Raw genomic sequence first — 55,281 nt, 5'->3', positions numbered from 1 at the left:
CTCGTTGTTCAGTTTTCAAAGAACAATTTCTTCAACAACGCTGAATATCTTATCACGTTATCGAATTCAGTGTCAAGCTTTGTTTTTCATCGCATTTCTCGATGACGTTTAGCTTTTCGTCCGAACCGCTTGTCTCTCTCGGCCGGAATTAGAATATATCATAGTTCGAAATGCGATTGCAAGCTTTTTTTTAAAATTAATTACGCTTTATCTCTCACTCTTCATATTGATCATTAGAAGAGCCGGCGGGCAGCATCGTTTGGCTGCATTCATCCTCGGGCATTTCTTGCTTCCATGGAGGATCGTATTTGCGCATCCGGTTGGATACCCAATAGAAGCACATCGGGATGATCACGCATAGAGCAGCACTGAACAATATACTGGCCGACGGCAACAGTCCGATCATTCTTTTTAACAAATCCATTCTAGTCCTCCGTTAAATTAATGTTGCCGCTTCTCCTTATGCTTACCTTTACATCCATTTGCACCGGGCGGGTAGAAAAGAGTTTGCCTTCCTCTTCCCACTGGTTCTCATGCTGCTTGAACCATCTGTAATGATTATGGAACAAATATTCGCGGAGTCCCATTACATCGCAGTTAAATTCATGCTGTAGTTTATTGGCCGTGGACTCCATCAATTTAACGATTTCCTTCTGAACGCCGGTTTCCATTGCGGATATAGCAGGCTCCTTCAACGTATCCGGCGCATGGAACACCTCGTCCACAGACCCTTCCACTTCAATATGAAAAATGAAAGAAGGCAGGTTATCCCGGCCAAATGTACAATCCAGCTTCCTGCTCGCGCGTTCGATGCTGAATACGCCAAGCCGGTCTTCAAAGGTGAATTTAATTTGACCGCCTTTAATGTGCCCTTCCATAAAGTTAAGCCCGGCTGTTTCCTTATTATTCAAGAAACCAACCAATTGATTCGAAGCTCCATTAAAGACAGCGGCTTCGGTTACGGTTGAGTAATTGGGGCTGCCGTTCTTAACGCCCTGGATGGCAAAGCTTTTGTGCTTGAGCAGAAATTCATGGACATCGCCGATACGCGATTCAGGCAAGATCCTCGAGCTTTCCTTCGTATTATCCGACAACTCCTCAAGATACTGTGCCGGCAGCTTCTGATCCGGCGGATGCGTATTCAAAATATTTGCCGCCTTATCCCGGGTGACCATCACCCTGGTGGACCGCCTCATCTGACTCTCCCGCAAGAAGAAATCAATGGCTTCGGCAAATTTCTGGGGTTTCCGGGCAATGCTTTCCGAAATGATTATAACTTTTAAATGTTCAAAAAAAGGAGCGCGGCTTAATCGCTGAGAAAGCTTGGCCATGGAGGTAGCCATCGCGTTTTCTTCCACCGACATATTGAAATAGGCTTTATCGCCCCCAGAGCCTCCATCCGATTTATTAGTGCTTAAACCTGCCGGCATAACAATCTGGTAGACCACCTTAAAGGTCTGCTTGGAAGAGGCGCTCTGATTATCCTGCGACTGCTTGTCGTTATCTTGAATGCTGGTGTCTTGCTTCTCTCCCTCTTTCTTGTCCGGCTCGTCGATTCCTACCCCAACGACAAAACCGCGCTGGTCAATTTCAACACGGTCCCAGCAGCCTGTCAGCAGAACAGAAGCCATGAATAGCAAGGGCAGCATCCGCCTATGCACCGCTCTTGTCATTTGCCTTCTCCTCCTTGTTGTTCTTCTTTCCTCCAAACATTAGAAGAGAGACCGGCAACAAAACGCCGGAAAGCATCGCCAAATAACTGATGATATTTCCAAGGGTTGCGAATTGAGACATGTCCCCCGGTGTCATGCAGATTAAATAGGCAATAGGCGATATAATAAGCAGCCGATAACGTTTGGACAATTTTTTGAACATAAAAGACAAACACTCATTTGCCAAATCGAATCCCATTGCCGCCGTATTGTAAATCGTCATAATCCAAATGACAAAAAACAACGATTCGAAGCGTTCAAAAAAGTTGCCGGGGAACTGGATTTCCTTAGCAAGCTCGATAGTTGGATAAACGATATTCATAGCCCCGATATTGGAGAAAATCCCTATGACCAGTTGGTAAATAACCAGGTAAATGAAAACCGTCAGCGCAATGCCCGACATAACCGCCCTAGGCGCTTTCTCGGGACGTTCCATAAACACGATATAGTAGAGAATAATCTCGAACCCAAGCAAGGAGTAAATAACCTCCTTCATCCCTTGGGCAATGCCTATTGGCGGCGTAATCATAAATGGCTTCAAATTCCCGAACTCAAACCATCTGTATCCAAAACAGACGACAATCACAATCATAATAAGGACGGAAGGCAGAAACAAAATATTAAGCCGAAGCAGTCCCGATCTGCTGCCGGATACACCATAGACAACAACAAGAATAAAAACGAGGGAGATATACTCAACCGGAGTTCTATCAAATAAATATTGTTTTGAAATATTCGCGATCGCTCTCGTCTCATAGGAGCAGAACCCCAAAAAATAGCTGAATTGGAGAGCGGCAATGAGATAAGTGAACGGCCGGCCCACCAAGGTTACGGAATAGTCAAGGAAGTTTTTGTTCCCCGCCCGGACCGCCACCTTTGAGACAAGCCAGCCGGCAAGAAGAGCAATGCCGCCCGCGAGCAAAATGCTTATCCAGCCGTCGAACGAGCTTGTGTAGGTTGCCACCGAGCGGGGCAGCGTCAGAACGCCTACGCCTACCAGCATGGATACGATGGTCATGCCCATTTCCAAGGTAGACAGAGGTTTTTCGCCATAGCTGTTTATTCTCATGCTTTCCCCTTTCTCTTGCTGTTCTTGCTCAATCTTTTCGAATCCATCGTTTCCAATATTTCGGGTCTATGAGATAAGCGGATAACAGGCAAACGGTAAATGAGATCACGCCAGTCCGACAATCGAAGCGGCGCCAGAGGGGCGGTATACGGAATGCCGAAGCTCCTCAGATTCACGAGATGGATGCAAGTAACAATCATCGCAAGCACGACGCCGTAAAGCCCGAATACGCTTGCCGCAATCATAATAAGAAATCTCATTAACCGGATGGTAATGGCAAAGCCGTAAGAAGGTATCGCAAAGGAAGCGATAGCCGTTACTGCCACGACAACAACCATGACCGGACTTACGATGCCTGCCGTTACCGCTGCTTCGCCTATGACCAGACCGCCGACAACGCCGATAGTCTGACCAATCGATTTGGGCAGTCTCACCCCCGCTTCCCGCAGAAGCTCTAAGGTAGCCTCCATCAGAAAGGTCTCGACTACTGCCGGAAAAGGAACTCCTTCCCTCGTTCCCGCCACGGAAAAGGCAAGCTTGGACGGCAACATCCCGTGATGATATTCCAATATGGCGATATACATGCCCGGAAGGAATAACGCCACAAACACCGCCATGACGCGCAAAAGCCGAAGAACGCTGGATAGTATCCAGTTCTGGTAATAATCCTCCGGCGATTGAATAAAGGAAGCTATCGTTATCGGCAGGATCAACTGAAACGGCGTACCGTCGACAAGTATCCCCACTCTTCCTTGCAGCAGAGCACCCGCCACCTTATCCGGACGTTCCGTATTCAGAATTTGGGGGAAGGGCGACCAGTAATGATCCTGGATCCATTGCTCGATAAAGCCGGAGCCTTCCGGATCATCAATGTCAATCGTACTGATTCTCCGCTTTACTTCTTTCACGAGCATAGGATTGACGATACCGTCTATATAAGCGACCGTTACATCCTTCCTGGATCTTCTTCCGATGCAATAGGATTCAAACCGCAGATGGGGATCCCGGATCCTTCTTCTAATCAAAGCCGTATTGGTCCTCAGATCTTCCGTAAAGCCATCCCTTGGCCCCCGGATAAGCGACTCGGTCTGCGGCTCTTCTATCGCCCGGCTTTTCCAGCCCTTGCTTCCGATCAGAACCGTCTCTTCCATGTCTTCCACAAATAGAGCGGCGTCTCCGGACAGGATTGTCAGCATAATGTCATCCCAATCCGAAGAACGCCTCATGTCCTGCAGAGACAGCTGCTCGGTCGTTTGCGCCTCCAGCCCTCTGCTGTATTCATCGTCCATTTGGCCGGTATTCTCGGTACGTTCCGTACGGGTAAAATGGCTTCCGCTGACTTGTGTCAGCTGGCTGATGACCTGATTTTGAATAACCTGCTTGTCAGCCAGGCCCTCAATGCATACAACCGCCGCTTTTTCACCCTCCGCCATTCGAAACGTACGAATCAACAAATCGTTGGGCGAGCCAAGCGACTGCTTGATAAAAGCTAAATTATCGTTGACGGATGCGAATGGTTTCGATGGCTGCTCTAATGGTTGTCCGTTATGCTCCATATACATCCTCCCGCCAATTCGTTTAACTTCATGATGCCCGTGAAAGGAAATTTTATGAAGGAAAAACAAAAAACCACCTGAAAAGGTGGCGGGTTAAAAAGGATTTCTCCGTTGATATTACTGTACTTTGCGGTAAGGCTTGCGGTATTCCTGCGGCGTCACTCCGTGAACCTTGCGGAACAATCTGGCAAAGTACGAGAAGTTCCCGTAGCTGAGCCCGTCGGCAATCTCGCTGATGCTGCGGTCCGTCGTAGCCAGCAGCTCCGCGGCCCTTTCCATTCGTTCCTTCAATATATAATCGGTCAGTACCATGCCGGTCTCCTTCCGGAACAAGCGGGACAGATAGGCCGGATTCACAAAAGCAATGGACGCCAGCTGCTCGCGGGACAACTCTTCGTTCAGATGCTCGGCGATATGCGCCTTTACCTTTTGAACAATTGGACTAACGGACATCGTTCTCGCAAACAGACTGCCCGCGGCTTCGGCTATACAGCTTACCCATAGCTTGAACTGTACGACGGAACGGGTTGCGGTCTCCACGCCGGAGCAGGCGTGATTCTCGTAAAGCTGCTGGGCTTGAAGCCCCTTGCGGTGCATCGCGTAATAGATGACCTGCAAGAGCGCATGGTAGGCAGCGGTTAACGTCTCGACCGTTGCTTTAGTAGAATCCATAGAATCGGTCCACTCTGCGAGCTTGAGAGAGAGCTCTGCCGTGCTCCCCTGCTCCAGCAAATCCGCCCAATCCAGCATGGACTCGGTGAAGGTAGCGGCTGGTCTGGCCGAATTGCTCAGCGGGTCCTCGCTCCAGATTACGCCGCCCGCCATGCTCACATTGCGGTATTCCTTGTTAAGCAGCGCCAGATAGCTTTGCAGTACTTCCGATACGGCGGTTAATTGACCCACATAACAAGAGAGTCGGCAATAGAAATACTGCCTGCAGGCTTCGAGGTAATTCCGGCACAAAGCCTCGATTTCCTCTCTAGCCGCTTCGACCTCGCCTAGATGCAGCACCACAAGAATATTTCCCCGGTGATCCTGGATAACGTTGCCGGAAAGCTTCTCGAGCAGCAGCTCTTCAGCCGATTTGCGCAGCGCAAATTCCATGATAAGCTCATCCCGTTCGTTAAGCGGACGTTCCCAGCTCTCCACGCTGATTAGGATGAGGCGCACCTGTTCCACCGTACTCATCCGCATATCGTAAGCGGAGAGCGACTGTCGTATAGCGTCCGGATTGCTTGAAACTCTCCGTTCGAGCAGATCCTGCCAGAACCGCTCGACAAGCATCGGCTTGCGGCTGTTCCACAGCTCAACGATCTTGTTATACTGATCGTCGGTCTCGCTTATTCTCCGCTTCTCCTTCACCCGGGAGATGGCGGTAAGCAGCGTCTCCTCCAGCTCGGTATAAACAACGGGCTTCAGCAAATATTCAAAGCTGCCTAAATGGATCGCGCGCTTGGCGTACTCGAACTCGGAATGGCAGGTCAAGACGATTGTCTCCGGCTGCATCCCTTGCGCTTTTACCCATTCCATCAGTTCGAGGCCGCTGATCTCCGGCATTTCGATATCGCATATGACAATATCGATCGGCTGTTCAAGCAGCAGCTGCTGCGCCATTGGAGCATGATACGCTTCATGCACCTCGTCTACCCCGATCAATTCCCATCGTACGCCCGAACGGAGTCCTTTTACCGCATAGATCTCATCATCGACAATAAGTACCCGTATCATAGTCCCGGCTCCCTTTCTCCCGTTTTGTACCTCGGCACCCGTAGCGTTACAACCGCGCCTTGCGGATCCGCGCTGCCAAATGCCATTCTGACCGTTCCTTTATAGTAGAGCCTGCATCGCCGGACAACGTTCCACAGCCCCAAGCTGCCGTCCCCGGGTTCAAGCGAATGCACCTTTACGCGCAATTGCTCCATTTGCTCCGCCGTTAGACCTTTCCCGTTATCCTCCACCTCAATGATCAGCTCTGCGTCCTCCCCCGATACCTTCACCCGGATATGGAACGGCGAGCCCGTACGGATCGAGAAGCCGTGCACCATTGCGTTCTCCACTATCGGCTGAATAGTCAGGGGCGGAATATTGACCTTCTCGAGCGCCGGATCAACCTCGAAATCAAAAGCGAGCGTCTCCGGGAACCGGTATTTCTGAATCGATAGATAATGGAAGATATGCTCGACTTCTTCCTTCACAGTCACCGTTGATACCTGAGTACGGGTTGTAAACCGGAAATACCTCACAAGATGAAGGGACATGTTCTGGATGACTTCATAGTCTTTGATCTGGGCAAGCTGATAGACGATATTGAGAGAATTCATAAAGAAATGGGGGTGAATCTGGGCTTGCAGATGCTTCAGCTCCGCCTTCTGCGTCCGCAACTGCTCCTCGTAAATATCTATCTTCAAATGCTCAATCTGCTGGGCCATGCCGTTAAACGTCTCTTTGAGCGTGATAAACTCCTGAAGCTTGTAATCCTCCATCCGGACGCTTAAGTCGCCTGAGCGGATTTTCCGCATCCCTTTAATGAAATGATGGATCGGCTTCACGATCGAATTTTGCAGGAATAAGAGATAAAGTCCCAGCATGATCGCCGCCAGCATCGGAATGAGATACGTCATTTTGCGGAAGATCGGAAGACCTTCGAGAAGCTTGCGCTCCGGCAGCAGGAAGATCAGGTTCATATCCGCCATCCGGGAGCTCTTGGCTACAAGCAAATACGGATTGCCAAGCTTGACAATATTGTAGGCCGCATTTCCGTTATCCATATAAGCCGTCAGGTCAAAGGCTTCAACCTCTTGGCGAATGGATGTGCCAACCGTTGAAAGAGGCTTGCCTTCCCCCGATACCAGAAGCGCTTCCGCCTTGCCACCCTGACCCAGCTGGCGGATTGGCTCCATCAACCGGTTGAGGTCAATCCAGGCTCCGATATAGGAGTCGTAATTCGTATCCACGACCCGGACGAGCGCGTATTGCCCCTTCAGCTCGACTACCTTCCAGCCCGCGCGAAGCGCCGGATCGTGATCCGCAAGCAGCTCCTTCAGCTTGGATTGTATCTCCTGCTTGCGGGCATAGGTAACGGATTGCTGCTGGGCGACAAGAAGCTCCTTGTATTTCCCGCCGTAAGCGAACAACACATCCGCCGCGTCGTAATAGTTGATGTTCAAATCCAGATCGTTTGCCGTCTGCGTCGTGGACAGATAATACTCCCAGCTGTCCTTATCGTATTGGCTGAGCGAAATCAGGCTTTGATCCTGCTCTGCCGCTTTATAGAGATAGTTCTCGATCTCGCCAAGAACCTGGTCCATATCGTTCATGTACATGGTGAGCATGTTGCGGTTCGACTGCGCCACCTGGGAATGGACAACCTTCGTCGCGTAAAGATTGTTCCACAACAGTAAAATGACGAGAGGAATAATAACGAGACCAAAGCCAAGTATCAGTCTGGATCGCATCGTTGCTTGTCTCATGACCTTCCTCCTCTCCTCATAGGGGCTTAGTCGGCAGCTAATGGTCAGCAAGCCATAAATCAAGCTGGCGCTGCTTCTCCCGGACAACCTTATCGGCTCCCGCCGCCTTCAGCTTGCTTACGTACATCGGAATGATTTTCTCCGGATCCTGGGCACCTGTGTTAAAAGCCGGCATAAATTCCTTCTCGACCAGAATCGAAGCCGCAATCTCCGCTTTCACCCGCTCCGGGTTAAAAACAAAGCCTAACGCCTTCGACTTATCCGCCTGCTCGTTAAAGCTGCGGTATTCCTGCCATAATCCCGGGTTCTCATTATCCCACAAGTAAGAATTCAATTGATTGCCGAACATCCACGGCTGGTTCAGATTATAGCCAACCGTCTTCGCGTCAACGCCGGGCGGGTAGCCAATGACGTTGTCGGATTTCTTGACATAATGTATGCCTTCAATGCCCCAATCCAGCAGATTCAGCAAATAAGGATCCGTATACAAGAGATTAAGCAGCATCATCGATTTCTCCGGATGCTTCGCGTTGCGGGTGATCGCAAACATCGCGCTTGTTGTATCCGCCGTGGTGGTATAGGGCCTCGTCAGCTCTACGCTTACCATCGGATATCCGGTATCCCTGGAGGCTTGAATCTCGAAGCCTGGCTTCAGCGACTCTGCGTAAGCGAAGGCATTGCCGGCTTTTACCGCGTCATATTCGTTATCCTTCGACGTTGTCGCATCCGCATTGAGGTAACCCTTCCGGTTCCACTCGTAAAGCAGCTTGGCATACGCCATAAATTCAGGAGTCTCCGCCATACTCAGCACCTTCGTCGACTGCCCTTCGCGGCGCAGAACGCCCGGACCTTCTCCCAGCATGTCGAATATGCCGTATTGCATCATAAACGTAAGCGGACTGCGGTCTGCCCTTGCCTGCAGCGGGGCCAGCTCCGGTTCATCCCGCTTGATCTTCTCGAAGATTGGGCCAAAATCGGCCAATGTCTTGACCTGCGACAGATCGATGTCGTACTTGTCGACCAGATCCTGACGGAGCACAAGTCCTTTGCTGGAGGCAAACTCCTTGTTGGTCACAATGCCGTACAGCTTGCCGTTTACTTTGCTGGCCTCCAGAATGGAAGGATCCAGAATCTTGCGGATTCCCGCTCCGTATTTGTCCAGTAATTCATCCAGCGGCAGATAACGACCCTTCGCAATCTCGTCTCCAAAGCGCATCCAGCCAGCCGTAAAAATAATGTCCATCTGCTCGCCGGATGCGAACATTAGCCCCGTCTTATCCCACCAGGAGCCCATGTCGATCGTGCGGATATCCACGGTTGCGTTTATTTTTTTCATGAGGTAGTCATTGATTTTATCTTCAACAAGGTTAAGATCCTTCGGCACATTGCCTGCGGGGAAAACCATAACCAGCCGGTCTGTATCGCTGTCTGCTGCGGGCTTTTCCTCCGTTTCTTCTTGGATCCGGGCTGTATTGGAATGGGCCGGGGATTTGGCCGGGTTGGATGTTTGTCCGTACATCGTCGAGAATGCGATTAGAATAGCAACGACGAGCAGCGATCCCATTATAATTGGAAGCGCTTTCTTATCAGCTCTGTTGAACATGTCACTCGTCTCCTTGGCTCAAGGTTAGATACCTCATCATACAACGGCCTGATTCTTTCCGACTACTCTAATTGTAACTTTTAATAATAAGATTGTGACCTTGAGAGCATGGCAAACAGCCGGTCCGGGAAACTCTCCCTGACCGGCTTGCCCGGACTCGCTATGATTTGTTCATCAGACCGCCTGCCTGCAGGAGTCGCTTCAGCGTTACGGCTGCTTCAGCGCGCGATGCTTGGTCGAGCGGAGCAAACTTGCCGGCAGATTTGCCTTGCATGATTCCGGCGGCAACAAGCTCGTTGATTGCGGATTTCGCCCAATCGGCAATCTGGCTGCCGTCTTGCGGGAAGACCGCTTCCGGCGCTTCGGATTGGATTGGCGCGGACCCGCGCTTCGTAACCAGAACCAATGCCCGTGCCAGCATAACCGCCATTTCCTGACGGGTAATTTCCTGATTCGGACGGAAGGTCCCGTCACTCATGCCTTTTACAATGCCGTATTGAACGGCTGTCTTCACATAAGAAGCGTACCAGGCGGATGAAGCAACATCCGTAAAGGACGGGACTGATGTTTCACTGTCTGATGCAAGGCCAAGCGCTTTGACGACAAGCGCCGCAAACTCAGCTCTCGTTATATTGCGGTTAGGAGCGAACAGATCCGTAGATACGCCGTTCACTATCCGTTTGTTCGCCAGCAGCAGAATATCGTCTTTGGCCCAATGGGCAGCGATATCCTTGAAGGAAGCATCCGTAACCGCAACGGCGTATAAGCTGTTAGTTGCGCTAAGTACCGACACGACCGTATTCCCGCCTTGACTTGCGAACAACGCCGGAACCGTTCTGAACTGGCCCGTTGCCGGATCGTAAACAATAACAGAGCTGTGGTCTTGATCTACCTGACCATTAAACGTAAAGCTTCTTGCAACAAACTGCTTGCCGAATTGATGGACCGGCATGGACTGGCCGCCGGATTGCAGCGTCAGCTCGAAGGAAACCGGATTGCCGGCAAGAGTAAAGCCCGCGGAAGCGGCTTTGCTCTTCATTTCGTCGGCTAACGTGCCGGAAACCGGCGAGAGGGTCAGCGTGAGCTTGGCATCGGCAGCTGCCAATGCATCCGCATAACCCGCTTCCTTCAGAATCGTCCATATCGTTGATGGAAGCGTGTAGGTCATTCCGCCATAACGGATAACAATGGATGTTTCTTGCGTTGCGGATGCAGCCGCCTTCAATGCAGCGGCAGAGAATTCGGCTGCACCCGAGTTATCGCCTACTGGCAGGTCGATGACGATTTCCTTTTTGCCCGCGGTTAGTCCGGCATTCAGGTCGGCGTCATAGTTAACGGAAGACCTAACCGGTGTTGAACCGCCCCCGCCCGTATGGCCGGAGCCCGAGTTGTCTTCATGCGTAATCGTGCGCAATTCAAACCCAGTGGACTTCGCATTAAAAACAGGACCAAGCTTCGTATTGCGGACAATGACATTATCCAGATTAATGGAGCCACTTACGTCATTATTAACATGGATGCCCCATGTACCGGTGCCGTCAATGACATAGTTCTCGATCGTAATGCTGCGGGTACCGTTAGCAATCGCGTTTGGCCCGTTTACGTACAAGCCTTGATAAGTGCTGTCGAGTGCCGTGTTATCTCGGATGGTAATGTCGGCGTCAATCGGCTTATCGCCCGTGAACAGCCAGATTGCACCGAAGTTTTGACCCCAGCTTGGCTCGCGGCCGCCGGTACGGATCAGCGTATTGCGCTCGATAAGCGTGGTGCCTCCAAAGGCGACCGGATTAAAGCGTGTCGATACCGCAATCCCCGCGCCAAAGCCAACCGTATCCGTCAGGATATTATCCTGCACCTTGTTATCGCGTCCTCCGAAAATAGCCACGTTATCGGCCAGCCATGGCAGTTGAACCGTATTGAAGCGTACGGTATTGCTGCTTACCCGGCTGTCATCGTCGGACACGCCTTCCGGCTTCTGCGACCAAAGCGCGATGCTGTCATCGCCGGAGTTGCGGATATGGGTCTGCTCTATCATCGAATTTCGCGTACCCGTTGTAAAATTGATGCCGTCCGCGTAAGTATCGCGAATTCGTACTCCGCCAACGTACAAGCCGTCCGTCACGACTCCCTCATCGCTGCGCATCGACCAAATGCCTGCCTTGGCATGCTCGATCCATACATTCTGTAGGATGGAGCCTTTGCCAAACGTTCCGTCAAAGCCCGCTTCGCGCAGCTCGTCATGACGTCCCGTTACGCCAAGATCCATGTAGAGATCGTAGACGCGAACCTTGCTTCCTTCCGCCAGGAAGCCTGCGCCATGCAGTTCCGTATGCCAGATCCCAGCACCGCGGATCGTTACATTATCGATATGGAGAGGTCCTTGCGCAAGCTTAAAGCTTCCTGCCGGAATCCACACGCCGGCACCTTGCTCCTTGGCAGCCGCGATTGCGGCTTCGAATGCGGCCGAGTCGTCGGAGCCGTCATTGGCCGTTGCACCAAAATCCGTCACCGATAAATAACTATCCGGCTTCGAATACGCGTCAGGCGCCTGCTCCAAATCAACCAGATCCACTACGTAATAATCGGCTGTATCGTCAGCCTCTTTCACGAGACGGATTGTCGAACCTGCCGCCGCATCTCCTATTAATAAGCGGGACTCATCATAGAAACGATGAGCGTCTCCGTCTGCCGGATTATTCGTCCACGGATATTTGCCGTATACCCAGCTGTACTTGCTGGAAAGGTTGATTTTGCCTTGCTTTTCGCCATTAATATAAAGCGTCAGCGTATGCTCTTCGCCGTCACCCGCCGGAGAATCCGGGATGATATAACGCATGGTCAGTGCATTTGCCTGTTCCGTTGTTTTGAACTCGACATATTGCCCTGTGGCATCCAGACGAACCGCTTCTCTGCCGGAGGCCTCGGAAGCGAAGGTCTTAAACGTACGGTCTTCTTCAATGAGAGTACCGTTTGTTGTTCCTTGCTCTGCCTCATAAGTTGTGAACGGAACGGTCGCTCCGCGGTAATCCTTGCTCACCGCATTGTGCACGAGAAGGTAATCTACGTCGATACAGCCCGTGCTGCCGTTGTCGTATTGAAGCGATACGGTATTCATGCCTGCGCGAAGCGGCAGCTCGAGGGTAAGATCTGACCAGTTGCTGCCCGTGCTTGGGAACTCTGCGGCAGCGGCTTGCTTCAGACCGTTGACGTAAAGGGCTAACGTTGCTGTACTGCTGTCGCTATTGCGGAAACGTAGCTTAGCGGAGTAGTTAGCTGCTATCTCCGTATTTACGGCAAAAAGCAATGCTGCATCCTCTTGCGTAAAGCCGGCAACGGAAGTTCCGTTTGCCTTTACGCCACCCGTCATAAACGAGTCTTCCGCTTCGTAACGGACATCGCTTTTCACCGCTTGAAGCTGCCAATGCGCCGCAGCTTCGGAAGCATCCAAGGCTTGAACGGATACAGCGCCAGCGGCACCAACCGTCAAATATTGCCCTTTGGCAGAAGCATTGCCGAGCACTTGATAACCTCCGTAAGAAGAGACATTCCATTGCGTGGACAAGCTTACCACATCGGTTAAAACGGTTGCTTGACCGCTTGCCTTCACGGCTAGCTTGCGGCCGCTTGCCTGATTCACGTATTGCTTATGGCCGTTATAATCCTGCGGCAGCCATTCTGCCGCTTTGCCGTCGGCAGCGGCAGGCTTATCCGCCACAATTACGCCATAACGTTCAATCAATGCTTTGCCGCTGACAGCATCCACAATCCGGACCGCGTTAAGCTCCTTTAATACCGGAGTTACCGCATTTGCCGGACCGTCAACCGGCGGCACCGTTACCGCTTCAGCAGGCGCCGTCTCGAATCTCCATTGCACGCCGCGGCTTTCAATCGATCTCAATTCATACTGAGCGTAGCCCTGCAGGTCTTCGGTATGAATATAGTTGTCTTCGTAACCAAGAGCTGCGCTGCGGAGCAGATAAAGGCCGGCTGAAGGACCATTTTCCACAACCCATTGCACCTTCGTGTCGTCTGCAGCCGGCGAAGCCGTTGTCTCGAGGTAGCTTTGCAGATGTTCAATCGAAATCGCATTGCCGGTCGCCCGGTTTACGATCAGCTGCTTGCCTTCCTTACTGGTCATCTTCCAATGCGAAGCCGCGTTATTGGCAGCCGGCGTTCCGTACAAAACAACGTTATTGCCATTCTCGTACAGGTATTGCCCGGAAGCTTCGTTCTTGATGCGGATATAACCTTCCGGCAGCCCGGCCGGTGCTTGAGGTGCAGCCTCCAGCACCCACTGCGCGCTGCCCCAGTCGGCAGGAATCGGACTCGCCTGACCATAGCCGGTCTGATCCTGCATATGAATGCGGGCAGGTTCGTTATTCCAGTTCGCGTTCCAGCCGTTGCTGAATATTTTCGTATTCGCCGCTCCATCAACATCCGTCATCTCCCACTGCACGCTGCCCCATGACTTATCAAGCGTCAAGCTTTCCAGAGGCTTTAGATGAGGGTTTGCTTCATTCTCGGCACGGTTAATGTTTTCATTCGAGATCATATGACCGGTCGCCTTGTTCACGATGTATACGCCTTGCGGAGCGGTCTCGATGGACCACTGGGAAGCCGGATCATCCTCTGCAGGCTGACCGTAAGCGACATTGCCGTTCTCATCCTCAAAGAGATATTGGCCAAAATAGCTGTTCTTCAGGCGCACATAAGCAGGCGCAGTCTCGCCTACCGTAATAAACTCCCATTTCGGGCTGCCCCAATCCTTCGGCACGACGCTAAGCTGCGCGTGCTTCAGCTTGTTCTCGACGTTAATGTATTTGCCGCTGGCATCGCCAGGCTTGCCAATCAGCTTGTAGCCTTGATACGTCTCGATCGTCCAGTCGCCCGCTGATGATTCGTCGGCCAACGCCGTTGATTTCAGTGCGTCCCGGTCGCCTGCTGCTCCTTCATTGTTTAAGTAGTGACCGGTCCCGCGGTTCTTGATCCGCTTCACGCCGTCATGCTCCTCAACCAGCCATTGCGCATTCCGGTCCGAAGGCTGTACGTTACCGTACTGGACAACGCCGTTTGCATCCTCGAACAAATACAGCTGCAGCCAGTTGTTCTTGATCCGGATATACGGAATAACAGGCTCCTTCGGCGGAGCCGGATCTTCCAGCGCCCATTGCGCGCTGCCCCACGTTACCTGCGCCCAGTTATTGCCCTGCGCGAAGCCGTCCTGATTCTGCACGTTGATGAAGCTGTTCGCGTTTGCCGCGCTTCGGAGCGTGACGTAGCCTTCGACTTCACCGCCGCTGTCATTCTTGGCGGCCGCAACTACCCAGGCCGAATCCGCGCTTGGCGAGTTCTCCGCGGAGAGCGGTGTTGCTCCTACGTAATCGACGCTTGTTGCGTAATGACCGGTTGCTAGATTGCGCAGCAGCGTCCCGTTTGCCGTGTCGATTAGAATCCATTGCGACGCCTTATCGGTGTAGGCGGGTTCGCCATATTTGATCTGGCCGTTCTCTTCATACAAATAGGTGCCCTTCCAATTGTTCTTGATCCGCTTCGGAGCGGAATCCGCCGCAGGCTCAAGCCTCCAGACGGCGCTGCCCCAGCTCTTTTGCGCCCAGTTGTTCGCGCGGACGATGCCGTCCGGGCCGTTGCCGGTGCCCTGAATATTAACGATCCAGCTGTTGTCGCGGGAGCTGACGATGTTGATGCCGCCATTGTCATCAGCCGCTTCGAGGGACCATAAATCCGATGTCCAGCCCTCGTCAATCGCGGAAATACCAACCGGGTTCGTCATTTGCTCCGCGGTAATCGCCTGCGAATGAAGATAATGTCCGGTTGCTCGGTTGCGTAGACGTTGGTAGCCACCCTTGTCTTCCACGAACCATTGCGAAGACGTATCGTTCAAAGCGATTTCTCCGTATTTCATTTCTCCGTCTTCTTCATATAAATAGGAGCCGTTCCACGGACTAACGATCCGAACCGGCTCGGTTGCTTCGGCGGGATCCAGCGTCCATGTCGCGCTTCCCCAATCCTTTTGCGCCCAGTTGTTCGCCTGCACCTTGCCGTCTTGAATCTGGAAGTTGACAATCCACGACGAATTGCGGGTGCTGATAATATTGAACTCGCCAGGCTTGCTCGCTACTTCCGCAATATCCCAGGTGTCGGCTGCCGAGCCTTCGCTTGCAGCAGAGCTCTCAACCGCATTCGTAATATTCGCATCCGTCACTTGCTCCGAGTTCATGTAATGGCCGGTCGCGCGGTTCTTGATGCGCTTATGTCCATCCTTCTCCTCGATTGTCCATTGCGCATAAGGATCGTTTACTGCGGGAAAACCGTAACGCACTTTACCTTCGGCATCCTCATAAAGCGAGTACCCTTGCCAAGGATTATGAATTCGCATGTAAGCGTATTCATTATTAACCCCGGAAACGCCGTCCGCACTAGCGGACAGCGGGGGGATCGCAATAAGGAGCGCCATGCACAGAATCATCAGCTTTTTCAATAATGATGGCATTGATCCCATTCCTCCTAAAATGAAATGAATTACTAACCTTTGGTTGCCCCATCCGCAAGACCGGAAATAAGGAACCTTTGCAGCAGCAGGAAGACAATCGAGATCGGAATCGCAATCAGGATCGTGCCTGCGGCAAACATCGTAAAGTTGTTCGCGAACTTATCGTTAATGAAGTTGTACAAGCCTAGCGCCAGCGTAAACTTCTCCGGGCTGCGGATAATGATCTGCGGCGTCAGGAAATCGAAGAACGGCGCCATAAACGTAAACAAGGCAACAACCGCGATAATCGGGCTGGCAAGCGGTACCAGAATGCGGAAGAAAATCGTCAGGTAGCCCGCCCCGTCGATTTTGGCCGATTCGTCGAGATCGCGCGGAATCGTATCGAGGTACCCTTTTACAAGGAACAGGTTCATCGGCAAGCCGCCAAACACATAAATCAGGATTAAACCCAAAAACGTATCCAGCAGGTTTACGGTATTGAGCAGCAGGTAGATCGCCACCATTCCCATCAAGACCGGGAACATCTGCAGCAGCAGGAACGTGTAGATGCTGTTCTTCCGTCCGACAAACCGGAACCGCGAGAACACGTAAGCCACAATGGATACGATGCAGACCGAGGCAAGGCCGTTCGCAAACGCGATGATCAGCGTATTTTTGTACCATAGGGTGTAGTTGCTGCTCGGATTGTTGAACAGCCATTCGTAATGCTCCAGCGACCAGTTGTCCGGGATCATCTTGAGCGAGAACAAGCTGGTGCCCGGGTTGAGGGACATGCTGAACGCCCAGAGCAGCGGGTACAAAATAATCAGGAACATGATCAGGACAACCAGATAAATGCCGGACACTTCCAGAGCGGATTTGAGCGAACGTTTCATTTTAGTACATATCCTCCTCTCTGAAGGAACGGGTTCTGCTGAATTGATAGAGAGCAAACGCCGCGACGACGATACCCATGATGATGGATACGGCGGCGGCCATTTTGTAATTGTTTTCCTTAAACGTCAGGCTGTACACCCAAGAGATCAAGATGTCGGTTGCTCCCGAGTTCTGGCCCGGAACCGGAGGACCGCCCTTGTTGAACAAATAAATAATATTGAAGTTATTGAAGTTGTACGAGTATTGCATAATGAGCAGCGGAGCCGTTGCGAACAGCACATGAGGCATCGTGATGAAACGGAACTTTTTCCAGCGGCTTCCCCCGTCCACATCGGCTGCTTCATACCAGTCCTTCGAGATTCCTTGAAGCACCCCGGTAATCAGCGTAAATACGTAAGGGAAACCAAGCCATACTTGAATGCCGATAATCGCAACGCGCGCCCAGGTCGGATCGGAGAGCCACGGAATCGACACGCCAAAGTGGGAGAAAATATCCCGGTTAATCGCGCCAAACGTATCGTTAAACATCGCCGTAAACACAAGCACGGTCATAAAAGACGGAACCGCCCAAGGGAGAATCATAACCGTGCGGATCAGGCGTTTGAACCTGACTCGGCTGTCATTGATCATCACCGCAAGGAAAAAAGCCAGCATAATTTGCAGCGTTGTCGCCACAAGCGTCCATACGACCGTCCAGGAAAGAACGGTAAATAAGCTTTTGCTCCACACGGCTTCCGTGAATAAAGCTTTAAAGTTCGCAAAACCAACCCAGTCCAGCAGATGGGCAGGCGGTGAATTGTACAAGTTGTAGTTGGTAAAAGCGAGAGAGATCATAAACAGCAGCGGGAAAATGACGATCAGCGCCATCATGATGAAATTCGGCACAACGACGAAATACGGGAAGCCATGCTCCCAGCTGTCCTGGAAGGCCTGCCGGACGGATGGCGTGCGGACGCCCTCTCGGCGTTTTTTCGCATCTTTCCGGGCATCCAGCACATTCAGCACGTACAGGCCTAGCAGGATAACGCCAATGATGGAGGATAACAAGCCTTGGACGAGCAAATTACGGGAATCGTCGGTCTCCGGGTTGTCCCCGAGCGTAATCATTCCTTCGATGCCGTTTGCGATAGGCACGGATAACGCAATGATCAAGCTTAAGCCAATTACAAGAAATACAATTCCTTTGATCCAGCGGCGGTTGTACAGCTGGCCTAATCCAGGAACGATGGACAGGACGGTCGCGAGGGCAGGATTATGCTGGCTTTGTCTGGTTTGCGACACGGGCTCCAGGGCGTTGATGTTCATGTTTGGTTCACCTTCCATATTTCCGAATGCATTTAATAGAGAAAGGGGCTGTGAGGAGCCCCTTTCCTTGTTTCATGGTATGGCGGACGAGGATTTCTTTACTTCGCGCCGGCCATTTTCATCTTGTCGTTAATGAGTTTCACGGCATCGTCCAGGGAAGCTTGCACGTCTTTGCCTTCCGTGATGAATTTCAGGGCGTTCGCCATCGGATCCCATACATGGTCAAGCTCTGGAACTGTCGGGAACGGCTGGCCGTATTGGATTTGCTGCGAGAAGCCGGCTACAAGCGGATCGCCCGTCAGAACCGGATTGTTCAGGACGTTGATAACCGGCGGAACCTCGCCTGTTTTCTTGAAGTACTCAAGCGCGTTCTCTTCGTTCGTCAGGAAGGCCGCGAAATCCGCCGCCCACTCCGGGCTCTTCGAGAACTTGGAGAGCATCCAGCCCTTTACGCCAATGAAGGAGGTTGGATGCGCGCCGCCTTCGAGCGTAGGGATTGGAGCAACCGCCAGATCGTCGCCGAGTGCTTTTTTGTAATCGTTGATGGCCCAAGGTCCGTTGATAACCGCGCCAACTTTGCCTTGCGTGAACAGGCCGCCAACGATGTCACCGTTAACGCCTTTAGGCAGGTAACCGTTGTTGAACCAGCTTTGGATCAGGGAAGCGCCTTTTACCGTGCCTTCCTTGTTCAGACCGATATCGTTGATATCGTATTTGCCTGCGTTGTCTTTGAAAATATAACCGCCTTCGCCGCCGAGGAAGCCCCAAGCAAAGTAGAAGTTTGCCGCTTCAAAGAGGAAGCCGTAGTTCTGCTTCTTCGCGTCGGTCTGGTCTTTCATGATTTGCTCGAGGTCCGCAATCGTTGCAGGCGCATTAGGGACAAGCTTCTTATTATAGAAAAGAGCATATGTTTCCGTTACTAATGGGAGGCCGTACAGAACGCCGTCTTGGCTAAGCGCCGCGAGTGCTTCCGGCGTGTAAGTGCCTTTTACCTCGTCCGAAGCTTTCACCTCTTGCACAAGGCCTTTCACGACCAAGCTGCCGATGCCCGGCTGGTAGAACAGGTCCGGACCTTTGCCGGCGGGACCGTCGAGCGCTAGCACATCCGGTTGATCGTTCATCGCTACCGGCTTAATGTTGATCTTAATCCCTGTTGCCGCGGTGTATTTATCCGCTGCCGCCTGGATTACGGCGAGTTTGTCTTCCGCCGTATCCGGCCATATAGTCAGCTCGGCAGGCTTCGCTTCCGTTGGCCCGTTCGCTTCCGCGGTTGCCGCAGCGTCCGCGCTTGGCGATTCCGAAGCCGGGGTGTTAGCGTTCGTATTGGTGCTGGCGGAGGCATTGGCATTGCTAGCCGTTGTACCATTGCCGTTATTGTTGCCGCCGCATGCGGCAAGCGACATGGATACAGCCAGCAAGCTAAGCGTGATAAGCATCTTTTTGCTCTTTAACATCGTTGAGAGCTCCCTTCCCTTTATCAACTCTTGTAAGTTTGTTGACCCCGGTATGCCGTGGTTCATGAGTTCATTGTAGGATTTCGAAGGGGAGTCTCACTACCAATCCGGTGACCTGAAAGGATAAGATTGTGACCTGTCGGTGAGGTGGGTGGATGGATGGGAGAGGTCGCTTTACGATGCGGGGCATCGTTAAGCTCGGAAAGCACGGTTTAGGTGGCGTTGTTGAAATAGCCCAGCCCCCGCGTCGCAGGTGCTTTCGGGCTACAAAAAAAGCCGTCTACCAAGCTAACGGCGTGCTTGGTAGACGGCTTTGCTCTATTATTGCTGCGGTGCGGACAGCACCGTGCGGAACCCGCAATTGCCGGTGGAGCTGTCGGGCGTATTCTTGCTGCGCGCCGCTACCCGGTAGCGGTTGCAGTAGGAGCTGTGGCAGAGATACGAGCCGCCCCGCATGACGCGGCCTTCTCCGGTACGCGGGCCAGGCGGGTTATCGTTCTCGCCGCTCTGGTAGTAGGCCGGACTGAACCAGTCGGAGCACCATTCCCAGACGTTGCCCGCCATATTATAGAGGCCATAGCCGTTGGGCTTGAAGCTCTTGGCCGGAGCGGTTCCCAGGTAACCGTCGCTGGCGTGATTTTTGACCGGGAATTTACCCTGCCAGATGTTGCAGTTATGCTCGCCGCCTTGCTTCAGCTCATCGCCCCAAGGGTAACGCTTCTGCGCAAGTCCGCCGCGGCCCGCGTATTCCCACTCCGCTTCCGTCGGCAGACGCCTGCCCGCCCACTCGCAATACGCCATCGCATCGTTCCAGCTGACATGAATAACCGGATGATCCTCGCGGCCTTCGATATGAGAATCGGGTCCTTCCGGATGGTTCCAGTCCGCACCTTCAACCGGGTACCACCAAGGGGCTGTCTGCGGCACCGTCTTCACCTTCGCCGCTTCCTCCTCAGAAACGAACAGATGGAACACGTAAGACCAGCCAAACCTCTGGGCTTCGGTGACGTAACCCGTTGCCGCGATAAAACGTCCGAACTGCTCGTTCGTTACCGCCGTTTCATCCATATAAAAGCTGTTTACGGTAACGCTATGCACCGGTCCTTCCCCGTCTGCCGCAAAGCCTTCCTTATCATTGGTTCCCATCAGGAAGGTTCCGCCCGGAATAAACAGCATTCCCGCTGTATCCGGATTGGCTGCCGGCTTGGAGTCCGCCGGTTTGACCGCTGCTTTCAGCCTCAGATTCTTAGGTGCAATCACAACCGATGAACGATCGGTGGAACAGCAGGATTTTACCGTGCTGCTCTCTGATTCCTGTGCCATCTTTAACATCCTCTCCCAATAAGAAGTGTCTATGATCCATCTAGCTAGCTTTTCTGTAAATCTCTTATTTCAACACTACCATAATAAGAAAAGGCAGTACAACGCTTTCCGCACGTAAACTAACGGAAGGCCTTATACTGCCATCTTCTCTATTCTTTTTCTTGTAGTCCAAGCCGGACGTACTGCTCTTCCGGTGCTCCCGCCCGCTTCATGCCCGCAACGAGCAGCTCCATCATCCTTGCCTCGGCCTCATCATCCTGAAGCGGATGCTCCTGATGCTCATCCCGAGCAAGATCATACAGCCGCGTCTCCATGACGAATTGATTCCGGGCATACGTTACTCCCTGCGTGCTTTCCGGAATTTTGAACACCGGATATGCCGTATAAGGCAGGAACCGGCCCGCTTCAATTCGCTCCGGCGCTACGCGTCCGAGATAGGAACGGAAAGTGGTCGGCATAGCTGTGTAAGCGTAACAAGGATAATTATCCTTGGAGACCGGTGCGCGCATATACGTATAACGGCCATCCGTTACATTGACGCACATCCCGTGATAGCCGTACAAAGCCGCTTCCCTCACCTTCTCCTGCGTTCCTTCGAGCAATCCGCGAAGCGAAGAGCCTTGCACCGTATCCGGAATCGAAGCTCCCATATAGTCCAGGATCGTAGGCATAAGATCGATATTTTGAGTAAGCGCCTGGATGCGGGTGCCCGCGGCCCGGCCTTCAGGCAGACGAATCATTAGCGGGATATTGGCCAGCTCGTTATACACATGCATGACGTTTTTGCCGGTCTGTTCATGCTCGCCAAGCAATAAACCGTGGTCGGTTGTAAAAATAACAAGAGTATCGTCCAGGATATCCAGCCGTTCCATCGTATCCAGCAGCTTGCCAAGCCAATGGTCGGTCATCGTAAGAGTTGCCGCATAACGCTTTTGAATATGGGCAAGCGCCTCCGGCGGTACGTCAACGGTGCCGTATTTCGGCCAGCTGTAGGCTGGACCTTCGTAGCTGTCCTGGTACATTTGCAAATAACGATCGGGCGTATCAAACGGCTCATGCGGGTCAAAAGCTTCCACCGTCAAGAAATACCGGTCCTCGCGTCCGTTCTTCTCCAGCCAGTCGCATGCCGCCTGAATGGTCCTTGGCCCCGGATAATCCTCTTCGTGAAGAAACCGCGTACGGTTCTTCTCGCATTGCGCGCGTACCTGACCGTAATAATGCTCCGGCGCAGGCAAATCTTTAATAGAAGAAACCCAAGGATCATCCTCCTGCCCCCGGTGGAAATCCCACGTGGAGAAGGACTGGCAATAGTTCTCGCCGCCCGTTGCAAAATAATGATAGTGGTCGGTCACGATGTGGCTGAACACGCCGTCTTCCCTTAACGCGGCGGGCAACGTACGGTCAAACGGTTCAATTCCGCCCCAGCCCTTCTCCAGAAAAGCGGCTCGTCCCGTCAGTATATCGCGCCGCGCCGGCATGCAAGGCAGCGACCCGGACCAATGCTGGTCGAAGACGACGGACTGCTCCGCCAGCCGGTCGATATTAGGCGTCCGAACGCCATCCCCGCCGTAAGCGGATAAAGCTCTTCGGTTCAAGGTATCGAGCATAATCATAATCGTTCGCATGAAAGCACCCCTTATTTCAGACCTGTTGTGACAATCCCCTGCACAAAGTATTTCTGCGCTGCCAAGAATAATAATACAAGAGGCAACACGACTAAGGTAGTTGCCGCCATGAGCAAATTCCATTCTACGTTCGTCTCGCTGCGGAAAATGGTAAGGCCAAGCTGCACGGTCCGCATATGCTCCGTGTTGGTCATGATAAGCGGCCACATGTAATCGTTCCAAGTTGCCGTAGTTTTGAAGATCGCCAGCGTTGCCAGAATCGGTTTGCTGAGCGGCAGATAGATCTGGAAGAATACGCGGAAGACATTCGCTCCGTCAATCTGCGCCGCCTCGTCAAGCGCCCGCGGGAAGTTTAAGAAATATTGCCGGCACAGGAAAATCCCGAAGGAGCCCGCAATAAACGGCAGCACCAGCCCCGTATAGCTGTTAATGAAGCCAAAGCCGCCTTGCCCCTGCCAGTCGTTGCCCCCAAAGAACGGGAACATCTTCATCATCAGGAAGGTTGGAATCATCGTCGCCTGCGGCGGCACCATAATGCCGATCAGCACGGAGAAGAAGAGTACATCCCGGCCCGGGAAACGCAGCCTAGCAAAAGCGAAGCCCGCCATGGAGTTAAACACCAGGCTGAATACTACGGTAACGCCGGTTACGATAAACGAATTATAGAAGTATCGGAGCCAATCGCCTCGTCCCATGGCTTCCGCGTAATTGTCGAATAACCAATGTTTCGGAATAAACGTAAATGTCGGGGACTGAATCTCGCCCATCGTCTTTAATGATGTCACGACCATTAACAAGAACGGGAACAGCATAAGCAATGCAATGATAAACATAACGATTGAAAAAATTACAGTAGGCCATTTTCTAGTCATTACGTGTCCGCCTCCTAATCCACATCGGTGTCATTCCCTTTATTTCCGAGACGGAAATTCAGCAAAGTAATAAGCAGCGTAATCACGAACAAGACCATCGCCATCGCCGAAGCGTAGCCCATCTGGAAATCCTGGAAGCCGCGCAGGTAAATCTGATGCACGATGGTTGTCGTTTTGTTCAGCGGTCCGCCGTTTGTCAAAATGTTGACCTGCTCAAACACCATAAACGAGTTAATGCAGGACATAACCAGAATAAAGAACGTTGTTGGCTTAAGCATCGGAATCGTGATGGCAAAAAACTGCCGGACCTTTGTTGCGCCATCCATATGAGCGGCTTCATAAAGGCTTGCCGGGATGGACTGCAGACCGGACAAATACACGATCATCGTGTAGCCGATCGATTTCCAGATTCCCATTATAATGATGGCGGCCATCGCCGTGCTCGGATCGTACAGCCATTGCACCGGGGCAAGGCCTAACGTCTTCAGCACGCGGTTCAAAATCCCGAGCGACGGATCGTAAATCCATAGCCAGATCATCGATACCGCCACCATGGAGGTGACGTTCGGAATATAAACGCTGACGCGGGCGAACAGGCGGCCTCTCAGCTTTCCGTTAAGCAATACCGCGAGCAAGAGGCCTAAGGCCATCTGCGGGAAAATCGAAAACAAGGAATAAATAAACGTGTTGTACACCGCCGTGCCAAACAGCTTGTCATGGAACAGCCTTACGTAGTTGTCGAAACCAACAAAAGCCGGCGTCGAGTAAAAGTTGTAGTTCGTAAAGCTGTAATACAGCCCCACCAGCAGCGGGATAAAAATAAACGCGAAATAAACGAGATAGCCCGGGGCAATAAACAGATATCCGGCCTTATCGATTGGGGCGCGCCGCCGGCTCTTGCGAGTTGTCGCCTTGCTGGCTGCAGCAGCCGGATTCACGGAATTCATAACGCCTCGCCTCTCTTCCTTCAATGAGAAAAATCCTTTGAAAAAGGCGCCTGCCCTTCTTGCGGCAGCAGGCGCCTATTACATGCTAAATGGATGCCGGTTAGTTGGTAATCAAGTTTGGCAGCTCTTTTTTCAGCTCTGCGGCCGCATCCTTCATCGCTTGCTCCGCCGATTTCGTGTTGTAGAAGGCGGCTTCCAGATGCTGGCTGATAATCTCGTACATTTTGCTGGAGTAAGTGACCTTTGCTGCGCCTTCCCCGTAGGATACCGCGTCGAATACCGCTTGGTTCATTTCCGGTTTGTCTTTGATGTAATCATCCTTCAGCGAGTTCAGGACAACCGGCGTGCCAAGCTCCTTGTATCGGTTCCATGTCTCTTCCTTGGACATAACCGTCTGCATGAATTCAAACGCCAGATCCTTCTGCTTGCTTTGCGAGCTCATGAAGAGCAGGCGCATACCGGCGAAGGTAGCTTTTGTTTTGCGCTCGATTGGACCGGATACGCCAATCTTGCCGGCCAGCTCCGGATGATCCTTTTGCGTATTCACGTAAGCAGCCGGGCTGTCGTAAGCGATTGCGGCTTTGCCGTTCGGGAACAGGTTCTCGTTGGATTTCGCCGAGTCGTTCGGAATCGTTACGCCTTTTTTCACCAGGTCCACAATATACTGCGTGGCTTCAATCGATTCCGGAGAATCGAAGAGCGGCTCGTTTTTATCCGCATCGATGATTTTGCCGCCGTTTTGCAGGACAAACGATTGCCAGAAGGTCCAAGCGTTAGCCGTTGGAATGGCCAGACCCGCCGTCACCGTTGTATTACCGTCTTTCTTCGTCAGTAGCTCCGCATCCTTCGCAAGCTCTTCCCAGCTTGCCGGCGGCTTCTCGGGATCAAGTCCAGCCGCTTCGAACAGGTCTTTGCGCCACAATAGAACGCGAGGATCCGGAATAAACCCGAGGCCGTACAGCTTGTCTTTGTACATGCCGGTGTTCAGCACGCTTTCCATCATGTCGCCTTTGCCATCCCACTTATCCGTATAAGCGTCAAGCGGTTCATATTGGCCAAGATTTGCCCGCTGGGCAACCGATGCCAGTGTATAAGACAGCACATCCGGCGCGGTACCGCTGGCATAAGCGGCATTCAGCTTGGTCTCCATGTCGTTGCCGAACGGAACCTCGCTGTAGTTCACCTTCACGCCCGGATGGCTGGCTTCGAATTCCTGAATCACGCGCGTCCAATACGCTTTCTCCGGCGCATCCGTGCCTGCCCGCCAGAATGTCAGCGTCTTGCTGCCGCCGGAAGAACCGTTGTCCTTCGGGTTCAGCTGCTCGGTGGAGTTGCTGCCGCATGCGGTTAACGCAACGCTGGCCAGCACCGTCACGCAAAGCGCCGTCATGATGCTTTTTCTTTTTTTCATATCTCCTATGACCTCCCTTTGTGAAATCTACTATGAAGTATAAAGAATGGCGGAGCCCGCCAGTGACGCAAGATTCCGGTCTTTCGGCACAAAAGTACAGGAATAAAGAGCAGCCTGGCTCCTCTGCCTTAAGGGACTAGCAAAATATTCGGATTCCGTACTCCGCTGTTCGGATTTCACAAAAAAACACCGCGTTATCGCGATGTTTGACGGATCGGTATTTATTTAGACGCTTCGCTGCCGCTCCATATATTCGGCCGGGGACAAGCCCGTATAGCTCTTGAACAGCTTGATGAAATAGCTCGTATTCGAATAACCGACAAGCGCCGCGGCATCGGCAACCTTCAGCGTCTGCCGTTTCAGAAGCTCCTTCGCTTTTTCCATCCGCACCTGCATCAGGTACTCGTTATAATTCATGCCCGTTTCCTTCTTGAACAATTCACTGATGTACGTCCGGCTCAGATGAACATGGTCCGCGATGTCCTGCAGCATCAGATCCTCCGCATAATGCAGCGTAATATATTCGCATGCCCGTTCCACCGCTTCGCCATATTGCGGACGCCGCGCGCTGATCCGATCCATGATCTGATGAAAAACGCTGCTCGCCCAGCCGGACAATTCGCGGAACGTTGCATACCGCTGAACCTCCACGTGGGCGTCAATATAGAGCGTCTCCAGCTCTTCCGTCGGAACGCCTACCGTTCGGGCGCGGTTAACCGCAATGTAAATCAACTCCAGCACCAGCGACCTTGCCTGCTTGGCTGACAGCTGTCTCCCCGTTTCCATCTCGTCCATAATTCTCTCGAGGAACAAGCCGGCTCTAGCCGTCAGTCCGTTATCCAGATAGCCCTGAAACGTTGACGTCCAGCCGGACCCGTAGTTGCTGTAAGCCGCGCTGCCTGCACTGCCGTTGTCTTCATACCAGGCAATACCGGGATCGCCGTAAAATAAATGACGGTCCGCAGCCGCAAGAGCTTCGGACAGCTGCTCCGGCAAATAAGACAGCCTGCTGTACATATGGCTGATTCCGATCACGGCGTTAGCTCCGACAAACCGCTGCAAATGCTCGCTTGCCCGGCTTGCCAGCACAAGCAGCGATTCGCGCTGCGACTTTAATCCCGTGTGAACCGAATTGCAGAGCATGATATACAGATTCGGCTTGTAGAGGAAGGAGCAGCCGTTCCCCAGCTCATGATGCAGCGTCTCGTCCAGAATGTTAATGACCGCGTTATGCAGCAGCCCTTCCTCCCTGATTCGCAGCGGCTCCGAGCCCTGTACAATTCCCACAACAAGCAAGGCAAGATGCTTCTCGGACAACCCGATATGCAGACGCTCCATTCTCTCCGCGAATCCATTCGCCGCCTCCCGTCCACCCTCCAAGAGTTCACGGAAATAGGCATTGCGAAGCGTAACCTGACTTTCGTTCAAGCTGTATCTAAGCGCGTTTATTTCGCTGGCCGCCCGTTGATCCAGGTCAATATCCTTTTTGATTTTCTGCAAAATCTGTTCCAGCCCGGACAGCGTAATTTCCGCCTTCAAAATGTATTCGCTTGCCCCAAACTTCAGCGCTTCCGCCGCGAATTGGAACTCGCTGTAAGAGCTGAAGACCACCGACCGGATATGCGGCATTTCTTCTTTCAGCGCTTTGATCAGGTCAATCCCGTTCATTCCCGGCATCTTGATATCCGTAACGACAAGATCAACCGGATGGGTCCGGCAGAAGGTTAAAGCATCCTCGCCGTTCGAAGCTTCGCCCGCTATCCGGTAATCGCCGCCCGTCCGCTCCACCGTCATCTGGAACCATTCCCGGATCATCGGTTCATCATCCACAATGAGAATATTCATCTTGTCCGCACCTCCTCCCATTTGTGTATAGCGGGTATCCGGACGAGGACCGTCGTTCCCGCCCCGGCTTGCGATTGCACGCTGATTCCGTAATTCTCGCCAAAATTAAGCTGAAGCCGTTCGTGAACGTTCCGGTAGCCTCCGCGGTGAACCAATTTTTCGTCTTGCTCTCCCGCTGCCTTGGAATCCATGTCCCCAAGATCCATCCCGACCCCGTTATCCTCGATCTCAAAACAAATATCGGTTCGTTCCATATACCCTCTCACGATAAGCTGCCGTTGTCCTTCTCCCTTGCGTTCCAGGCCATGGAATATCGCATTTTCGATCAGCGGCTGCAAAATAAGCTTGATGGTCTTGTATTCGTAAAGCTCCTCTTCGAGCTCGTACCGGACCTCCATCCGGTCCCCTTGCCTGATTTGTTGAATGTATAAATAATTCCGGACCATCTCCAGCTCCTCCCCGATCGGGATAAGCTCGTCCTGCTTCGAAATGGATTGCTTGAGCAGCTTCACCAGAGCCACGATAACCGAATCAATCGTCTCCGGCTTGTGCTTCACGAGCATAAACCGGATCGAGGCTAGAGTATTGTACAGGAAATGCGGGTTGATCTGCGATTGCAGCGCCTGGAGCTCCGCATGTCTTTTGCGCTCCTGCTCCAGCCGGATATTTTCCAGCAGCTCCTGAATCCGTTCGAGCATGCGATTGAACTTTCTCGTCAAATGCCCGATTTCATCCTCCGAGTTAACGGGAAGACGGACCGACAAATCGCCAAGCTCCACCCGTCCAAAATGGTTATACAATCTTTTGATCGGAACGGCAAGGCGCCTCGCCATGAAATAAGAGGATGCGTACGCAAGCAGCATAACACCCGCAAAAACCAGAATAACGATCGTCTGGAGCTGGTTGATGCTGGACAATACCGTCGCCGTAGGCGTGTACGAAATCAGCTTCCAATTCGTCTTGCCGATTGTCTGGAAAGAGATGAGCTGCTCCTTTCCGCCTTCCTCCGCCCTGAAATAACCGGAATCGTAATCCCGGATTTTATAATAATACGGCCGGCTGGCCAGCGACTCGCGAATTTGGTCTTTATGGCCGGAGGAGATGATTCTTCCGTTTGCGTCTACGATCTCGATCTCCTGCGCTTTATCGAGCGCGCTGCTGTATAAGTCGTTAAGCGAGCTTTCGTCGACGCTGACCGCTACAATGCCCGTAGGTGAACCGCTTTCAAACCGCTTGCTGATCCGTACGCCGTAGAAGGCGGCCCCCCGGTCTACACCCGTCAGCTCCGGCATCGGCTCGGTTACCCAGATAATCTGGCCTTGACCGTAGACGGCGGCGCGGTACCACTCCTTGTCCGAATACGAGCTGACCGGCTGAGACAACGTCTCCTCCATGCCGTTGCCCGGAAATTCAAAGCCGTTAAGCCCTCTCAACAGTACTTGAAAGCTGATCCGGTTAAAAGAATAAATGGAATTGGACAGCATCTGATCGAAGGAAGCCCTCTGCATGGCATATTCGTAGCTGCTCGGATCAAAGGCTTGCGTAAACGCGTGGTTCACCTCGGTGCTGAGGAAGAACTGGTTCGACACCGCGATAATGTCATCCAGCATCCGGTCGGTCTTGTCCGCAATCTGTCCCAGCGTCTTCAGGTTCGACTGGCTGACCTGCGAGGTGATGGAATCCTTGGAGATCTGCAGCGAGATCGTCCCGAACAGTCCCAGCGGTATAATAATAAGCACCAGCGAAGCGATCAGAAACTTATTTTGCACGCTGCTTTTCCGAATGAACCAGTTCCATACCATGTGAAGCTCCCCCGTCATTGTCCGTAAGTCGTTTAAATAACCAATACTATAACATAAAAAGAGTTGGTTGTTGCGGGTAACTGGTTTTTGCGCTGGGGGTATGGGACTACGCTAATGGCCGGCACTACGCAAGTGAATGCTCTTTCGACCGCTGTTGTTTTCAAAGTTTCCGTTTCTAATTTGGTTTAAGGTTAAACTTTGAAAACAAAGGCGGGCTACAAGCTTTCTGCAAGAAAGCTACTTCGGAAGCATTAACTCCGCTTCTCCAGAACATTCACTTGCTCCGTGCCGGCCCGCTCCGTCCGGTTTGCCGCGCCCTTACGGGCGTTACGCCGCAAAGAACCCTGCTCTTTTTAAAAGAGGGGGCAGAAAGATAAAGACCGCCTCTTCATATGAGAGACGGTCTCTTACTGACAAGATTTATTTTGTTCCGCTGCTGACGGATTGGTACCACTCGTTAACTTCCTGGGTGATTTTATCGCCGCCGGAGGATTTCCACTTCTCCACGAATTTGTCGAAGGAATCAACCGGAGCTTTGCCGTAGATGATTTGCGAGAAGGTGTCCTTCTCCATCTTGCCCAGAATATCGTTGCTTGTCTGCATCGTCTTGGTCGGAGCGCCCGTAAACATTTGAGGCAGAACCGAATCCTTCTGCTCCTGTACAATCTTAGCTGCTTCCAGCATTGGCTGCGGAGTGCTCATCTTCAGCTTCTTCTCGAATGGAGTAGTCGCTTCTTCGCCGTTCGCGAGCTTCGAGAGCACTTGCATGTTCAGGCTTGGAATACGAGCGCCGTCAAAAGTCAGCGTATATTTCTCAGGTGCGTAACCGCCCGTGCTTGCCGCGTCCGTCTTCACCTGGCCGTCTACCGTAACCCAGTCGTAACCTTCGGCAAGACCGTTCTCGAACTCTCCGCCAACCTGCGGATTCGCGTATTGCTCGAACAGATAATTCTGGTAAGCGAAGAACGCTTCCGGATGCTCCATTTCGGCATTAATCAAGACTACGCCGTTCGAGTTCGATGTACCGTGACGTCCCACTTTACCGTCTGGTCCCGCTGGCAGCGGATAAGCTTTGTACTGCGCGTCTTTATTGTTCTTCTTCACGTCTTCCAGCGGCCATGCCGGCATCCAGTGAGGACCAACAACGATACCCGCTTTGCCCGCCGTGAAGTCTTCCGCCGCTTTCGTCTCGTCATAGAGACCCGCTTCGGTTGGCAGATAGCCTTTGCTCATCCAGCTTTGAAGCGTGGCCAGCGCCTTCTTGGAGCCTTCGGTTACGGAGCCGTATTCGAGCTTGCCGTCCGCGGTTTTGTTCCATTGGTTAGGCATTGTGCCGTAAGCGCCAAAGATCCAGCCCGCGTCCGACATCCATGTATTAATCCAGTTCTTGAAGCCGATTGCGAGACCGTAAGTATCCTTCTTGCCGTTACCGTCCGGATCCTGGTTCGTGAAGGCATCCATCACTTTCTCGAGATCATCCAACGTTTTTGGCGCCGACAGTCCAAGCTTCTGCATCCAGTCTTCACGGATCCACATGACAGGGTCGCCATTGTAAGCGTAATCCAGAATCGGAATCCCAATTCGCTTGCCGTCCTCCATGTACGGATACCATACGGTTGGATCCTCGTTCATCGCATCCTTCCATACCTGGCTCGCATATTTGTCGAACAGCTCGCCTGCATCAACGAAGCGGCCGGAATCAATCAGCTCTCTTACCAGCGTGAAGTCACCGCGGTACGAAATAATATCCGGCATTTTTTCGTTTGTTGCAAGAGACAAACGAAGCTTCGTTTCAAAGGCATTGTTCGTGGAAGGAGCAATCCACTGATTCTTGAGCTGAATGCCGAATTTATCAAGCGCCCATTTCGTATGAACGTTATTGTCCTGGTCTTCGCCCGATTTGAATTTGACATCCGGGCCCCAAGGACGCAAATAGGTAACGGTAATCGGAGGATCGTATTTGACGTCTTTCGCTTCCGAGCCTGCATTCGCATTCTCTGCGGAAGCCGTGTTGCTTGGCTCTTTGCTCGCATTGGCATTGTCCGGTGCATTGTTATTGTTGCCGCATGCGCTCGTAATCGCCGTAAGGGAGATCACTCCCGCGAGTACCATGGTCGGCAGCAACTTTTTCTTTTGTTCTTTCAACTGCGTTTCCCCCAGTGCAATGTATTAGCTTACAGGACTTATAATAAGGAGTTGGACTACCCCGTTCTATACTAAGATTGCAACATCGATTGCACTTCTTTAGGATGTTGGAAATTGAATATGCACCCTTAAAATTTTACTGTAACGGGCTATGCCATGCCAGTTGAAATATATCCCCTGAGGGGCTATTTGATCTCTCGCTCCCTCTCGCCCGCCTATAGCAAATAGAGCTCGACCGAAGCAAAAAACAACGGTACAGGTTCCCCTGTACCGTTAACGCTAAACTAGTTGCTCGTATATTTCATCCAATCGTACTCGGCATAAAGCGGATTGGCGCCGTTGTAGGCTCCGAGCCAGCTGTCGACTCCCTTGCCGTTCCAGATGTTCATCATGATTTTGCCCGGATTGGTCGGGATGCTGGAGGTTGCCGTATGCTTCAGTACGCCATCCACATACCATTTGATTGATCCGGCTTGCCAGTTAAACGCGTAAGTATGGAAGCCTTGCGACGCATCAAAGCCAAGATCAACGATTTTCTCATGGCCGCCCACGCCATTAGTGTAATAGTTAAACTGAACCTTGGTGGTATCTTTGCCGAGGAACTCGATATCGATCTCATCCCAAGGCGTACCGTCAGACGGACCGGTATAAGTGAAGAAGGAAGATACGATGCCCGTGTTTTTCGCCGGCTTCATGCTGACCTCGTACAGACCGTAACCGTATTTGTTGACGGAACGGTACTCGGCGCAGTCAAACACGTTGTAGGCAGAGCTGGTCAAGCCCAGCTTCAAATGCCCGTCGCTCGTAAAGCTTACGTTGTTCGCCCGCCAGGTACAGTTGAACATGCCGCCGTTCGAGTAGCCGTCCGCCTTCTGCCAGGTAGCGGGATTATAATACGTAAGAGGCTCCCAAAATTCCGTAGCCCCGTAAGAGCTTGAGACAAACAACATCGATACAATCGCCGAACCGGCCATAAGAAGGGATGCTTTCTTTTTCATAGAACACCTCCGGATTTTATCATGCCTTGGAATTGCCTGCCGCCTTCGCTTATCCCCTCCCCCAGCACCAAGCTTTCGATCTATACAATGGCGTTAAATCGGCCCCAGATTGACCAAGCTAACGTCCGAGATCGTAATCGTCGCGTTACCGGCGTTGCCGCCCGCGATATTGCCCATATCGAAGGAGATGCGGGACGTATTATACCCCTGATCGGTCACGTCAAAGGTGAACGTAAAGGTCTGCTCCTCTTCCGTCAAATCCACCTGCTGGCCGTAATAGCCATGCCATGCATAGCCTGCCGGCACATCTACCCATCCGATGCCAAGACCCAGCTTCCTTGCCGTGCTGGCTTTGGCTTTGAAGCTAAACGCATATTTGCTTCCCTGCTGAATAGCGAAGCCCTCTTGAATAACCTGGCGATCCCAAGGGTTATCGCCCACAGCGCCGATCGAAGCCTCCAGCTTTCCGTTGTTAGCTCCGATCGTAAGCTCGCCCGGTGCCGCCGTATAAGAGAACCACCCCGCGAGGCCGTTCGCGAAATTGCCGTTTTGCAGCAGATTGACGTTCGTAGGCTGGCCGCCGCTTTCCGCGGAAGCATTCACCTCGTACAGCAGTACGTTATCGAACGTTACCGAATGCCCGCCTGCGGCGCCCGCCGGATTGCCCAGCCCGAACACCAGCACGGACGAAGGATCGGAATCGCTGGCCATTGCAAAAGAATAAGCGTAATGCTTGCGGTCTGCGGAAAGCTGGGCAGTGTCCTCCAAATATTTGGCGAAATCGCCGCTGCTTTGCGAGACAACAACCTGCACGGCTTTCTCGCTAGTAGCGGAAGCATCAAATTCCAGCCTGTAAGTCTTGCCCTTCTCGATCGTTAATTGGCCTTGCTGAAGCGTATCGTCCCACCAGTTCGCGCTTGTGCCCGGGAGCGTCGCAACCAGGCTTCCCCCATCCGAGCGGCTCATGGTCGCCGAACCTCCCGCACTCAGATTCCAGCCATTAAGATCCGTATCGAATCCGCCGTTCTGAACCAGGTTAGGCGACAGGTCTACCCAAAGCGTGTTATAGTCGTAGCCCTGGAATTCCACATAATAGTCATGTCCGGCTGCCAGCGCGGCAGGATTCATATAGACGGTTTGATAAGTCTGCCAGCCGCCGGTATTGCCGAGTTCATAACTCGACTGCGAGACGACGGTACCATTCTCGTCTTTGATCCGCAGGCGGACTTGCGACTGCTCCTTACCGCTTGCCACTCTGGCCGAGAATTGATATACACCGGAACGAGTTACGCCGATTTTGTACTTGAGCGTATCGCCTTCATCCATGTAAGCGACGTTTTTGCCGCCTTCGCTTGCGTTTTCGAGCTGCAGCCCCTGCATCTCCCATGCGTTTGCCGCCGGAATATGCGTATAGCCCGCTACCGTAATCGGCTCGCCGCGCTTCACCAGCCGGACGTTGTCGACATAGACCGTACCGCTCTCGCCGCCGAACAGCAGCTTTAGCTCCGCTTCCGCCGTATCCGCGCCGCCCCCCAATACCGCTTCCAGCGAGTAGGCTTGCAGCGTGGTGCCCAGCGATATGGTATTGCCGCCTGGGTATGAAGCGGAATGATCGCCGGCCAGTTCAACCTTCATACTCCTCGGCGCATCGGCCTTGGCCTCAAAAGAAATGCCGTATTCGCTGTTCCCTGCAAGCGCCAGCCCAGGCTGGGAGACCGTTACGGCTTCCGCATCCGCTCCGCCGTCTGTCACATTAACGACTAACTGCCGCTCATAAATCGGAAACGCAAGGAAGTTATTCACGCTGACCGCTGCTTCCGCACCCGGAGCAACGGATTTGGTCCAAAAAGCCAGCCGGTCTTTCCCTTGATCAAACGTACCGTTATAGATCAGATTGCCGTCCGCCAGCGCGGTCCGTTCACCCGGCACCTCCGGCTGGGGAGACGCATCGCCGATCTCAACCAGCTTCGCGTTTGCGATATAGACGGCCGCCGCGTTTTTCCCGAGATTAAACTCGAACCTCGCGTTGTTGTCCGTACTCTCTAGCATGTCGAACGTATATTCATAAGACTGCCATTCGGTCGTCAGATTGCCGTATTGCTCGCCGGAGTAATTCTTCCAGTTCTTCTCGAACTGATTCACCTTCGACATCATCGTGCGGGCCTCATCGGCCTTCGCCTCATACGTGACCTTATACTTCTTGCCCTTCTGCAAAAACACCGGTATTTGCGTCAACTGAACGGAGTAACTCTCCGTACCGGCGTTATCGATTGCGATTTTTGCCGTTTTTCCTTTGGAAGCATCGTCAACAACAGCAACTTGGCCTGAGCCTCCGGCATTAAGAAGGAACTTCCAATCCTGCGGCACGCCATTTGCATCCGTTGACTGCGTAAACTTTTCGTTATACAACAGATTGCCGTCGGCCTGCGGATCGCGCTGAGGGGAAGGCTCCGGCGGATTGCCCGTTACATCCTTCCAGCTGTCCAAATTCTTGTATTCATACACCCTTACGAAGTCGACATTCATCTGATCGGCCGTAAAGTCGCCGTTTGGCGAACCCGGCCAATCACCGCCTACCGCCAGGTTCAGAATCAGATAGAACGGGCGGTCAAACGGAGCGGGATACGTATAATAGTCCGGCTGCCCCGGCCCTTTGGTTTTCCAGTCGCTCACTTCTTGGTAGAGCTGGCCGTCCACATAGAATCGAATGACGCCAGGGAGCCATTCCAGTTGAAAATCGTGGTAATCGTCGGCAAAGCTCTTGCCCTCCGGCAGAACATAGCTGCCTTGTTCGGACCCATGCGAGCCGTCAGGCTGAACGCTGTCGTAATGAAGGGTGCCATAGACGCGGTTCTTGTTCGCTCCGCCAATCAGCTCCATCAGATCGATCTCGCCGGAAGCCGGCCAGCCGCCGTAATGGGCTTCATCGGTTGGCAGCAGCCAAATCGCCGGCCACATGCCCTGCTGAACGGGAAGCTTGGCGCGGACAACAACCTTGCCGTAGGTCCAGTCGCCTTTTTCTTTGGAGATAAGCTTCGCCGAGGTGTACTGGCTGCCTTTATGCTCTTCCTTCTTGGCTTTAAGGCTCAGGACGCTGCGGCCGCCATCTTGTTCAATAACCGCATTATCCGGCTTGTAGTACTCAAGCTCGTTATTGTAAACAACGCCGGTATCTTGAACCGTCCACTTGCTTGAATCAATCGTTGATTGGTTGAATTCGTCATTCCATACGAGCTTCCACTCGTTATCCGCTATCGTTGTCGGCGGTACGGGCTTCTCCCCGGACGTAGCCGGCGGGTTGATTGCAGGAGGATTGGTTGTTCCCGCGGAACCCGTACCCAGGGTAGTTGTCGTGCCTGCCGGCACGGCTTTGTCATTCACCGTCACGCCGCCGGACTGGACCTGGAGGCTTCCTACGCGGCTGTCCGCCGACCATTCGAAGTCCGTCGGATGCTGGATAAGGACCTGATCCGCCGTCGTTCCGTTTGAGAAAACAACGCGAACCGGACCGCCTGGCTTGTTGATAAGCACATCCTTCAACTTGGCGCCGTCAAAAATAACCGAATGGCTTCCGCCACCCTTAACAACCGTCTTGCCTGTAACGGTAACGCCCTTGAGCGTCGCATCGCCTTCTTTAATCCCTTCGGCAAGCAGCAGGCTTCCGTGCACCGCCGTACGGTCGACGGTAACATCCGTGGAGCGAATGATGAGGTTGCCTTCCACTTGCGCGGCGTCGTACTTGCCCGGCTTAGCAACCAAATCCCCAATCATGCCGGACAAAAGCACGGCCGACTCGGCGCGCGTAATCGGCGACTTTGGCTGAAGCTTACCGTTATAGCCTTTTAAGTATTTTTCGTCCGTCAGGTAAGTAAGCGCTTTCTTTGCGTATCCGGAAACATCCGCCAAATCCTTAAACTGCTGAAGCTGCGCATCGGTTTCCAAGCCCGTCGAGAGCTCGAACGCCCGGTCAATCATGACCGCTGCATCTTCACGCGTAATGCTGGCGCCTGGAGCAAAATGCTTCGCGTCCACGCCTTGAACAATGCCGGAACCGCTTGCTCTCGTTACCGCGTCGGAATACCACGCATCAGGTGCCACATCCTGAAATCCGGCTGTTTCTTGTCCGGCGAATCCGAATATGCGGTCCAGCATGGCAATAAATTCTGCACGGCTGATTGGTGAGCCGGGCTTAAACGCACCGTTTTCGTAACCGCTTACAACTCCAAACGAAGCCATGCGATTGACGGCGGCTTCCGCCCAATGTCCTTGGAGATCCTTAAACGAAGTTGCCGCAGCCGCTTCCGAGGCATGAATCGCTGTCCCTCCAACAAGCGGGCTAAGAGTGGCTGCCAGCAGACTGCAGGCCGTTAATTGCGATAATCTCTTTTTTAACATAGTTACCTCCCAAATGGTTTACATGATCGGGGCCGCATCAAGCGGCCCCTCCTTTGCCTATCGCTACTCTTTTACCGCGCCAATTACCATCCCTTTAACAAAGAACCGCTGCAGGAACGGATAAACGAGCAGAATCGGAAGCGCGCCGATAAAAATTTGCGCGGCCCGTACCGTACGCTGCGAAATGTTCTCCAGCTGCTTCGGATCGACGTTGATCTTGCTGAAATCCTGCTGGACGATAATCGTCTGGAGGAGCGATGCCAGCGGATAATCCTTGATATCCCGCATATAGATCATCCCGTCGAACCAAGAGTTCCATTGATAGACCATCGTGAACAGCGACAAAGTCGCGATGGACGGCATGGACAGCGGAATAAACACCAGCACCAGCGTCTTCAGCTGTCCCGCCCCGTCCAGATAAGCCGCTTCCTCCAGCTCCTTCGGCAGGCCTCTGAAAAAGTTCAGCATCAGAATGACGTTCCATACCGACACCGCGCCGGGCAGCACTAACGCCCAGATGGAATCCATCAGGCCTAGCTTCTGAATCAGAATATAGCTTGGAATCAAGCCTCCGCTGAACAGAATCGTAAAGACAAAAATCCAGATATACATCGTGCGGCCCCGGAAATGAAGATCCTCCTTCGACAGCGGATAAGCGGTCATTAGGCAAAGAGCCATGCCGATTACCGTGGATAATACGGTTCTCATTACCGAAACGCCAAGCGAGTTCAGGAAATTGGAATTGCCGAACGTTTTCTCGTAAGCGTCCGTCGTAAAGCCGATCGGCCAGAAGCCTACGAGATTGGACGAGGCTGGCGCCATGCTGCTGAACGATACAGCCAGAATATGAATAATAGGCAAGATGCATAGAAGAGACAAAAAGCCAAGAAACACATAGTTGCCGATGTTGAAAATTTTGTAGCCTAACGTTTTGTGGTACAAAAGTAGAACCTCCTTAGAAGACGCGATAATTCGCAAATTTATAGGCCAACCGGTAAGATGTCGCGATGAGAATGGTCGCTACGACGGATTTGAACAGTCCGACCGTTGTGGCGAAGCTCATTTTCCCGTTTAATATCCCCAGCCTATAAACGAAGGTGTCGATAATATCTCCCTTCTCCATCACGAGAGGGTTGTACAGGTTAAACACCTGATCAAACCCGGCATTCAAAATATTGCCGATCGACAAGGTTCCAAGCACGATGGTAATCGGCATCAGCGCCGGCATCGTAATGTGAAGGGTCTGCTTGAGCCTTGACGCCCCATCCACCTCCGCAGCCTCGTAAAGCGCCGGATTGATTCCCGCCAGTGCCGCCAGGAAGACGATTGTACCGAAGCCGAATTCCTTCCAGACGTCGCTGACAATAAGCGTGAAGCGGAACCAGTTGTTGTCCCCGAGGAAGAAGACCGGTTCAAACCCCAGCGCCGTTACGGCTTTATTCACGAGTCCCCCGTCCGGAGCGAGAATATCGAGCAGAATGCCCCCAAGAATAACCCAGGACAGGAAATGCGGGAGATAGACAAGCGTCTGCGTAACCCGTTTGAAGGCCATCAGCCTGACCTCGTTGAGCAGAATGGCGAACAGGAACGGAACGATAAGTCCGGCTGCCATTTTGAAAAAAGCGATGACAAGCGTATTCCAAATCACCTGACCGATATCCGGATACTTGAACAGAAACCGGAAGTTGTCGAGGCCGACCCATTCAGATCCGGTTAACCCTTTCCAAGGCTTGAAATCCTGGAACGCGATTACGATTCCGGCCATCGGAACGTATTGGAAAATAATGACGAGAACAAGCGCCGGCAGGAGCATCACGTGCAGGGGCCAGTTGCGTTTCATGTTCCAGCTTTTCCTTGAAACACGGCGTTTTTCTTGTTGCGTGGGTAGCTGTAAAGCTGTTTCTTTCACCGCGGTATCCTCCATGTTCAGACAAATTTGTGCTTTTCTAGGTCGTCCTGACCTTGTAATATAACGATTATAGCAACGGGGATTTGTGATCTATATCCTAATATTGCAACAACGATATTGATATTTTAACTATCTGAAGGGGGCATCATCTTGCTGCTGCGGTTCAATGTGTTTACGAAAATCTCCCTTCTCGTCCTGCTCCTGCTTATCCCGGTCCTATCCCTCTACACCTATTCCAACCGGGAAAGCGTGCGCGTCATCGAGAACGAAATCCAAAGCGGCACAACGAATCGCTTGTCTTCCTTCGCCGCACAGGTCGAGTCGAATATTTATCAGTTATCCCTCTACGGCGTATCGATTGGGCAGGACTCCAGCATTCAGGAGTACCAGCGTCCGGACTTCCGGGAGCAGCCTTATGAACGGGTAAAGCTGAGCGTCGCCATACTGGAAAAAATGAATCTGTACAACGCCGCCAGCAAGTGGCATTCCACCATTACGTTGTTTTTCCCGCGCACGGGAGACGCCTTGTCCACGGACTATTACAATACGATCACGTATCGGGAGGATGCTTTTAAGAGGCCGTTCCTCAAATCCTGGGAGTATACGGGCGACAGCTTCGTCTGGTATGCCACCGAACCAACGACGGCGATGTCCAATCCTCGCAGCGCGAGGCTTATTACGAAAATCAGCTTCCCGATCAATCATGTGACGGCCATGCTGGACGAAAACAAAGTGAACAACAGCGGCGATCCGTTCCTGTTTAATCCGGAGCAGGGATCGATCCGCAATCATTCCGCCAACGCCGCGAAGATCGATCTTCTCACGGAGAAGCTGAAATCATCCAAGCTCGGGGAGCGGGGAGGCTTCCGTACGAAGCTGGACAATATCGAGTATTACGTCTCTTACATCAAGTCGGATAGCCTGAAGTGGTATTATGTCGATTATGTTCCGATGCAGCAGATCTTGAGTCCGATTACGAACAGCCGGAACTTGTTCTATACGTCGATTGCCGTCCTGCTCGTCATGAGTATCGCCGTTATCTTCGTTATTTACCGAAGTGTGCAGGTCCCACTGCTCCAGCTTGTCCGGGGTACCAAGCGGCTGTCTTCCGGCGATTTCTCGGTGCGGCTGAGCCATTCGGGCCATAACGAATTCAGCCTTTTGCTCGGACGGTTCAACATTATGGCCCAGCGAATCCAGGAGCTGATCGAGAACGTATACGAGGAGAAGCTGCGGAGGCGCGAAGCAACGCTGAAGCATTTGCAATCCCAGATCAATCCGCATTTTCTGTACAACTGCCTGTTCTATATCAAAAACATGGCGCGGATGAAAAACGAAAAAGCCGTTGTAGCGATGGCGTTGAATCTTGGAGAGTATTTCCGCTATATTACAAGGTCGGAAAACGACGTGGCGACGATCCGCGAGGAGCTTAGCATGGTCACGAATTACCTGGAAATCCAGTCTCTCCGGCTTGAACGGATGCGGTTTACGATTGAGGTGCCGGATGAGCTGATGAACAAGACGATCTCGCGGTTAACCTTGCAGCCGATTGTCGAAAATGCCATTGTCCACGGATTGGAGCCGCAGGCGGAGAACGGCGAGATCCGGATCCGCGGATATGCGGAGGACGGGGTGTATCGGTTAGTCGTGGAGGACAGCGGGATTGGCATGACAAACGAGGAAACTCAGAAGCTGCAGCTCAGCTTAACCAAACCGCTTGACGACAATATGGGCTGCGGGACTTGGAATGTGCATCAAAGATTGATCTATCTGTTTGGAGAAGGAGCCGGCTTGTCTTATTCCCGCTCAGACTTGGGGGGAATCAAGACGACTATTACCTGGAGTGACAAAACAATAGAGTAGGTGAAGCAGCATGTTACAGCTCTTGCTTGTAGACGATGAACGGTCCGTTGTCGAGACCCTTGCCGAGACGATTCCTTGGGAAGAATGCGGCATTAGCGTTGTTCACGAAGCCTTATCCGGGCCGATAGCCCTGCAAATCATGGAAGACCATGCGATCGATATCGTGATTACCGATATCAAAATGCCGGGGATGTCCGGCATAGAGCTCATTACGGCGATTAATAGCAAATGGCCGCATGTCCGGACTATTTTGCTCACCGGATATGCCGACTTCGATTATGCCAAGCAAGCGATCGTTCAGAATACATTTGACTATCTGCTGAAGCCGGTCAGCGACGAGGATCTGATCGATTCGGTAAAGCGCGTTGTGAAACAAATCAAGGAGAAATGGGAAGAGGTTGCCTCCCACCGGAAAACCTTGTACACCTTGAACGAGAACCTTCCTTTGCTGAGGGCTAATACGCTTAATGAGCTGCTGAGAGGCAGCAATCAGTCAACGCTTGCGGACAAGCTTGCGCTTCTGGAGCTTCCTTTTGCAGCGGGCGATCAGGTATGCATAATGCTGATCCGGATGGAGGAGCGTTTTGCCGAAATGCCGGGACAGGATTCCGCGCTGATGGAGTACGCGATTTGCAATATAACGAGTGAAATCATGCAAAATGACTATCATATCTGGCACGCCCGGGATGCTCATGATTACATCGTGATTCTTGTAAAACCAAGGAATCCGGCGGTTGCTGGCGCCGGAGCGAGGACTTTGCTCGAGCGTTACGCCGCGCAAATTCAGACCAATGTGCAGAATTATCTCAAGGGGGCCATTTCGGTTCTCGTAGGCGGCCAAGGAACGTTCCCGGGACAAGTGAAGGAAATCTATGAGCATGCCGTTACCTCCATGCGCCGGAAGATGGGCCACGGAAAAGGGTTGTTTGTGACCACGCAGGAAGCCTTGGATTCCAGCCCGATGAATACGGTCTGGTCCTTATACGAGCCGCCTACCCTGATCAGCCTTCTGGATGCCGGAAGGTTCGACGACGTCGAGGCGAAGATCCGGCATATTTTCCGCGATATGCTGGAGACGGGCGGCGAACAGGATATGTCGGAACAGCTGATTGAAGCTTATCATGTGCTGGCCGGCGCGTTCTCGTATATCATTCACAAGAACGGCAAGCTGTTGTCCTCCGTTCTTTCGCCTGAGGCACTCAAGTTCTTCCATGCTCCGGCTTACACCACGGCGGCGCAGCTGATGGAATGGTCGATCCGGATTCTGCAGGGTATTCGCGAGGATGCCGATCAGGAGCTGAAAGATAACCATAGCACGATTGTTCGCGCGGTCCGGTCGTTTATCGACGCCAATCTGGCGAAGGACGTATCGCTGCCGGCTATTGCCGACCATGTCCATCTGCATCCCGTGTATCTCTCGAAAATCTATAAAGCGGAAACCGGCGAGCCGCTGACGGAATACGTGTACCGGCTGCGGATGGAAAAGGCTGCTTTCCTGCTCCGCACAACGCTGTCCAAGGTATTCGAGATCGCCGAGATCGTCGGCTACAACAATACCGCGTATTTCATCCGCGTGTTTAAGAAGTTTTTTGACGTGACTCCCCAGGAGTATAGGGACGATGAGGGGAGGGGCGGATAAAGCAGAGTAGTTGTGGGTAACTGGACGGGGGCTGGCACTGCGCTGTGGCTGGCACTACGCAAGTGAATGCTCTTTCGATCGCTGTTGTTTTCAAAGTTTCCGATTTAAATTTGTTCTATGGTTAAACTTTGAAAACAAAGGCGAGCGCTACGCTTCTCAAAAGCATTCACTTACTCCGTGCCCGCCTGCTCCGTGCGGCGTTACACCACAAAAAACCTCTGCTTCATCGTTTGGGGATGAAGCAGAAAAATAGACCCTCGCAAGGGACTATTTTTCTGCTCGGGTTTGTATTAGCTACTCTAACCCCGCGTTCATTCGCACGTCAGCCTTATGTCCGCACGTCGCCTTTGCAGCATGCTTTTCGCCTGTTACTCGCCACTCTCATCACTCGAACGGCTACGCAACAACGAAAAAAGACCCTCTTGGGGTCTTTTTTCGTTGTTGGCGCGGGTGCTACGTCCCGCTTTCTTCTTCGGCTTTTGGCTTGAACCGTCCGATAATGTCCAGCACGTACTTGATCATCAGGGATAAGCCGCCTATGAAGAATAGGGTAATCAGCGTCCACTCCGTCGGGTCCAAGTTGACTATCGATAAAAGGAAATATAGAGGATAAACGTAGAATAGGATGTCCTTTAGATAAGGCAGAAATGATGTCTTGAAGCTTCCCTGCCAGAACGACTTGGAAAAGGCAATTACGAAGTCGATAATCATAAATCCGAATACGCCCCAAAACGTATACTTGATCCAGTCGATAAGTGTAAATGTCACTCCATCATCACCACCTTGCAACACCATATGCGATAAAAGGTGACATGTTGATAAAATGCGCCCAAAACTTTTCGACTGGTTTGTGTGAAATTTGACAATTTTATAACGAAACGCTTACAAAGAACAATTACGGTTTGTTAGCGGCGAAACGCTTGAGCAGACTGATGGAATTGAAGTGAATCCCTTCATGGTACAAGGTATAGCTGAGGAATTCGCCAACCGTATGGAGAGTAAGTCCCGTCCCCGTGGTGAACGGAACGGCCACTTGCTCGTCTATTCTATCATGCAATTTTTCCGCAATCCGAATCGGCTGTCCGGCAAGCAGCTCCAGCAAATCCTCAAGCTCCGGCAGCTGATCTTCGTCCTGCCAATCGCCCGGCTTGGTGCCTTTCGCAAACCACCGCTCAAAGCCTTCGGGAAGGTGTACGGACTCCCCTGCGAAATGAAAAGCAAACCTCTCCTGAACCACGTAAATATGCCCCAGGTTCCACCTAATATTGTTATTGAAGCCGCCTGGCACATGATCCAGCGCAGCTTCCGACAGACCGCGAACCGTATTTACCGTTACCTGCCTGATAAAGCCAAGTTGGTGAAGCAATCCTTTACTCATCGGGATCCCTCTTTTCCTCCATAATCAAGAAAGTCTAACCCTCTATCCAGAACCGGCGGATCACGTTCCCGTTCTCTTCCGTGAAGCTCGTATCCTCAACTCCGCCATTGTTCAAGATCGTCCTTGCCGATGCAATGTTACTCTCGTCGCAGCAGACCAAAACCTTCCGGATGCCAAGCTCCTTCGTCTTCTCTAGAGATTGGGCAAGCAGCTTCGTCGCATATCCTTGCCTTCTTGCGGAAGGGCGGATTCCGTATCCGATATGCCCTCCCCTTTCCATCAGCCAAGGCGACAAGGCATGCCGGATGTTCACCGCGCCAACGATTCTACGGTCTTCCGTTGCCAGCCAATAGGTGGAGTTCGCCACCCAGCCCTCTTGAAGACCAATCCCGTTCGAGACGTCCTCCAGCCACCCCATCATCGCCTGGAAGTCCGACGGATCCTGTTCCACCACCCAAGGGACGATATCCTCGCCGCTGTCGATCCATTCCCGGTAAAAATCCAGGTAAGGCTCCTTCCACTCCAGACCTGGCCGAACCAAATAAACATCCGCCATCTTACTTCTTCCCTTTCTGCCTGTTCTCCGCTGCCCGGTATTCGGTGATCCTCTTGATCAGTTCGTACGGAATAGGTTTGTTCAGCGGGAATTGTACGGAACCTTTGGCTCCTTTATAGCCGGACAGCTCCTCCTGAAAAGCGCTGATACCTGCTGCCGTCGGGTAAAATCCGATATGCTTTTTGAACGCGGCATAATAGACTAAATTTCCGTTTAACTCAAAAGCCGGCATCTGGTAGCTGATCTTTTCCTTCGCGTCCGGCGCAGCTTCCCGTATCACTTCCCGAATCTTCTGAAGGGTCGTCTGCAGCTCGGACGGAAAGTTAGCAGTATATTCATCAATCGTTTTGTACTCCGTGGCGTTTGTTTCCATGTCGGCCTCCTTGGTCCTTACACATCGTAATTAACGACGTAAGGATGCATATCCGTATTATAAAAGCCAACGCTGTACTCAATCAAACCGTCGTCGGGGCCATACGCAAACCGGGAACGCTTCAGCACGATAGCTTGTCCCGCAGCTATCCCGAGTGCTTCCTGCACCTCGTCCGGGGCCGGCGATACGGCAAACTCATCCCGGTAATGCTCGGGTACAAAGCCCTGCTCCTCCAGCCAGTCGTATAGCGATTGGATCCGAAGAACGTCCGCGCTGCCGTGCAGCTTCGCCGGCAAATAATGCGTGTAATGAATATAGGGCTTCCCGTTCAGCAGATACAACCTGTCGATCTTCAAAGCATGCTGCCCGAACAGACGATACGGCTCCGTTCCTTCTTCGTTATTCGAAAGTCCCGCGCGCAGCAGCTGCTTGCCGATCTGATGTCCCTCTTCGACCAGAACCTCCGTGAACCGTTTCAGCTTGGACAGCTTGGAGGAAGAGGTATTGCGGATAACTCTCGTGCCTTTGCCGCTGCTCGTCTCCAGGTACCCTTCCTGCACCAGCGCCTTGATCGCATTGCGTACCGTTATTTTGCTGACCTGGAACTCCTGCTCCAGCACCGGCTCGGATGGAATATTCGCATCCACCGGGTACACCCCGTGCAAAATCCGGTCTTTTATAATGTTCATCACTTGTATATACAAAGGGCTGTTGTTTCGTACCAGCTTCATTGCCATTCTACCTACCTTTCCACATCGGCCGCCTTCTCCGCCATTGCCCTCATAACCTCCCGTTCGGACGACATTGGCGTATCTCCGGCCGTAGTATGCGCCAATTGGGCTGCGGCCGCCGCGAAGCTTACCGTCTTCTCGGGAGCAAACCCCTGCAGTTCCCCGTGAATGATCCCGCTCGTATAAGCATCGCCGGCTCCAATCCGATCATACACCATAAACGACCGCTCCGGCGAAAAAGAAAAGGTTTGCTCCTTGTAAAGAAAACCACGCAGCGAGTGCGTATTGTCGGCATTAACGGTACGATGCGTGCTTGCAACAACGGAAATGCCATAGCGGTCCGCCGCAACCGGAATCAGTTCGACGAGCTGTTCCTCTCGCTCCGCTGCCGCAGCCTGCATCCCCAAAATATGGATCGCATCCCGTTCGTTCATCATGACCATGTCCGCCAGCTGCAGCATCCGCTCATAATGAGGCTTCGCCGCGCCGTAGCCGTCATCGCCCCATAAAGCTGGGCGGTAGTTGCAATCAAACACGACCACTCCGCCCCGCTTCTTCACCGCCTCTGCCAGGTTCCGCATATGGAGCCTGACGCCGTCATTCATCGCCAGCGCAATGCCGCATAGATGAAGAACGTCCAGATCAGCGGAAATCCGGTCGTAATCGTAAATATCGGCAGGAGCCGTATTAAAGCTGCTTTCTTGCCGGTTCGTGTAAGTGACGCGGCTAGGACGGGAACCAAAGCCATTCTCGAGAAAATACATGCCGATATATCGTCCGCCGCGCTCTATAAGCTCCGTTGCCACTCCAAGCCTGCGCAAGCTTCCGATTGCCGCTTCGCCCAGCGGGTTATCCGGCAGCCGCGTGATGAGGGACGCCGAATAACCAAACCGCGAGAGTGCCGACATCACGTTAACGCCCGTGCCCGAGAACGAATAAGATAAGCTGTCCGCCTGCGTCAACAGCTGGAAGCCCGGCGTCTGCAGCCGCATCATCACTTCGCCAAAAGCCGCGATCCGCTTAGCCGCCATAGCGGTCGACCAGCTTTTTCATCGTAATCAGCAGCTCTTGCACATCCTCCACTCTGGTTGCCCCTGTTGCCTTATCCATAATCGAGGAATACACATGCGGAATAACCTGCGGTACGCCCGCTTCCAGCGCTATTCGCAGAATAGCCTCGAAGTTCCCCTTATCAATGCCGCCTGTCGGCTCAAGCGCAAAGCCTTCCTCGGCACATGCCTTGGCAACCGCCCGAAGCTCATTTTCGCAGGCTAGTCCGTTCATCGGAAAATATTTCAGCGCATTGCCGCCCATATCGCGGACAAGCGCAATCGCCGCCTTCACCGGCACGATAGCCTGCTCCTGCGCCGCCGCGCTGGCCGGTCCCGTTGACAGATTGACGTAACCAACCTGACCGGTTGGGGATACCAAGCTGTTAATCCAGCTGTCTTTTTCTCCGAGATTAGCGCGCGTTGCTCCTACGGAAGGGAACACCTGGTTAATGTGCGTACCACCGTATTGCTTCGCAATCTCCGCAACAACGGCCGCCTGGCGGTTATCCCCCGCGCCAAGGCCGATGGATACGGCATCGTCAATCGCGAGACCGTACTCCCGCATGGCTTCCACCGCGGCCTCCGCATTCGGGTAGTTTTTGGACAAAACGCCAACCAGCACGCAGCCCTCCGCCGCCTCGAATACATCCTTCGCATTACCGATGCTGCCCGCGAGCACATTAAGCGCGGCGCGTCCTTTATACAATCGTTTCTTCATATTAGACATGGTTGCGGCCTCCTGCCAGTTCTCGTATGCGTGCTTCGATGACTTCCATATCGTCGCCCGTTAACGGACGGGGATCGATATCGAAATAGCCCTGTTTTACGCCGTAATCCCGGGTATAAATCGCAATGTCGCCTTCCCGCAGCCCATCGTTGACGGCCTTTGCCGTTGTACCGGACAGGGCTGGATCGATTTGAATTCTTGCGCGGAATATCGCTCTTCCCGCTTCATCCTGCACAATCGTTACCTTTATGCCGGGAAGCTCGGAAAGCGGAAGGAGCTTGTTCAGCGCTGCCTTCTCCCGCTCGCTGTTATCCGGCTTATCGCGGTATTCGTCCAGCGCCTGAAGCAGGCCAAAGGACGTTTCCTTGCCGACCTTCATGCTTCGTCCGATGCCGTGAAGCTGCATTTTCACCCACTCGATATAGGTCCGCTTGCCGCCTACAATGCCGGAGGTTGGTCCTTCAATCGCCTTCGAGCCGCTATAGATGGCAAGGTCGGAATATTGGACGTATTTCCGCAGATCCTCTTCCGCCGCCGCATCCACGATCATCGGCACGCCCCGTCGCTGCGCGACTTCCCAGGCTTCCTCGACGCTGATCATATTCTTCTGCACGGCATGATGGGACTTCACGTACAGGATAGCTGCCGTGCGTTCATTGATGGCTTCCTCGATATGCCCCGCTGCTCCTTCGTTCGCGTAGCCAACCTCGACCAGCCTGCCGCCGCCCAAGTAAACCATCGTTTCAACCGGCGCTCCGTATTGCACGTTATGGCCTTTGAGAATAATAATCTCGTTCTGCTGAATTGGCTCTTGATGAAGCTTTTCAGCCAACCGCCGGTTTCCCTTCGTCACTATGCCGGCAACCGACAGCGCAATACCGCTGGAAGCGGAGTTCACGATGACGGCCGCCTCGGAGCCGATAATCCCCGCAACATAGTCGCCTGCTTTGTCGACCAGATCGGCAATCTCCACATAGCTTTGTCCGCCAAGCTTCATTGCCTCCATAACCGAATCGGTCGGCGCGGAAACGCCTAGAATGCTCATTCGGCCGCTGGCGTTAACAACTCTCTTCAACCCGTATCTAGCATGCAAAGTACTGTCCATTCGTATATACTCCCTTCGCCTGAATCGTTTGCCCCGCCGTTCTTTTCTCGCCTTCGGAATCCAGCAGCTCCGACGGGCTGTCCGACACCTCGAATAAAGTCAGGTTCGCGGGCTCGCCAACCTTCATGCGTCCAAGCTCCGGTCTGCCCAGCCAGCGGGCAGGTCGAACCGTCACCGCCGCGATAATCTCTTCCAATGAATAGCCTAGCATTAGAAACTTCGTCAGCACCTGAGATAAGCTATGCACCGGACCGTTCAGCCGGTTGCCCCGGTAAATGTCCGTGCTGATCGTGTCGAACCGGATTCCCGCATGTTTCGCCATCTCCGCCACTTCGAACGAAAAGCTTGCCGTCCCATGCCCGACGTCCAGCCTAACGCCTCTGTCCAGCGCCTCCTTGAGAACCGGCAAGGCGCCGCCATTATGATCAAACAACCGATTATCCGGCTTGCCGTTCAAATAATGCGTCACCACATCGCGCTCCCGAAGCAGTGGCAGGATCTCCTCCACTCCGGGCGGTCTCGAGCCGATATGGACCATAAGCGGCAGCCCGCTTTCTACGGACAAAGCCCTCGCCAGCCGCAAAGGCTCCAGGCCGCTTCGGCCGACAACGCTTCCGCTCATCCTCGCCTTTAACCCCACGATAAACGCCGGGTGACGGGCAATAGCCTCTAGCGCCTCTTTCCGGTCAATCCACTGAAGCTCAGAGAGTTCATCGATCCGCTGCAGGCCAAGCCGGGATACGTTCAATAGCGCCAGTACTCTCGTCTTTGCCTCCGCCCGGCTTGCAGCCAGCTCGTCAATCCGGTCCGCCCCGCAGCTTCCCGCGTCAACAATCGTGGTTACGCCATGCCTCACGCCAATCTCATCAATCTCATCGCCATACGGCGCAAGCCCCGAAACCGCATGCACATGCAGGTCAATCCACCCGCTTGAGGCGTACATGCCGGTACAATCCATTACGCTGCCGCCTTCTGCCGTGCATGCATCCAACAGCTCCGCAATCCGGCCATCCGCATCCATCACAATGTCGACCCTCTCTAAACGGTCGAGCAGCTTTACGTTCCGCCATATCAATTCCATTCCGCCACCTTTTTCTGCAACAGACATGTAGTATAACGTTATAATGTTAGATTACATCGATTAGGTGGAGCGGTCAACAAACATTATAATGTTTAAACAGAAAAAGAGCCTGCAAGTTAATGAGAATCCCTTCCACTAACTTGCAAGCTCTCTCCTGCCGGATTACAACGACTCTGATGCCTGCTTCAACAGATTGGCGAGCACATCGAAATCAGCCGCTTGCCCTGCTTTGAATTTGATTGTTTTTCTTTCCGGCGGACCATCGAACTGCCCTTCAGGGAATTCCACTTCAGCTGCGTTAAAAATAACAAAGCTGACGGCATCCTTCGCTGTCGAAATAACCGCGGCATATTTGCCATTTTTCAAAAAATGGGGCTTCTTGTATTGAATCCGTTCCTCCGCACCCGGCACAGTCTCGTGGACCATATTCCGAAGGCTGCTCGCCAGCTCGGCCTGCCACGGCTGCGCCAGCTCCTCGATGAACGACGTAACTTCTGCCTGCTTCATGCCATCCTCTCCCTTTTGCAATGATTCTATCAATTACTATACCATTTCGCCTAAATTATAGGAAATTATTAGATTGAATATATATTCATATTATTGCATAATTATATAAAAATTCAAAGGAGGCTTCCGCCTTGCCTTTCCTCTACAACTCCTCGTCACTAACCGACTATCTCGCCGACTCCGATATTACGGATTATCATCATCCCTCTATTCAGTCGCTTGCGGCAGAGCTGCGTCAGCAGACGCCCGATGAGACAACGTTTATCCGGCTTGCTTTCGAATACGTCCGGGATCAAATCTCCCATTCCTGGGATATCCAAAGCTCCCTCATTACTTGCAGCGCTTCCGATGTCCTCGCCCACAAAGAAGGCATCTGTTATGCCAAGTCAAACCTGTTATGCGCCATTCTGCGCAGTCAGGGAATACCCGCGGGCTATTGCTATCAGCGCTTGACGCTTGGGGATACGCCCGATACCGGTTACGTCATCCATGCTCTGAACGCGGTATATCTTCGCAATGCGGAGCGATGGATCAGAGTTGACGCGCGCGGCAACAAGCCGGGAATTGATGCTCAATTCTCTTTAGACCAAGAACGGCTGGCCTTTCCAATCCGGAAGGAATACGACGAGGTCGATTATCCGATCATTTACTCCGAACCTCATCCAATCACCATCCAGGCTTTGCGTCAGCATAACGATTGCAAAGTCATGTATCTGCAGGGTCTCCCGGCCGAGCTATAACAATTTGGATAAAAAAATAACCCCTTCACCGTATGAGTGAAGGGGTCATTATCAAATGCGATTATTTATTTCCAGCTTTCAAACTTATAAGTCCAGAACCTCTCCGTTCCCAAGCGTTCCTGAACCTCTTTGTCCGTGTGCTGCTTGTTCCCGAAGATTTCGGAGCTGTTGAATTGGGAGCGGTGAGCCCGGATGGAAGCCATCTTGTTCTTCGTATAATCCCGCACGTCAAACGAGATATCCGGCTTGCCGATAAACTGCTCGTGATTTCGGGAGAAAGCTACGCAATAGACAGGCGGCCGCTCTTCCTCCGGCAGTCTTCCGACCGTCCGAACAACGGCTTCCCCGGTTGCGTCATGGTCCGGATGAACGCTGTAGCCCGGATAAAACGTAAAGATAACGTCAGGCTTCACTTCTTCGATAAGAGCATGAATATGTTCATCAAGGAACACTTTGTCCTCGAACTCAATCGTTTTGTCATGGAAGCCAAGCATTCTCAGATCCTGGATTCCTATCGCCGCGCAGGACTCTTCAAGCTCGCCCCGGCGAATCTGCGGCAGCGTTATCCGGCTTGCGAACGGCGGAAAGCCCATGTTCCGCGCCATCTCCCCAAGGGTCAGGCAGGCGTAGGTAACCTGCGCGCCTTGATCGATCAACTGCGCCAGCGTACCCGACATTGTAAATGCTTCATCATCCGGATGCGGCAGAACCACTAATATACGTTCCATGTATTTTACTCTCCTTTCTAAAAGAAAGCTCCAACTTAAAAAGGCTCCCGGCTGAGCTGCAAAGCGACAACCAGCTTGCCCTGCTGGTCATGGCCGGCGAGGATAAGCCGTTCGGCTTCGCTCTCTTCATAATGGGTCAAGCCTTCCGAATAGACCCAGCCCTGCTGCATTTTGAGTCCGACACGGAAAGGACCGTTCCCGGAAATCAAACCATGCGAATATTGAATAACGGCATTCGATATAAAAGTAGCGGCCGGATGCTTGGAAGCATCGTTATGAGCCGCGTATGCTCCTGTCGTCATCTCAAGATGAACATAGACATCTTGATCTTTCAAGCTTTCCAGTCGTCGTTGAACCTCGGCGGGATGGATCGGTTGCATCATCTTGGATTCTCCTTTAACCATAAAATGAATAATGAATTGAGAAGATTGTATAGTAAGTTTATCGGAATAGCAAGAATAAGATTACTGTTCCGATACCTTTTTCTCATACAGGTTAAAATCGCCGATCGGATTGGATGCGGTGCCTTTGAATTCATAACCGCAAGTGCTGCGGTAAAAGTCGTTCAGCTTCGGATTATTGGCGATGCAGTCCAGCCTGATCCGGTCTTTACCCGGGAAATGAATGCCCGAGCTTGACCACTGAACGATAGCTTCGCCGAGATTACTCCCCGCGGCTGCGCGGTTAATATTAAGACGATGCAGATAGACCGAGCTCTCATGCCCTTCCTCGCCCCACAGCTCGCGATCCCAAGGGCTCGCCTGCTGCATCAGCATAACCATCCCCATAAGCGTATCATCCTGTACGAAAATATACACTTCGCCGCGTTTGATCGCTTCCGGCGTACGATGGGAGTCTTCGCCCTGCAGCAGTCCGCTCCACTGCGTAGAGCCTCTGCTCTTCAGCCATTCCGCCGTCTGCACCAGCAGTCCCAGCACGGCTGGCGTATCCCCTTCCGTAGCCTGGAATACTTTTATATGATTCTGAATAATCCCGATTGGTTCTGATTGCGTAAACATGGATGACTGCCCTCCTGCTAATGGCCCAAGATACCTCCAGTATACTCTCTTTAGCCAAACTTCTACAAATCTCAACCGCAGGTTGAGTCCGGCGAAAGTTCAATCCATGCGTTATTGTCCGGCTGGGGCAACTTCAATAGAATGAGGAGTATCAACAGGAGCGTGAGCGAACGTGAAGGAGAAACTGGCGCGGAACATCATCATTTACCGGAAAGAAAGAGGATTAACGCAAGAGGAGCTGGCGACCAGGCTGGGCATTTCGTTTCAGGCCGTATCCAAATGGGAGAACGCTGTGACTATGCCGGACCTCTCGCTAGTGCCGGAGTTATGCCGCACGCTTGAAGTCAGCGTCGACAAACTGCTTGGTTACGTCTCGCAGGATAAGCCGATTACGATTTATGAAGAAGAATACAAGACGGAAAATTATTATTGGGGAACGGAGCCGAACAGCGGCGTATACGAGGTTCTGAAGGCTATGCCGCCGAGCAGGCGGCTGAAGCTTCTGGATATTGGCTGCGGCGAAGGCAGGGACGCGGTATTTTTCGCCCGGAACGGTTATGAGGTAACGGGAATCGACGTTTCGGATGCCGGCATTGCGAAAACAAAACGGCTGGCCGAATACGCTGGCGTCCAGGTTAACGTGTTAAAAGCGGATGTGCTGGATTCCGTCTCGACAAGCCATACGACATCATTTATTCCAGCGGCGTTCTTCATTACATCAAGCCGGAGTTCCGCCAGGAGATATTCGCGAACTACAAGCAGTTCACTAACCCCGGCGGAATCCATGTCCTGAACGTGTTCGTGCATAAACCGTTTATCGCCCCGCCGCCGGAAAACGAACCTCATGCCTACAAATGGCATTCGGGCGAGCTGTTGTCGCACTATCGGGACTGGCTGATTAAAGACAGCGCCGAGATCGTGTTCGACTGCAACTCCAGCGGCATTCCCCATCAGCATGCGATGAGCACGGTTATGGCGCAGAAGGCGTGACGAAGACGGGTAGCTTACGTTTCGTTCTTTTCTAATAGATATAATGCTTCATCAAGCGGAACCACATACTCTTCCCTGGCCCTCATGTCTTTCAGCCGCACTTTGCCGGTTCGGGCCTCTTCCTCGCCAATAAGCAGCGCGTAACGGATCGCCCTGCTTTCAAGCGAGGCCAGAGCCTTTTTCAGCTTTCTGCCCGCCGGCTCCATACCGGTCCGAATCCCGCCCGAGCGCAAAACGGCCGCAGCCATCAAGGCATCACCCCTTGTATCGCCGATGGATAGGACAACGACCTTTGGAGCCTGCGCCGGGAATGGCCGGTCCCGAATCATTTCCATAATGGACTCCATGCCTAACGACAAGCCGGCCGCCGGGTAAGTCATATCCTCGTTCCCGATCAGCTTGCCGATTATCGCGTCGTACCTTCCGCCGCTTCCTATGCTGGATGCATAAACGCCGCTGGCATCAAAAATCTCATAGACGGTTCCCGTATAGAACGACAATCCCCGCGATAAAAAAGGATCAAAGCGGCAAATGTCCGAAAGCTTCAGCTTGTCGATCAGCGTCTGAAGAACGCGGACCTCGGCAGCTCCTTGCGATTCCTTGAGACCAAAGCGCTCCGCCAAAAGGCCGAAAGAAGGTTCATGCATGGCCATAAGCTCTGCAATCTCCTCAACGGCTGACCCGGAAATTCCTTTGTCTCCCCATTCCTCCAGAATGCCATCGCTGCCTATCTTCTCAAGTTTGTCGAGCGTAAGCATCACGGACAGGCATTCCTCCGCCGGTACGCCTACCGCACCCAGTATTTCGCTTAAAAACCGGCGATTATTCCAGCGCAGCGTAACCGGAATAGCGAGCCTTTTAAACACCTCAACCGCAATCAGCATCAGCTCCGCTTCCGCTTCCGGCCCCCCAACGCCTACCATATCCACATCGCATTGGAGAAATTCCCGCAGGCGGCCGCGCTTCACCGGACCATCGCGAAAAACCTTCCCGATCTCGTACCGTCTGTACGGAAGCTTGATTCCGGGATTCAAAGCCATGACCTTCGCGAAAGGGATCGTCAAATCGTAACGCAGCCCCAGCTTCCTTCCGCCTTGATCCGTGAACCGGTACATCTCCTTCAATATTTCGTCGCCGCCCGCATACTTGGAGGTCAATAAATCCAGCTCGTGAAGCACGGTAGACTCCATGCTCTCAAAGTCGTACAGCTCGAAAACCTCCTGCAGCACCCCTCTAACCTTCAGGCGGACGGCTTGTTCCTTCCCGAAAAAATCGTAGGTTCCTTTTACGTTTTGCATAACCCGGCACTCTCCTTTTATTTTGGGTACAAATAAAAAACGCGCAGGACCTCTTGGTCCTGCGCGTCACGTATGCCGCAGGGAGGCCAACGCGAATGGCGTTAGCCCTCCCTGAATTTTTGTATCAGGGGTGCTAACGCTTTTTGTAGTGATGATGAAGTTGATTAAACGCGAATGTCCGCATATGCGTAACTCCTTCATTCAAACTCGGATAATTATCGTTGATTATAGCAGGGCTGATTCGAAGATGCAATGACCGGTTATCGGTCCTGCGAAGAACGGAAATATTCTTTCCAGAACCGACATCTTATGACCTTTTCGCAACATTGGGAAAGAAGTACCAAACCCTCGGTTACGGGATAAGCAGCAGGACCTTTGCGGAAACTAACGGCCAGAAGTCTGATTGACACCTCATATTACTTTAGTTCATAATAATTCGCACGCAAACTATTTTTGGAGGAAAGCTGCAGTGGAAGAACAGCGGATCGTGAGCATTTTTCAAGCTTATCGCGAAATCAATCAAGTCTTTTTCCAGATATTATCCAAAGCGGCTAGCAAGCATAACTTGACAGCTCTTCAGCTTTTGGTGCTGCGAGTACTGCACGAAACCCCCGAAATCCGCATGTCCGAGCTGGCCGAGAAGCTGAATGTGGGAAACAGCACGAT

Annotated in this window: 41 protein-coding genes and 1 pseudogene (1 of these 42 cut by a window edge); 5 read left to right on the top strand and 37 right to left on the bottom strand. The window is 52.6% G+C overall.

Annotated features, from left to right (window positions below; translation table 11 throughout):
• Nucleotides 1-214: 214 nt before the first annotated feature.
• The 23 genes from CFI03_RS08420 to CFI03_RS08310 form a co-directional block, all read right to left on the bottom strand.
• Nucleotides 215-424 carry a hypothetical protein gene (locus CFI03_RS08420; RefSeq protein WP_116394226.1) on the bottom strand — a complete coding sequence of 70 codons (210 nt, stop codon included), beginning with the start codon at nt 422-424 and terminating at the stop codon, nt 215-217.
• Between the two features lies 1 nt (nt 425).
• The gene (locus CFI03_RS08415) at nt 426-1,673 is read right to left on the bottom strand and encodes a Ger(x)C family spore germination protein (RefSeq protein ID WP_116394225.1); all 1,248 of its coding nucleotides are present in this window, start codon (nt 1,671-1,673) and stop codon (nt 426-428) included.
• On the bottom strand, nt 1,654-2,781 hold the full coding sequence (locus CFI03_RS08410) for a GerAB/ArcD/ProY family transporter (protein WP_116394224.1): 1,128 nt from the start codon (nt 2,779-2,781) through the stop codon (nt 1,654-1,656). Before CFI03_RS08410 ends, CFI03_RS08415 begins: the two co-directional genes overlap by 20 nt.
• On the bottom strand, nt 2,778-4,337 hold the full coding sequence (locus CFI03_RS08405; protein ID WP_116394223.1) for a spore germination protein: 1,560 nt from the start codon (nt 4,335-4,337) through the stop codon (nt 2,778-2,780). Before CFI03_RS08405 ends, CFI03_RS08410 begins: the two co-directional genes overlap by 4 nt.
• Before the next feature lie 117 nt (nt 4,338-4,454).
• On the bottom strand, nt 4,455-6,065 hold the full coding sequence (locus tag CFI03_RS08400; RefSeq protein ID WP_116394222.1) for a helix-turn-helix domain-containing protein: 1,611 nt from the start codon (nt 6,063-6,065) through the stop codon (nt 4,455-4,457).
• Nucleotides 6,062-7,807, bottom strand: coding sequence for a sensor histidine kinase (locus tag CFI03_RS08395; RefSeq protein ID WP_116394221.1), 1,746 nt, complete (start codon nt 7,805-7,807; stop codon nt 6,062-6,064). Before CFI03_RS08395 ends, CFI03_RS08400 begins: the two co-directional genes overlap by 4 nt.
• Before the next feature lie 37 nt (nt 7,808-7,844).
• Nucleotides 7,845-9,410, bottom strand: a complete 1,566-nt coding sequence (locus CFI03_RS08390; protein WP_116394220.1) for an ABC transporter substrate-binding protein — start codon at nt 9,408-9,410, stop codon at nt 7,845-7,847.
• Nucleotides 9,411-9,570: 160 nt separating this feature from the next.
• Nucleotides 9,571-15,921 carry an S-layer homology domain-containing protein gene (locus CFI03_RS08385; RefSeq protein ID WP_162862775.1) on the bottom strand — a complete coding sequence of 2,117 codons (6,351 nt, stop codon included), beginning with the start codon at nt 15,919-15,921 and terminating at the stop codon, nt 9,571-9,573.
• Between the two features lie 32 nt (nt 15,922-15,953).
• Nucleotides 15,954-16,796, bottom strand: coding sequence for a sugar ABC transporter permease (locus CFI03_RS08380; RefSeq protein WP_116394218.1), 843 nt, complete (start codon nt 16,794-16,796; stop codon nt 15,954-15,956).
• A gap of 1 nt (nt 16,797) precedes the next feature.
• Nucleotides 16,798-18,102 (bottom strand): sugar ABC transporter permease, encoded by a 1,305-nt coding sequence (locus tag CFI03_RS08375; protein WP_116394217.1) that lies wholly within the window; start codon nt 18,100-18,102, stop codon nt 16,798-16,800.
• 98 nt (nt 18,103-18,200) lie between these two features.
• On the bottom strand, nt 18,201-19,556 hold the full coding sequence (locus CFI03_RS08370; RefSeq protein WP_116394216.1) for an extracellular solute-binding protein: 1,356 nt from the start codon (nt 19,554-19,556) through the stop codon (nt 18,201-18,203).
• Between the two features lie 321 nt (nt 19,557-19,877).
• Entirely contained in the window at nt 19,878-20,879 is a 1,002-nt protein-coding gene (locus tag CFI03_RS08365; protein WP_116394215.1) for a formylglycine-generating enzyme family protein, read from the bottom strand.
• A gap of 149 nt (nt 20,880-21,028) precedes the next feature.
• Nucleotides 21,029-22,504 (bottom strand): sulfatase, encoded by a 1,476-nt coding sequence (locus tag CFI03_RS08360; protein ID WP_116394214.1) that lies wholly within the window; start codon nt 22,502-22,504, stop codon nt 21,029-21,031.
• Between the two features lie 11 nt (nt 22,505-22,515).
• On the bottom strand, nt 22,516-23,376 hold the full coding sequence (locus CFI03_RS08355) for a carbohydrate ABC transporter permease (RefSeq protein WP_116394213.1): 861 nt from the start codon (nt 23,374-23,376) through the stop codon (nt 22,516-22,518).
• 14 nt (nt 23,377-23,390) lie between these two features.
• Complete coding sequence (locus CFI03_RS08350) at nt 23,391-24,323, bottom strand: carbohydrate ABC transporter permease (protein ID WP_116394212.1); 933 nt, start codon at nt 24,321-24,323, stop codon at nt 23,391-23,393.
• A gap of 100 nt (nt 24,324-24,423) precedes the next feature.
• The gene (locus tag CFI03_RS08345) at nt 24,424-25,734 is read right to left on the bottom strand and encodes an ABC transporter substrate-binding protein (RefSeq protein WP_116394211.1); all 1,311 of its coding nucleotides are present in this window, start codon (nt 25,732-25,734) and stop codon (nt 24,424-24,426) included.
• Between the two features lie 225 nt (nt 25,735-25,959).
• Entirely contained in the window at nt 25,960-27,579 is a 1,620-nt protein-coding gene (locus tag CFI03_RS08340; RefSeq protein WP_116394210.1) for a response regulator transcription factor, read from the bottom strand.
• Nucleotides 27,576-29,381: a cache domain-containing sensor histidine kinase gene (locus CFI03_RS08335; protein WP_116394209.1), complete on the bottom strand. Its 1,806-nt coding sequence runs from the start codon at nt 29,379-29,381 to the stop codon at nt 27,576-27,578. The genes CFI03_RS08340 and CFI03_RS08335 overlap by 4 nt, the downstream gene beginning before the upstream one ends.
• Before the next feature lie 420 nt (nt 29,382-29,801).
• The gene (locus CFI03_RS08330; protein WP_116394208.1) at nt 29,802-31,526 is read right to left on the bottom strand and encodes an extracellular solute-binding protein; all 1,725 of its coding nucleotides are present in this window, start codon (nt 31,524-31,526) and stop codon (nt 29,802-29,804) included.
• A gap of 284 nt (nt 31,527-31,810) precedes the next feature.
• Nucleotides 31,811-32,476 (bottom strand): beta-glucanase, encoded by a 666-nt coding sequence (bglS, locus tag CFI03_RS08325; protein WP_481857661.1) that lies wholly within the window; start codon nt 32,474-32,476, stop codon nt 31,811-31,813.
• A gap of 141 nt (nt 32,477-32,617) precedes the next feature.
• Entirely contained in the window at nt 32,618-36,919 is a 4,302-nt protein-coding gene (locus tag CFI03_RS08320) for a carbohydrate binding domain-containing protein (protein ID WP_116394206.1), read from the bottom strand.
• Between the two features lie 63 nt (nt 36,920-36,982).
• On the bottom strand, nt 36,983-37,861 hold the full coding sequence (locus CFI03_RS08315; protein ID WP_116394205.1) for a carbohydrate ABC transporter permease: 879 nt from the start codon (nt 37,859-37,861) through the stop codon (nt 36,983-36,985).
• Nucleotides 37,862-37,874: 13 nt separating this feature from the next.
• A complete protein-coding gene (locus tag CFI03_RS08310; protein WP_116394204.1) occupies nt 37,875-38,759 on the bottom strand; it encodes an ABC transporter permease in 885 nt (294 codons plus the stop codon).
• Between the two features lie 219 nt (nt 38,760-38,978).
• Between CFI03_RS08310 and CFI03_RS08305 the strand changes: the two genes are divergently transcribed.
• Both CFI03_RS08305 and CFI03_RS08300 read left to right on the top strand, forming a co-directional pair.
• The gene (locus CFI03_RS08305; protein ID WP_116394203.1) at nt 38,979-40,691 is read left to right on the top strand and encodes a sensor histidine kinase; all 1,713 of its coding nucleotides are present in this window, start codon (nt 38,979-38,981) and stop codon (nt 40,689-40,691) included.
• Nucleotides 40,692-40,701: 10 nt separating this feature from the next.
• Nucleotides 40,702-42,330 (top strand): response regulator, encoded by a 1,629-nt coding sequence (locus CFI03_RS08300; protein WP_116394202.1) that lies wholly within the window; start codon nt 40,702-40,704, stop codon nt 42,328-42,330.
• Nucleotides 42,331-42,783: 453 nt separating this feature from the next.
• Here the strand turns inward: CFI03_RS08300 and CFI03_RS08295 are convergent, their stop codons facing one another.
• The 10 genes from CFI03_RS08295 to CFI03_RS08250 form a co-directional block, all read right to left on the bottom strand.
• Complete coding sequence (locus CFI03_RS08295; protein ID WP_116394201.1) at nt 42,784-43,098, bottom strand: hypothetical protein; 315 nt, start codon at nt 43,096-43,098, stop codon at nt 42,784-42,786.
• A 127-nt stretch (nt 43,099-43,225) separates the two neighbouring features.
• The gene (locus tag CFI03_RS08290; RefSeq protein WP_116394200.1) at nt 43,226-43,708 is read right to left on the bottom strand and encodes a DinB family protein; all 483 of its coding nucleotides are present in this window, start codon (nt 43,706-43,708) and stop codon (nt 43,226-43,228) included.
• A 34-nt stretch (nt 43,709-43,742) separates the two neighbouring features.
• Complete coding sequence (locus CFI03_RS08285; protein WP_116394199.1) at nt 43,743-44,264, bottom strand: GNAT family N-acetyltransferase; 522 nt, start codon at nt 44,262-44,264, stop codon at nt 43,743-43,745.
• 1 nt (nt 44,265) lies between these two features.
• A complete protein-coding gene (locus CFI03_RS08280; protein WP_116394198.1) occupies nt 44,266-44,637 on the bottom strand; it encodes an iron chaperone in 372 nt (123 codons plus the stop codon).
• A gap of 17 nt (nt 44,638-44,654) precedes the next feature.
• Complete coding sequence (locus CFI03_RS08275) at nt 44,655-45,368, bottom strand: GntR family transcriptional regulator (protein WP_116394240.1); 714 nt, start codon at nt 45,366-45,368, stop codon at nt 44,655-44,657.
• 11 nt (nt 45,369-45,379) lie between these two features.
• A complete protein-coding gene (locus tag CFI03_RS08270; protein ID WP_116394197.1) occupies nt 45,380-46,399 on the bottom strand; it encodes a sugar kinase in 1,020 nt (339 codons plus the stop codon).
• Nucleotides 46,389-47,147 carry a 2-dehydro-3-deoxy-phosphogluconate aldolase gene (gene dagF, locus CFI03_RS08265; protein WP_116394196.1) on the bottom strand — a complete coding sequence of 253 codons (759 nt, stop codon included), beginning with the start codon at nt 47,145-47,147 and terminating at the stop codon, nt 46,389-46,391. Before dagF ends, CFI03_RS08270 begins: the two co-directional genes overlap by 11 nt.
• Complete coding sequence (locus CFI03_RS08260; RefSeq protein WP_116394195.1) at nt 47,140-48,252, bottom strand: DgaE family pyridoxal phosphate-dependent ammonia lyase; 1,113 nt, start codon at nt 48,250-48,252, stop codon at nt 47,140-47,142. Before CFI03_RS08260 ends, dagF begins: the two co-directional genes overlap by 8 nt.
• Nucleotides 48,230-49,333 (bottom strand): amidohydrolase/deacetylase family metallohydrolase, encoded by a 1,104-nt coding sequence (locus CFI03_RS08255; RefSeq protein WP_116394194.1) that lies wholly within the window; start codon nt 49,331-49,333, stop codon nt 48,230-48,232. The genes CFI03_RS08260 and CFI03_RS08255 overlap by 23 nt, the downstream gene beginning before the upstream one ends.
• 162 nt (nt 49,334-49,495) lie before the next feature.
• Nucleotides 49,496-49,840: a DUF1801 domain-containing protein gene (locus CFI03_RS08250; protein ID WP_116394193.1), complete on the bottom strand. Its 345-nt coding sequence runs from the start codon at nt 49,838-49,840 to the stop codon at nt 49,496-49,498.
• 131 nt (nt 49,841-49,971) lie between these two features.
• Here CFI03_RS08250 and CFI03_RS08245 point away from each other — a divergent pair, with 131 nt between their 5' ends.
• Nucleotides 49,972-50,580, top strand: coding sequence for a transglutaminase-like domain-containing protein (locus tag CFI03_RS08245; RefSeq protein WP_116394192.1), 609 nt, complete (start codon nt 49,972-49,974; stop codon nt 50,578-50,580).
• 65 nt (nt 50,581-50,645) lie between these two features.
• On the opposite strand, the gene bshB2 is transcribed toward CFI03_RS08245, so the two are convergent.
• The 3 genes from bshB2 to CFI03_RS08230 form a co-directional block, all read right to left on the bottom strand.
• A complete protein-coding gene (gene bshB2 / locus CFI03_RS08240) occupies nt 50,646-51,308 on the bottom strand; it encodes a bacillithiol biosynthesis deacetylase BshB2 (RefSeq protein WP_116394191.1) in 663 nt (220 codons plus the stop codon).
• Between the two features lie 35 nt (nt 51,309-51,343).
• Complete coding sequence (locus CFI03_RS08235) at nt 51,344-51,688, bottom strand: YojF family protein (protein ID WP_116394239.1); 345 nt, start codon at nt 51,686-51,688, stop codon at nt 51,344-51,346.
• 84 nt (nt 51,689-51,772) lie between these two features.
• Entirely contained in the window at nt 51,773-52,327 is a 555-nt protein-coding gene (locus CFI03_RS08230) for a GNAT family N-acetyltransferase (protein WP_116394190.1), read from the bottom strand.
• Between the two features lie 172 nt (nt 52,328-52,499).
• Here CFI03_RS08230 and CFI03_RS08225 point away from each other — a divergent pair.
• Nucleotides 52,500-53,317 (top strand): annotated as a pseudogene (locus CFI03_RS08225) (methyltransferase domain-containing protein).
• 14 nt (nt 53,318-53,331) lie between these two features.
• Here the strand turns inward: CFI03_RS08225 and CFI03_RS08220 are convergent.
• Nucleotides 53,332-54,615, bottom strand: a complete 1,284-nt coding sequence (locus CFI03_RS08220; protein WP_116394189.1) for a histidine--tRNA ligase — start codon at nt 54,613-54,615, stop codon at nt 53,332-53,334.
• A gap of 469 nt (nt 54,616-55,084) precedes the next feature.
• Between CFI03_RS08220 and CFI03_RS08215 the strand changes: the two genes are divergently transcribed.
• On the top strand, nt 55,085-55,281 hold the start of the coding sequence (locus CFI03_RS08215) for a MarR family transcriptional regulator (protein ID WP_116394188.1). Its footprint extends 244 nt past the window's final position; only the first 197 of its 441 coding nucleotides appear in the window; it begins with the start codon at nt 55,085-55,087; its stop codon lies off the right edge, out of view.

Origin of the sequence: Paenibacillus sp. ATY16, assembly GCF_003399985.2 — a bacterium.
GTDB lineage: Bacteria > Bacillota > Bacilli > Paenibacillales > Paenibacillaceae > Pristimantibacillus > Pristimantibacillus glycanilyticus.
This window is presented reverse-complemented; position numbering and strand designations above follow the sequence as displayed.

Bases quoted from the DNA above. Each gene is read 5' to 3' on its own strand.
- CFI03_RS08345 (WP_116394211.1), bottom strand. From the start codon at position 25,734: ATGAAAAAAAGAAAAAGCATCATGACGGCGCTTTGCGTGACGGTGCTG.
- CFI03_RS08250 (WP_116394193.1), bottom strand. From the start codon at position 49,840: ATGAAGCAGGCAGAAGTTACGTCGTTCATCGAGGAGCTGGCGCAGCCG.
- CFI03_RS08235 (WP_116394239.1), bottom strand. From the start codon at position 51,688: ATGCAACCGATCCATCCCGCCGAGGTTCAACGACGACTGGAAAGCTTG.
- CFI03_RS08260 (WP_116394195.1), bottom strand. From the start codon at position 48,252: ATGGACAGTACTTTGCATGCTAGATACGGGTTGAAGAGAGTTGTTAAC.
- dagF (WP_116394196.1), bottom strand. From the start codon at position 47,147: ATGTCTAATATGAAGAAACGATTGTATAAAGGACGCGCCGCGCTTAAT.
- bshB2 (WP_116394191.1), bottom strand. From the start codon at position 51,308: ATGGAACGTATATTAGTGGTTCTGCCGCATCCGGATGATGAAGCATTT.
- CFI03_RS08220 (WP_116394189.1), bottom strand. From the start codon at position 54,615: ATGCAAAACGTAAAAGGAACCTACGATTTTTTCGGGAAGGAACAAGCC.
- CFI03_RS08400 (WP_116394222.1), bottom strand. From the start codon at position 6,065: ATGATACGGGTACTTATTGTCGATGATGAGATCTATGCGGTAAAAGGA.
- CFI03_RS08420 (WP_116394226.1), bottom strand. From the start codon at position 424: ATGGATTTGTTAAAAAGAATGATCGGACTGTTGCCGTCGGCCAGTATA.
- CFI03_RS08405 (WP_116394223.1), bottom strand. From the start codon at position 4,337: ATGGAGCATAACGGACAACCATTAGAGCAGCCATCGAAACCATTCGCA.
- CFI03_RS08290 (WP_116394200.1), bottom strand. From the start codon at position 43,708: ATGAGTAAAGGATTGCTTCACCAACTTGGCTTTATCAGGCAGGTAACG.
- CFI03_RS08365 (WP_116394215.1), bottom strand. From the start codon at position 20,879: ATGGCACAGGAATCAGAGAGCAGCACGGTAAAATCCTGCTGTTCCACC.
- CFI03_RS08410 (WP_116394224.1), bottom strand. From the start codon at position 2,781: ATGAGAATAAACAGCTATGGCGAAAAACCTCTGTCTACCTTGGAAATG.
- CFI03_RS08255 (WP_116394194.1), bottom strand. From the start codon at position 49,333: ATGGAATTGATATGGCGGAACGTAAAGCTGCTCGACCGTTTAGAGAGG.
- CFI03_RS08415 (WP_116394225.1), bottom strand. From the start codon at position 1,673: ATGACAAGAGCGGTGCATAGGCGGATGCTGCCCTTGCTATTCATGGCT.
- CFI03_RS08280 (WP_116394198.1), bottom strand. From the start codon at position 44,637: ATGGAAACAAACGCCACGGAGTACAAAACGATTGATGAATATACTGCT.
- CFI03_RS08270 (WP_116394197.1), bottom strand. From the start codon at position 46,399: ATGGCGGCTAAGCGGATCGCGGCTTTTGGCGAAGTGATGATGCGGCTG.
- CFI03_RS08230 (WP_116394190.1), bottom strand. From the start codon at position 52,327: ATGTTTACGCAATCAGAACCAATCGGGATTATTCAGAATCATATAAAA.
- CFI03_RS08380 (WP_116394218.1), bottom strand. From the start codon at position 16,796: ATGAAACGTTCGCTCAAATCCGCTCTGGAAGTGTCCGGCATTTATCTG.
- CFI03_RS08340 (WP_116394210.1), bottom strand. From the start codon at position 27,579: ATGAATATTCTCATTGTGGATGATGAACCGATGATCCGGGAATGGTTC.
- CFI03_RS08370 (WP_116394216.1), bottom strand. From the start codon at position 19,556: ATGTTAAAGAGCAAAAAGATGCTTATCACGCTTAGCTTGCTGGCTGTA.
- CFI03_RS08310 (WP_116394204.1), bottom strand. From the start codon at position 38,759: ATGAAACGCAACTGGCCCCTGCACGTGATGCTCCTGCCGGCGCTTGTT.
- CFI03_RS08320 (WP_116394206.1), bottom strand. From the start codon at position 36,919: ATGTTAAAAAAGAGATTATCGCAATTAACGGCCTGCAGTCTGCTGGCA.
- CFI03_RS08385 (WP_162862775.1), bottom strand. From the start codon at position 15,921: ATGCCATCATTATTGAAAAAGCTGATGATTCTGTGCATGGCGCTCCTT.
- CFI03_RS08360 (WP_116394214.1), bottom strand. From the start codon at position 22,504: ATGCGAACGATTATGATTATGCTCGATACCTTGAACCGAAGAGCTTTA.
- bglS (WP_481857661.1), bottom strand. From the start codon at position 32,476: ATGTTGTTTGTCTCAAGCTCTTACGGGGCTACGGAATTTTGGGAGCCT.
- CFI03_RS08355 (WP_116394213.1), bottom strand. From the start codon at position 23,376: ATGACTAGAAAATGGCCTACTGTAATTTTTTCAATCGTTATGTTTATC.
- CFI03_RS08285 (WP_116394199.1), bottom strand. From the start codon at position 44,264: ATGGCGGATGTTTATTTGGTTCGGCCAGGTCTGGAGTGGAAGGAGCCT.
- CFI03_RS08350 (WP_116394212.1), bottom strand. From the start codon at position 24,323: ATGAATTCCGTGAATCCGGCTGCTGCAGCCAGCAAGGCGACAACTCGC.
- CFI03_RS08375 (WP_116394217.1), bottom strand. From the start codon at position 18,102: ATGAACATCAACGCCCTGGAGCCCGTGTCGCAAACCAGACAAAGCCAG.
- CFI03_RS08300 (WP_116394202.1), top strand. From the start codon at position 40,702: ATGTTACAGCTCTTGCTTGTAGACGATGAACGGTCCGTTGTCGAGACC.
- CFI03_RS08395 (WP_116394221.1), bottom strand. From the start codon at position 7,807: ATGAGACAAGCAACGATGCGATCCAGACTGATACTTGGCTTTGGTCTC.
- CFI03_RS08335 (WP_116394209.1), bottom strand. From the start codon at position 29,381: ATGGTATGGAACTGGTTCATTCGGAAAAGCAGCGTGCAAAATAAGTTT.
- CFI03_RS08390 (WP_116394220.1), bottom strand. From the start codon at position 9,410: ATGTTCAACAGAGCTGATAAGAAAGCGCTTCCAATTATAATGGGATCG.
- CFI03_RS08275 (WP_116394240.1), bottom strand. From the start codon at position 45,368: ATGAAGCTGGTACGAAACAACAGCCCTTTGTATATACAAGTGATGAAC.